Origin of the sequence: Micromonospora purpureochromogenes (genome assembly GCF_900091515.1) — a bacterium.
Lineage (GTDB): Bacteria > Actinomycetota > Actinomycetes > Mycobacteriales > Micromonosporaceae > Micromonospora > Micromonospora purpureochromogenes.
The window spans coordinates 4,010,663-4,066,151 of sequence record NZ_LT607410.1 but is presented as its reverse complement, the minus strand read 5'-3'; the positions used below and the strand labels follow the sequence as shown (position 1 = coordinate 4,066,151).

The following is a 55,489-nucleotide window of genomic DNA, read 5'->3' as shown; positions in this document are numbered from 1 at the left end:
CCCTCACGATGACCGGTGGCGGCGTACCGCCGCATCACCCGCACCGGGTGAAATCTCCGTGTCCTGCGTGAGTGGCCCGTCGATCTCATCCGTTCCGGGTGAGGTCAGGGCACCGCAATCTGAGCGATCCTGAATCCTGGTCGCGATTCTTCTGCCCGGGGGTGGTGGTGCCATGTCGGAGACGACCCGGAGATTCTTCGACGCGCTCGAACGACACGGCCACGAACGCGTGCTGAAGAAGACGAACGGCACCATCCGGTTCGACCTGGAAGACGACCAGGCGGTCGACCACTGGTTCGTGGAGATCCGCGGCGGTGCCGTCCGCGTGTCACAACGGGACGCCGACGCCGACGCCGTCATCCGTGCCGACAGTGCCTTCTTCGACCGCATGGTCCGTGGCGAGGCCAAACCGCTGCCGGCGTGGCTGAGGAACGAGATAACGAGCGAGGGAAAGTTTCGGTTCATCGTCCTGTTGGAGCGGCTCTTCGCACCTCCCCCCGGGGCGCGACATCCGCGGGACGTCGTCCGTGACCGTGGGCGGCGCGGATGAAGACGGACCTGATCAGGATCCTCGACGGCAACATCTTCGTGCTGAGCGACGGCTGTGGCGACCTGGAGGCGAAGCCCACTGCGCCGTCCGGGTTCTACTCGTTCGACACCCGGTTCCTGTCCCTCTGGCGGCTGACCCTCAACGGTGAACGGCTGAGCCCGCTCGCCCGGGACGACCCGTCCTACTTCGAGGTGCGTTTCTTCCTGGTGCCCGGCGCACCCACCCACTACGTCGACGCGAAGGTGTCGGTGATCCGGGAGCGGTCGGTGGCCGGTAGCTTCGAGGAGCAGTTGACGGTGCTCAACCACTCCGGCGAACCGGCCGAGATCACCGTCCACGTGGAGGCGGACTCCGACTTCGTGCCGCTGATCGTGGCGGCCCAGGGGCGTACGCCGAAGGGTCGGCTGTACCGGCGCGTCGAGAACGGCCGGCTGCATCTCGGCTACCAGCGCGACGCGTTCCGCCGGGAGACGGTCATCTCCTCCACCGAGCCGGCGCAGGTCGACGAACGGGGGCTGACGTACCAGACTCGCATCGAACCGCACGGCCAGTGGAGCACGACGCTGCACGTCCGAGGCCTGGTGCTGCGCCCGGACGGTGAGGACGTCCGGGAGCATGTTTATCCCGGCCGCCGCAGGCGGGACAGGTCCCGGCTCGAGTGGAACCTCCAACAGTGGCTCGGCGCGGCTCCGCAGCTGATCTGCGCCTGGGAGCCACTGGAGCGGACGTACCGGCGGACCATGGTCGATCTCGCCGCGCTGGGGTACTCGCCGCTGACGCTACCGGCCGAGACGCTGCCTGCGGCGGGGCTTCCGTGGAGCGCTACCATCGCCGGCCGGGAAGCCATCTTCACCAGCCTGCAGGCGTTGCCGTTCGCACCGGGCCTCGCCCTTGCCACCCTGCACATGCTCGGCATCGACCAGGGCGCGGTGCTCGACGACTTCCGGGACGAGGAGCCTGGCAAGATCCTGAGGGAGTTCCGCTACGGGGAACTGGTCGCGTTCGAGGAACGCCCGCAGGCCCCCTACTACGGTGCCGCCGATACCACCCCGCTCTACGTGACCCTGCTCGACGAGTACGAGCGGTGGACCGGAGACGCCGATACGGTACGCGAGTTCGAGGACGAGGCGCGGGCGGCCCTGCACTGGATCGACGAGTACGGCGACATCATGGGCGACGGCTACGTCTGGTACCAGCGGCGCAACGAACGAACCGGGCTGGAGAACCAGTGCTGGAAGGAATCCCCCAACGCGATCTCGTTCCGTGACGGGAGGCTGGCCGGTCTGCCCCGCGCTACCTGTGAGCTGCAGGGCTACGCCTACGACGCCAAGATCCGCGGCGCCCGGCTGGCCCGACAGTTCTGGAACGACCCCGACTACGCCGACCGGCTCGAACGCGAAGCGGCCGAGCTCAAGCAGCGCTTCAACCGCGACTTCTGGGTCACCGACGGCGAGTACTACGCCCTCGCCCTCGACGGCGACGGCCACCAGGTCGACGCCCTCTCCTCCAACATCGGCCACCTGTTGTGGAGCGGCATCGTCGAGGAGTCCCGGGCGGCCAGGATCGCCGCACACCTGCTCGGCCCCCGCCTCTTCTCCGGCTGGGGAGTACGCACCCTGGCCGAGGGGGAGGGCCGCTACAACCCGCTCGGGTACCACGTCGGCACCGTCTGGCCGTCCGACAACTCCCTGATCGCCTGGGGGCTGCGCCGGTACGGCTTCACCTGCGAGGCGGGCCGCATCGCCGAGGGGATCATCGACGCGTCGCACCACTTCCAGGGCAGGCTGCCGGAGGCCTTCGGCGGCTTCGACCGCGAGTTGACCCGGGGCCCCGTCCCGTACCCGACGGCCAACAGTCCGCAGTCCGAAGCGACCGGAGCACCCCTGCTGCTGGTGCGCACTCTGCTCGGTCTCGAGCCGTGCGGGGATGATCTGGTGGTCGGGCCGGCGTTGCCCGAGCGGTTCGGCCGCATCGAACTGCTCGACATCCCGGGGCGGTGGGGCCGGGTCGACGCCATCGGCAGCGTGGATCGGCGCGGCGAGGAGACGGACCGGCAGACCAGCCTGGCCACGTCGCCGCGCGAAGCCTGACGAGCGATCACCGTCGCGGGCGGACCAGCCCCGTCTCGTACGCCAGCACCACCGCCTGCACCCGGTCGCGCAGCCCCAGCTTGGTCAGCACGTGCCCGACGTGGGTCTTGATGGTGGTCTCGCTGACCGACAGCGCCGCGGCGATCTCGGCGTTGGAAAGCCCGCGGGCCACCTGCACCAGCACCTCCCGCTCCCGTTCGGTGAGCGACTTGAGCGCCTTCGGCGGGGTGGCCGCCGGATCGGGCAGCACGTCGGCGAAGCGGTCCAGCAGCCGCTTGAGAATGCGCGGCGCGACCACCGCCTCCCCGGCGGCGACCGTGCGGATCGCGGTCACCAGCTCCTCCGCCGGTACGTCCTTGGCCAGGAAGCCGCTCGCCCCGGCGCGCAGCGCCCCCACCACGTACTCGTCCAGGTCGAACGTGGTGAGGATGAGCACCCGCACCGGCAGCCGGGCGTCGACGATGGCCCGGGTGGCCGCCACCCCGTCCATCCGGGGCATCCGGATGTCCATCAGCACCACGTCCGGCAGCAGCCGCCGGGACAGCTCCACCGCCTCCTGGCCGTCCCCGGCCTCGGCCACGATGTCCAGATCCTCCTCGGTGCCCAGCACCATCCGGAAGCCGGTACGCAGCAGCGGCTGGTCGTCGGCGAGCAGGATCCGCACCGGCCGTGCCGCCGCCGTACCGTCGCTCATGAGCTCTCCCTGTCCTGCTGTTGGTGCGGTCGGTCGCCCGTGCGGTGGTGGCCCGGCCGCCCGCGTCGGTGCCGGGCCGGCGTGGCCCGGCCGGCGGCGCCCGCCCGGTGCTCCCGGGTCATGCCGCGGCCCCGACCGACTCCACCGGGATCCGCGCCGACACCCGGAAGCCGCCGCCCGGCCGGGGACCGGTCCGCAGGGTCCCACCGTAGAGGCCGACCCGCTCCCGCATGCCGACCAGGCCGTGCCCGATCCGGTCGGGTCCCGGTCCCGGCCCGCGCCCGGTGTCGGTGACCTCCACCGTCAGCCAGCCATCGGCGACGGTGAGCCGCACCTGCGCGGTGGCCTCCCCGGCGTGCTTGAGCGCGTTGGTCAACGCCTCCTGCACGATCCGGTAGACGGTCAGTGACACACCCTCCTCCACCGGCCCGGGCGTGCCCTCGACGTGCAGGGTCACCGGCAGGCCCGCCTCCCGTACCTGCTCGACCAACGCCTCGATCCCCGCCAGGCCGGGCTGTGGGGTCAGGTCCGCCGCCGGCTCCGCGTCCGTGCGCAGCACGTCCAGCAGGCGGCGCATCTCCCGCAAGGTGACCCGGCTGGTGTCCTCGATGGTGGCAATCGCCTCGTCGGCGGCGTCCGGGTCGCGGCGCAGCACCCGACGCGCCCCGGTGGCCAGCACCCCCATCACGCTCACGTGGTGGGCGACCACGTCGTGCAGCTCCCGGGCGATCCGGCGCCGCTCGTCGGCGACCGCCTGCTCGGCCAGGGAACGCTGGTTCTCCTCGGCCACCCGGGCCCGCTCCCGCAGCGCCCGCACCGACGTGCGCCGCGCCTGCACCGCCCGCCCCACCGCGTACGACAACAGGGCGATGAGCAGGTTGTTGAGCAGCAGGTAGCCCGGGCCCACCGCCAGCACCCCTTCCGGCGGGGCGACCAGGTTGGTCACCCCCACCGGCACCCAGAGCAGCACCGCGGCCAGCGCCGCCTGCCGCGCCGGCCGGTGCGCGGCCATCGTGTACGTCAGGACCATGAACGCCAGGCCCTGCGTGCCGGGGGCGAGCTTGAGCAGCACCGGCAGCATCAGGGTGGCCACGGCCAGGCTCACCGCCGTCCACGGGGCGACCCGGCGCAGCGCCACCGGGGCGGCCGCGAGCAGGCTCCACGCCAGCGCGCCCGGCATCCGCCCGGGCCAGAACTCCGGCGGGGTGAGCAGCAGGAAGGCGATCTCCAGCAGCACCAGGGCGGCGGCGAAGAGCGCGTCACCGGCGAGCGGTCGGCGCTGCCACCATCGCGCGGGTCCGTCGGTCATACCGCGACGCTAGTGCGGTGTCCACTAAACGTGTTCACCGGGTTTCCGATGCACCGTTGTGGATCCTCGCCGTTTGGGCGAGCGACTCCCCACCTGGTGGTGAGGCGGGCCTCCGCGGGCCAACTGATCCTCTCGCCGCCTGTGGTGGGCGGCGGGGATCACGCCGGGACTGGCTGGCACCGGGAAGGTGTCGGCCGGCTCGACGGTGCTTGACCACCTCGGGTAGCGCGACGGCTGCTGTGGGGGTGGTGGGTCCGCCGCCCGGGGTGCGGGTGGCGATGATGGCTGCCGCGATCAGGTCGCGGTGCCCGGAGAACTTGCAGTGCGGGCAGGTCAGGGTCCGGCCACGGGGTTTCGGCACCCGCCGCAGACAGGCGGGGCAGGTGGAGGAGGTGCCGCGCTCGTTGACCGTGTCGACGGTGATGCCCGCCTGGACAGCTTTGTCGGTGAGGACCTGCATCAGGCGGCCGATCTGCCACTGCCGCAGCCGCAGGTTGTGCCGCCGCCCCGCGTCGATGTCGAGGACCCCTCGCGGGTCACCCACCCTGAGCACACCGACCCGCTGCTCTACCGCCCACGAGACCACCGTGCGGGCGGCTTCGTGCTGGGCCTGCCGGACCCTGCGCCGATGCCGACCCTCCCCCAACCGCGCCCGCCGCCGGTATTTCCGCCACCGCCGTGACCCTTGCTGGCCCGGCTTCGGTGCCCTGCGGGCCACGGCGCGGCGGCGGGTCTTGGTGTCGGCGAGGTGCATGCGGTGCTCCGCGCGGATCGCCCGCCCCGACACCAACAGCCCCTCACCAGCGGGGCCGGCCACCGCATACGGGTGAATGATCCCCACATCCACCCCCGCCACCCGGTCCGGGTCCGGCCCCTGGCCCGCCGGATAGGTTGCCACCGGAACCTCGGCGGTCACGTCGAGGAACAGCCGGCCGCCCTCGCACAGCAGGGTGACCGAGCGGACCTGCTCGACCGGGTAGGGCACCTCCCGCGCCAGCCTGACCCACAACGGCGACGTGCCCCTGGCCGTGGGGAGGCGGACCCGACGGCCGTCGAGGGTGAACGTGCCGTGATACCAGCGCACCGGCATCAACGCCCGCCGACGACGCGGAAACCGCACCGACAGGTCACCGTCCTGGCGGGCTTTCGCCGCCGCGAACCACGCATCGGAGAACCGCCGCAACACCGACCGGGCACCCGTGCTGTCCAACTCGCCGAACGTGCCCGGCCCCGGCCCGGACAACTCCCGACACAACTGCTGATAACCAGCCAGCGGCGCATCCTGGCGACGGCGTCGCCACGCGTTGACCTCCAGGACACACGCCCACACGTCACCGGCCGAGCGCAGCAATCCGAAACACCGCCGCCGCTGCCCAGCCGTCACCCGCAGAGCTACACGAGCCGTGCGATACACGACCCGAGGCCCGTTGGGATCCCGACGACGAGGCACAACCACACCCAACCCAACGGGTACGACAAATTCCGGCAGCGACCAATCCGACGAACGTAAGTGGACACCGCGATAGCCGCCGCCCGGCGCGCCAGGCCATCGCGGGCGGTGAACCCGGCCTCCTCCTCAGGAGGAGACGACCTCCGCCACTGGGTCGGGCTGGCCGGCGGGGACGGGCGCAGCGAGCGGAGCACCGACGGCCGGGGACCGGCGGGCGGCCCGTCTGCGCCGGAGCGGGCGTCAGGCCGGGGGTCTACGCAGGTGGCGGCTGGGCCGCCCGCGCCCGCGCCGCCGGATCGCTCGGTGGCTCACTCGTCGGCGCCGGGGGCGGCCGGGCCGGAGCGGGCGTCGCGCAGCGGGTCGGCGGCCGCCGACCGGTCCGGGAACGGCGGCGGGGTGCCCCCGAAGGTCGGGCAGTGCGCCTGGTGGCTGCACCAGTCGCAGAGCCGGCTCGGCCGGGGCCGGAAATCCTGGCGCGCGGTGGCCTGCTCGATGGCCTGCCAGAGCGCCACCACCGTGCGCTCGAAGCGCAGCAGCTCCTCGGCGTCCGGTGAGTAGTCGCAGACCTCGGCGTCCTTGAGGTAGAGCAGGCGCAGCACCCGCGGCACCACCCCCCGGGTGCGCCACAGCACCAGCGCGTAGAACTTCAGCTGGAACAGCGCGCGGGCCTCGAACGCCTCCCGGGGCGCGCCGCCGGTCTTGTAGTCGACCACCCGCAGCGCGCCGTCCGGCGCGACGTCGAGGCGGTCGAGGTAGCCCCGGATGAGCAGCTGCTCGTCGACCACCGCCGAGATCAGGCTCTCCCGCTCGGCCGGCTCCAGCCGGCGCGGGTCCTCCACCGCGAAGTAGCCCTCCAGCAGCCCCGCCGCCGAGCGCAGGAACTCGGCGGTGCCCGCCTCGTCGCCCGGGTCGAACAGGCCGGCCAGCTCGGGCTGCTCGGTGACCAGCCGGTCCCACTGCGGGGCCACCAGGCCGCCTGCGGCGTCCGGGGTGCGCCCGCCGGCCGGCAGGTCGAACAGCCGCTCCAGCACCGCGTGCACCAGGGTGCCCCGGGCCTGCTCCACCGTCGGGCGCTCGGGCAGCCGGTCGATGCTGCGGAACCGGTAGAGCAGCGGACAGGTCTTGAAATCCGCCGCCCGCGACGGCGACAACGACGCCCGGATGGTGGCCGGCAGCGCCGCCGCCGGAGTGGCCTGCTCGTCGATCACCGGTTCCGCCGTCATGTCCCGAAGGTTAGGGCACCGGTGTGACAGGGCCGTGATCGGCGCACCGGAGCATGATCGGCACGGCGTAGCATCGGGGCGGTGAACCCCCGCACCCGAGCGCCACGCCGGTCCGGCCGGCGCACCGGCCTGACCGTGGGCCGGGTGTTCGGGGTGCCGCTGCACGTCAACGTGTCGATGCTGCTGCTGACCCTGCTGATCACCGTGACGTACGCCGAGTTCGCCCGCGACCGGCTCGACCTCGGCCCGCTGGGCGGTTACCTGATCGGCCTCGGCTTCGTCGTCTCGCTGCTCGGCTCGGTGCTGCTGCACGAACTCGGCCACGCGCTGACCGCCCGCCGGTACGGCATCGGTGTGCGCGGGATCACCCTGGAACTGCTCGGGGGCTACACCGAGATGGAGTCCGACGCCCCCACCCCCCGGGTCGACCTGCTGGTCTCCCTGGCCGGTCCGGCGGTCTCCGCCGTGCTCGGCGCCACCGCCGTCGGCGTCACCATGGCCCTGCCCCCGCACACCCTGGCCCACCAGCTCGCGCTGCAGGTGGCGCTGAGCAACGTGATCGTCGCGCTGTTCAACATCCTGCCCGGGCTGCCGCTGGACGGCGGCCGGGCGCTGCGCGCCGCCGTCTGGGCGCTCACCCGGGACCGGCACCGGGCCACCGAGATCGCCGGCTGGGTGGGGCGCGCCGTCGCGGTCGGCACGGCGGTGCTGGTCGTGCTGCTGACCGTGCAGCGGCTGCTGGTGCCGCTGGCCCTGCCGCTGATGCTGCTGGTCGCCGTCACCCTCTGGCGCGGCGCCGGCCAGTCGATCCGGTACGCCCGGATCAGCCGCCGGGTCCCGCTGATCGACCTGGCCCGGCTGGCCCGGCCGGTCTTCGGCGTGCCCACCGGCACGCCGCTGGCCGAGGCGCAGCGCCGGCACGCCGCGCAGGCGCCGGCCGGGGCGGCGGTCACCGTGGTCGACGGCGCCGGCCGGCCGGTCGCCCTGGTGGACCCTGCTGCGGCGGACGCCGTACCCCCGGAGCGCCGGCCCTGGGTGGCGGTGGACGCGGTGGCCCGGCCACTGGACCGGCTGCCCGCGCTGCCGGCCGGGGTGGCCGGCGACCGGGTGATGGAGACGGTGCAGCGCCACCCGGCCGCACAGTACGTGGTGACGGCAGGCGAAGATGTGGTCGGCGTTCTGCACATCGGGGATCTCGCCCAGGTCCTCGAACCCACACGGAAGATGAACAGGTGACCGCAGCACATCCCCCCGCCCTCCCGGCCGAGAACGGCACCCCGGCGCCCGTCGCCGTCCCGGACCTGCCCCCGGTGCACCGGGGGCCGTTCCGCCCCGGCGACGGGGTGCAGCTGACCGACCCGAAGGGGCGGATGCACACGGTCGTCCTGGAGCCCGGCAAGGCGTTCCACACCCACCGCGGCATCCTGGAGCACGACGCGCTGATCGGGCAGCCCGACGGCAGCGTGGTGACCACCTCCGGCGGCGGCACCGCGTTCCTCGCGCTGCGCCCGCTGCTGTCGGACTACGTGCTGTCGATGCCGCGTGGCGCGCAGGTGATCTACCCGAAGGACTCGGCGCAGATCGTCGCGATGGGCGACATCTTCCCCGGCGCGAAGGTGCTGGAGGCGGGCGCGGGCTCCGGGGCGCTCAGCTGCTCGCTGCTGCGCGCCGTCGGCACCGGCGGCGAGCTGCACTCGTACGAGATGCGCGACGACTTCGCCCAGATCGCCCGGCGCAACGTCGAGTCCTTCTTCGGCGCCCCGCACCCGGCGTGGCGGCTGCACGTCGGCGACGTCGCCGACTGCCCGGAGACCGGTTTCGACCGGATCATCCTGGACATGCTCACCCCGTGGGAGACCCTCGACATGGTCGAGCGGGCGCTGCTGCCCGGCGGGGTGTTCATCGGCTACGTCGCCACCACCCCGCAGCTGTCCGAGCTGGTGGAGGCGCTGCGCGAGCGCGGCGGCTGGACCGAGCCGCGGGCCTGGGAGTCGCTGGTACGCGACTGGCACGCCGAGGGGCTGGCGGTCCGCCCGGACCACCGGATGATCGCGCACACCGCGTTCCTGGTCTCCGCGCGTAAGCTCGCCCCGGGCGTCACCGCCCCGCCGCGGCGTCGCAAGCCCAGCAAGGGCGCCGAGGCGTACGCCGAGCGCAAGCAGGCGCTGCGCGAGGCGGCGGCGGCCCGGCAGGCGGCGGCCGCCCAGGCCGCCGGGGTGGAAGCCGCCGCGACGGGCGAGGCGGACGCGTCGTGACGGCGGGGCGGGGCGGCTGGGAGTGAGCGGGCGGATTCCGCCGGCCGGTGCGGGTCGGCGGCGCGACCTGGGGGAGAGGGCATGAGTCGGCCGGGCTTCGGCGGTGGTGGGGATCTGCCGGCGGTGTTCCCGGACTGGTCGCCCTACCAGGACCTCGAATCGGCGGCGCGGGCCTACCTTCGGGACCCGGACATCGCCCTGGAGGCGCTCGGTGGGGTGCTGCGCGGCGCGTCCGTGCTCGGCTTCACCCTGGAACGCTTCGTCAACGAGGTCAACGGGGTGTGGCAGGAGGTCGTCGTCTGCGACGGCAGCCGCCTGGTGCTCTGGCACGGCGAGGACGTGCCGCCGGGGGAGGGGCCGCCCGGGTCGATGACCTCGTCGCTGCGGGTGGTGCCGGTCTCCACCGTCACCGAGGTCGGCTGCCGGCGGCGGCTGACCCGCGCCGACAGCGGCGAGGTCCGGGTCGACAGCATCGACGTCTACCTGCTGCTGACCTCGCTGGACGAGGCGCCGCCCGGCGACGAGATGGTGGGGGCGCCCCGGCACGACGCGCTGCGCTTCGGCAAGACGCTCGACGACGGCGGCGCCGGCCAGATCGCCCGGCTGGAGGAGTTCGCCCGGCTGGTCGCCTCCGTGGTGGGCCGCCCGGTGCTCTGAGGGCCCGACCGACGCACGCGGGGCCGCGGACGACATCGTCGTCCGCGGCCCCGCGACGTCTGTGCCCGCTCGGGCGGGTCAGTCCTCCTCGGCCTCCGGGCCGGCCACCTCGACGCCGTCGCTGCCGCGCACGACGTGGATGCACTCGCCCGGGCACTCCTTCGCCGAGTCGATCACCTCCAGGCGCAGGTGCTCCGGCACGTCCACCCGGCTGCCCGCGGCCAGCCGCAGCTCACCGTCGGGGCCCTTGACGTACGCCAGGCCGTCGACGTCGAACTCGAAGACCTCCGGCGCGTACTGCACGCAGAGCCCGTCGCCCGTGCAGAGATCCTGGTCCACCCAGACCTGAAGCTGGTCCGTCACGACCTCCGCCACGATGCACCCCCCATGTTCTCCCGTCCCACGCCCCGACGGTACCCGAACGCCCGTACCCGACCCGGAGGCGACCCTTGGCGATCAAGGTTCGGTGACGAGGGTGTTGCGTAGGACCGAATCGCGCTCATAGCGGCTAGTGTTAGGGCAGAACGTTCAAGCCCCCCGGGGAGGTGGGACGTGGCACGCAGCGACGACGCGGACTCGCGCGCCGCACGGTGGGAAAAGGAAGCCCACGATCTCTCCACGCAGGTCGCGTTCCTGCAAGAGGAACTCGCTCTGGTGCGGCGCAAGTTGACCGAAAGCCCCCGACACGTCCGGCAGCTCGAAGAGCGGCTGGCGGCCACCCAGGCACAGTTGGCGCGGCTGACCGAGAACAACGACCGGCTCGTGAGCACCCTCAAGGAGGCTCGCGCGCAGATCGTGACGCTCAAGGAGGAGATCGACCGGCTGGCGCAGCCACCGAGTGGCTACGGCGTCTTCCTCGCGCGGCACGACGACGGCACGGTGGACATCTTCACCGGCGGACGCAAGCTCCGGGTCGCCGTCTCGCCCTCGCTGGACGCCGCCGAGCTGCGGCGTGGCCAGGAGGTGCTGCTCAACGACGCGCTCAACATCGTCGACGCCTTCGGCTACGAGCGGGTCGGCGAGGTGGTGATGCTCAAGGAGATCCTCGCGGGTCCGGACGGCAGCACCGGCGACCGCGCGCTGGTGGTCTCGCACTCCGACGAGGAGCGCATCGTGCACCTCGCGGAGACCCTGATCGGCTCGCCGATCCGGGCCGGCGACTCGCTCATGATCGAACCCCGCTCGGCGTACGCGTACGAGCGGATCCCGAAGAGCGAGGTCGAGGAGCTCGTCCTGGAGGAGGTGCCCGACGTCGACTACGGCGACATCGGTGGCCTCCAGTCGCAGATCGAGCAGATCCGCGACGCGGTGGAGCTGCCCTTCCTGCACGCCGAGCTGTTCCGCGAGCACCAGCTCCGGCCGCCGAAGGGCATCCTGCTCTACGGGCCGCCCGGCTGCGGCAAGACGCTGATCGCCAAGGCGGTGGCCAACTCGCTGGCCAAGAAGATCGCCGAGCGCCGGGGTGAGGAGAAGCACACCAGCTTCTTCCTCAACATCAAGGGCCCCGAGCTGCTCAACAAGTACGTCGGCGAGACCGAGCGGCACATCCGGCTGATCTTCCAGCGGGCCCGGGAGAAGGCCGGCGAGGGCACCCCCGTCATCGTCTTCTTCGACGAGATGGACTCCGTCTTCCGCACCCGCGGCTCCGGCGTCTCCTCCGACGTCGAGAACACGATCGTCCCGCAGCTGCTCAGCGAGATCGACGGTGTGGAGGGGCTGGAGAACGTCATCGTGATCGGCGCCTCCAACCGGGAGGACATGATCGACCCGGCCATCCTGCGCCCCGGCCGGCTCGACGTGAAGATCAAGATTGAGCGTCCGGACGCCGAGGCGGCCAAGGACATCTTCTCCAAGTACATCCTCTCCGGGCTGCCCCTGCACCCGGACGACCTCGCCGAGCACGGCGGTGACCCGCAGGCCACCGTGGCGGCGATGATCGACGCGGTCGTGCTCCGGATGTACTCCGAGACCGAGGAGAACCGCTTCCTCGAGGTGACCTACGCCAACGGCGACAAGGAAGTCCTCTACTTCAAGGACTTCAACTCCGGCGCCATGATCCAGAACATCGTCGACCGCGGCAAGAAGATGGCGATCAAGGAGTTCCTCACCTCCGGGCGCAAGGGTCTGCGCCTGCAGCACCTGCTCGACGCCTGCGTCGACGAGTTCCGCGAGAACGAGGACCTGCCCAACACCACCAACCCGGACGACTGGGCCCGGATCTCCGGCAAGAAGGGCGAGCGGATCGTCTACATCCGCACGCTCGTCTCCGGCGGCAAGGGCGCCGAGGCCGGCCGGTCCATCGAGACCGCCAGCAACACCGGCCAGTACCTCTGACCGGACGACGACGAAGCCCCGCGGCGCCCGCGCCGCGGGGCTTCCTCGCATGTCACGACACGTTCACCTGGGCGCTGCGTCCCCAGGGGGTCAAATGCCGGACTCGTCGGTAGACTTCGCACACCGCCGTCGACCGTCCGAGGAGCTTCGTGTCGTCCGAGCTCACCGTCCTCGAGCCGCCCACCACGGCGGTCGAGGACGCGCACCCGCCCGCCCCGACCCGGCGCCCCTGGCGACGGGGTCCGGTCGTGCTCGCGGCGCTCATGGCGGCCTGGGGCGTACCCGCCGCCACGCACGCCCTGCACGGCGGCTGGCTGCTGCCGCCGCTCGTGCTGCTCGCCACCGCCAGCGTGCTGCGCGGCGGCCGTACCCTGCTCGACCGGCTGGTGCTCGCGCTCGCCCTGCTGCTCGGCGCGGCCACCGCCGGCGGACTGCTCTTCGCCGTCTGGCCCTGGGGCATGCGGCCCGTGCCGCTGACCGGCGTCGCCCTCACCGTGGTCGTCCTCGCCGCCGCCGCGCTGCGCCGACGCCCCCGCCTGCCGCGCCCCGGCCGGGTCGACCTGTTCCCCGTCGCCGGCACCGCCGCGATGCTCACGTACCTCTCCGCGCCCTGGCAGCGCGCCACCGACCTCGCCGACCAGCTGAGCATCCTCGCCCGCGGCGAGGACAACTGGCGACACCTGGCCCTCTTCGACGTCGTCGGCCGCCTCGGCGGCTACGCCTTCGTCGACCCCGCCGCCGCCAAGGACCAGATCCTCTCCCAACTGCTCTACTACCCGCAGGGCTGGCACCTGGTCACCGCCATGCTCGACGGCTTCCTCACCCCCGTCGGCGCCGCGCCCCGCGGCGCGGCCGCCGTCGACCACTACGCCGGCTGGCTCATGGCCAGCTTCGGACTCCTCGTGCTGGTGCTGCTCTGGGCCGCGCACCGCATCGCCGGACCCGTCCACCCGCTGCACCGCATCGTGCTCACCGTCGTCGTCGGCGCCCTGATCCTCGGCACCCAACTGCCCCGCCTGCTCGTCTCCGGCTACCCGACCGAGATCCTCGGGCTGGCCCTCACCGTGCTGCTCGCCGCGCTGGTCGGCCGGCCGCTCGCCAACACCCGCGAACAGGTCGTCCTGCTCGCCGCGCTGCTCGTCGCCATCGGCTTCACCTACTACCTGTTCCTCCCGCCCGCCGCCGCGCTGGTGCTCTGCTGGGTGCTCGGCCACCGGCGGGAGGCGCTGCGCCGCTGGCCCACCGTGCTCGCCGTCGGCCTCCTCACCGCCCCCCTCGCCCTGGTCGCCCCGCTGCTCGGCGTGCTGCGCGCCAAGCAGACCGAGGCGCTGGCCGTCAACGGCGGCATCGAGGCCCGCACCGAAGCCTGGCGCGCACTCATCTGGCTCGGCGGCATCATCGGGGTGGCCCTGCTCGTCCAGGTCCGCCGCGCCGACCCCACCTGGCGGCGCTGGCTGCTCGTCGCCGCCATCGGCGTCGCCCTGCCGCTGGGCATCGCGCAGTACAACACCACCTCCGGCGTCGAGCCCGGCTACTACTTCATCAAGTCCACCCACCTGGCCACGGCGCTGCTCGTCGTCGGCGCCGCCGCCGTGATCCGGCTGCTGCCCGTACCCCGGCCCGGCCGGTCGCCGCGCGGCATCGCGACCACCGTCGCCGGCGTCCTCACCGGAGTCGTCGTCATGGCCGTCGCCGTGACGCTCTGCGGCGTCACCGGATGGCACCCGAGCCTGCTCATCGCCAACGAGCGGACCTGGACGCAGCGGTGGGTGCACCAGGACCTGCACCTGCCGTCCAAAGAGGCGTGGGTCTGCGCCGCCGCCGCGCAGCGGTACCCCGACCTGCCCGACACCACCACCATCGTCCTCGACCGCGGCCCCTACCGGGGCTACGTCGAGACCCTCTGCGTCGACGCGCTGCACGGCACCACCGCGCGCACCGAACCCGGCGTATACAACCTGGACTTCCTCGAACCCGAACGCACCGACCAGATCGTCCGGCGGGTCTCCGGGCCGATCCGCTTCATCACCGCCGACCCCCGCGCCGAACGCCGGGTCCAGCGGCTGATCAGGAAGGACCCGTCGCTGCGCCACCGGATCAGCTTCGTGCCCCTCACTGTTCCCGAGTGCGACGTGCTCCCCTCCGAGCCGCCCCCCGTGCCCGGCGCCCCGCCCGCGACACCCGAGCCGCCTGTGCCGGCGTGCCCCCCTACGCCCTGAGGCGGACTACGCTCGACGTGACGGGGGACCGGGTCGGGCGAGCGAAGCGGGTAGGTCGATGAGCGTTAGACGGATCATGGGCACCGAGGTCGAGTACGGAATCTCCGTGCCCGGCCAGGCCGGAGCCAACCCGATGGTCACCTCCTCCCAGGTGGTCAACGCCTACGGAGCGCGCCCCGAGCTCAACCGCGGCGGCCGGGCCCGGTGGGACTACGAGGAGGAGTCGCCACTGCGCGACGCCCGCGGCTTCACCTACTCCGGAGCCGCGTACGACCCCGCCGAGGCGCTCGCCGACGAGGACCTCGGCCTGGCCAACGTGATACTCACCAACGGCGCGCGGCTCTACGTCGACCACGCCCACCCCGAGTACTCCACCCCAGAGGTGACCAACCCGCTGGACCTGGTGCGCTGGGACAAGGCGGGGGAGCGGGTGATGGCCGAGGCCGCCCGCCGCGCCGCCACCATCCCCGGCACCCACCCGATCCACCTCTACAAGAACAACACCGACAACAAGGGCGCCAGCTACGGCGCGCACGAGAACTACCTCATGCGCCGGCAGACCCCGTTCGCCGACATCGTGGCGTACCTGACGCCGTTCTTCGTCACCCGGCAGATCGTCTGCGGCGCCGGCCGGGTCGGCATCGGCCAGGACGGCGGCCAGAGCGGTTTCCAGATCTCCCAGCGGGCCGACTTCTTCGAGGTCGAGGTCGGCCTGGAGACCACCCTCAAGCGGCCCATCATCAACACCCGGGACGAGCCGCACGCCGACGCCGACAAGTACCGGCGGCTGCACGTCATCATCGGCGACGCCAACCTCTCGGAGATCTCCACCTACCTCAAGCTCGGCACCACCGCGCTGATCCTCACCATGATCGAGGAGAAGGCGCTCGGCGCCGACCTGGGCATCGCCGACCCGGTCAGCGAACTGCGCGCGGTCAGTCACGACCCGTCGCTGAAGCACCTGATGCGGATGCGCGACGGCCGCCGGCTGACCGCCCTCGACGTCCAGTGGGCCTACCTGGAGCGGGTCCGGTCCTTTGTCGACGACCGGTACGGCGACGACGTCGACGAGCAGACCACGGACGTGCTGGACCGGTGGGAGAGCGTGCTGGACCGGCTCGGCCGCGACGCGTTCCTCTGCGCCGACGAGCTGGACTGGGTGGCCAAGCTGCGGCTGCTGGAGGGCTACCGGGAGCGGGAGAAGCTCGGCTGGGGCTCGCACAAGCTCCAGCTGGTCGACCTGCAGTACTCCGACGTGCGCCCGGAGAAGGGCCTCTACCACCGGCTGGTGTCCCGCGGGTCGATGAAGACGCTGCTCGACGACGAGCAGACCCGCACCGCCATGGTCCAGCCGCCGGAGGACACCCGCGCCTACTTCCGGGGCCGCTGCCTGGCCCAGTACGCCTCCGAGGTGGTCGCCGCCAGCTGGGACTCGGTGATCTTCGACGTCGGCCGGGAGTCGCTGGTCCGGGTGCCGATGATGGAGCCGGAACGGGGCACCCGCGCGCACGTCGGCGCGCTCTTCGACCGGTGCGCGAGCGCCAAGGACCTGCTGGAGACGCTCACCGGCGGCTGACCGGCCGCCGACGTACGCCCGTCGGGTGCCGCGAGCCGGCGCGCGGCGGGCTTTTCGTCGCTCAGGCGAGGTAAGTTCATCGCAGACGATCGTGGAGGAGGCAGCCATGGCCACTCGTGACAGCGGCGGGCAGTCGCAGTCGGGCAAGGCCCGTCAGGGCGAGGAGATCGAGGACGTCACCACCGAGGCGAACCCGGAGGTCGCCGAGCGGCACGCCGAGATCACCGAGGACGTCGACGACCTGCTCGACGAGATCGACTCCGTCCTGGAGGAGAACGCAGAAGAGTTCGTTAGGGGTTATGTGCAGAAAGGGGGTCAGTGAGGCATATGTTCGATTTGCGCTCGGGCAAGGTGCGCCCGCAGTGCAAGCCGGCACTTCCCCTCACTGAGTTCCACCGCGACCGCCGACGGGTGGACGCGCTGGCCTTCTACTGCAAGGCCTGCGCGACCGCCCGGTCGGAGGAGAGCCGCCGTAGGCGCGGCATCGCCCCGCAGAAGAGGTCTCCGGTGCCGGTCGCCGAGGGTCTCAAGGAGACCCGGCAACGGCTCCACGGCGGTAGTCGCGAGTACCACCTGCGCCGCCGCTACGGCGTGGGGCAGAAGGAGTTCGACGAGCTCCTGGCCGAACAGGGCGGTGTCTGCGCGATCTGTGGCGGCGCCGACCCGCAACACCTGGACCACGATCATCGCACCGGATGGGTGCGCGGGATACTCTGCTTCAACTGCAACGGTGGTCTTGGCCAGTTCCGTGACAGTCCCACGAGGCTGGCCAGGGCGATCACGTACCTGAGAGGAACCACGTGGCAGCGGGCTTTGATCCATCCGGGCGTCTACCAGATGTGTTCACCAACGCGGGGACGTCCTCCTTCACCTCGTTCCTGAGCAGGGTGGCCCCCGAGATGCTGCCCGGCCGACGGCCGCTGCCGCCGGGCATGGCCGCCGACCTGGCGCCGCACGCGACGACCATCGTGGCCATCTCGGCCGCCGGTGGCGTGGTGATGGCCGGCGACCGGCGGGCCACCATGGGCAACCTGATCGCCCAGCGCGACATCGAAAAGGTGCACCCGGCCGACGCGTACTCGCTGGTGGGCATCGCGGGCACGGCCGGCATCGGCATCGAGCTGATGCGACTGTTCCAGGTGGAGCTGGAGCACTACGAGAAGATCGAGGGCGCGATGCTCTCGCTCGACGGCAAGGCCAACCGGCTCGCCTCGATGATCCGCGGCAACCTCGGCGCGGCCATGCAGGGGCTCGCGGTCGTGCCGCTCTTCGCCGGCTTCGACCTGGCCGCGAAGGACCCGGCGACGGCCGGGCGGATCTTCAGCTTCGACGTCACCGGCGGTCCCTACGGGGAGACCGGCTACGACGCGATCGGCTCGGGCTCGCTCTTCGCCAAGTCCGCCCTGAAGAAGCGCTTCCGCGCCGGGATCTCCGTGAACGACGCGGTCCGGCTGGCCGTCGAGGCGCTCTACGACGCCGCGGACGACGACACCGCCACCGGCGGCCCGGACCTGACCCGGCGGATCTACCCGGTGGTGATGACGGCGACGGCCGATGGCACCCACCGGCTCACCGACGCCGAGACGGCGGCGATCGCCGAGGCGGTCGTGGCCGCGCGGATGGAGAACCCGGGCGGCTGAGGCCCGCTTCCCACCTCACAGTCAGCAGTCGTCAGCACAGCGCCCGAAGGAGAACCGCCGCCGTGGCCATGCAGTTCTACGCCTCGCCCGAGCAGATCATGCGCGACCGCTCCGAGCTGGCCCGTAAGGGCGTCGCCCGGGGTCGCAGCGCGGTGGTCCTGAGCTATGAGGGCGGGGTGCTCTTCGTCGCGGAGAACCTCTCCAGCGCCCTGCACAAGGTCAGCGAGATCTACGACCGGATCGGCTTCGCCGCGGTCGGCCGTTACAACGAGTTCGAGAACCTGCGCCGGGCCGGCGTGCGGATGGCCGACCTGAACGGCCTGAGCTACGACCGGCGCGACGTCACCGGCCGGGCGCTGGCGAACGCGTTCGCGCAGACGCTGGGCTCGATCTTCACCGAGCAGTCCAAGCCGTTCGAGGTGGAGATCTGCGTGGCGCAGGTGGGTGCCACCGCCGAGGACGACGAGCTGTACCGGATCACCTACGACGGTTCGGTCAACGATGAGCCGGGCCGGATGGCCATGGGCGGTCAGGCCGAGGCGATCACCGGGGTGTTGAAGGCGCAGCACCGGCCGGAGATGTCGTTGAGCGAGGCGGTGCGGGTGGCCGTGCAGGCGCTGAGCAGCGTCGGCGGTGAGGGTGGGGCCGCCCGGACGATCGCCGCCAACCAGCTGGAGGTGGCGGTCCTGGACCGGCGCCGGGTGGGGCGTACCTTCCGGCGGGTCACCGGGGCGGCGTTGACCGCGCTGCTCGACGGGGACGCGGCGGGTGACGCCGCGCCGGCCGGCGGCCGGGCGAAGACGCCGACCGTGCCGACGGAGGAGGCGCACAAGCCGAGCACGTCGGCCGCCTCGGCGGACCTGGAGGGTCAGCCGGAGCAGACGCCGGAGGCGTAGCGGTACCTGGTTCGCGGGGGTCGGGGCTTTCCCCGGCCCCCGCGGCCTGTCCGGGTCCGCGCGAGCCCCCGGGCCGCTCCCACGCCCGGCCCAGGATCCAGGCGCTTTCCCGAAAAGAGTGGCTATTCCACGCGGAATAGCCACTCTTTCCGTGAAAGTGCAGCGCCACGAGACGCCCGAGGTGGCCGTGGAGGCCGGTGTCGGCCGACGGCGGCGGGACGCGCCTCCAGGCGTCTCCGGAGGTGTCCGAGGAACGGATGCGGCGACGGCCGGCCGGCTGCCGGACGGCCGTGCACCTTCGAAACGGTCAGCGCTTGCGCAGCAGCGGCTTGGCCAGGGCCCAGTAGCCGGCGGCGATGGCGTTGAAGACGCCCATGCCGGGGGGCGAGTCGACGTTCGACGGGGCGACCCGGGCGGTCATCAGCTCGGCGATGACCCCGTCGGGCACGATCCGCTCGTTCTGGAGCTGCCGGCGGCGCGACTTCAGCCAGGCCCGGTTGGTCCAGAGCCAGCCCCAGCCGCGGAACTTCTGGTTGACCCAGCCGCCGGCGAGCGCGGCGGCCAGCATGGCCGCCTCGGTGAGCAGCAGGACCGGGGCGAGCACCACCAGCGTCCGGGTCTCGTACGCGGTGAGCAGCGTGACCAGCCGGTTGCGCTCGACCAGGTAGAGCTTGAGGGCGTTGCGGGAGAACTCGTAGTGGTGCCGCACGACGGCGTCCGGGACGTACTCCAGCCGGAGCCCGCGCTGCCAGAGGCGCAGGCTGAGCTCGGTGTCCTCGTGGTAGGCGAAGTACTCGGCGGCGAAGCCGTCCAGCTCCCGCCACAGCTCCCGGTTGATGACGAAGCAGCAGCCGCTGAGCGACGGCACGGTGGTGCGGACGGCGTGCGCGCTGGCCGGCTCGCCGTTGCCGCCGGCCCAGGACAGCCCGGTGAAGTGCAGCGGGTTGCCGGAGGTGTTGATCAGCTCAGGGTTGTCGGCGAGGCGGATGGAGGCCATGGCGGCGCCCACGCCCGGCTCGCCGGCCACGGCGACGACCTTGGCCAGGGCGTCGGGGGCGACGACGGCGTCGCTGTTGACGAAGGCCAGCCACTCGCCGGTGGCCTCGGCGGCGCCGACCCGGCAGCCGCCGGAGTAGCCGGTGTTCTCCTCGGGGCGGATCACCCGGACGCCGGGGAAGCCCTTGACGACGTCGATGCCGTCGCCGGTGCAGCCGTTGTCGACCACGATCAGGTCGATGTCGACGTCGGTGCTGTCCAGCACGGCCCGGGCGGCGTCGACCAGGTACGGCTCGGCGCCGTAGGCCAGCATCACCGCGGTCACCTGCGGGCGGGTCATCGGATGCCTCCGGATACTCCGGTCGCCACGGCGTCGTCGAGGGACCGGGTCGGGGTGGGGGTGGGGCGGGACTGGCGGCGCAGCAGCAGCGCCATGGCGGCGGCCACCACGACGGAGCCGACGGTGTAGGCCAGCTCGACGCGGAGCGCCACCGACGCCGGGGTGAGGGTCACGGCGACCAGGGCGGCCACGCCGACGGTCCAGGCGAGGGCCTGGGCGCGGTGCCGGTCGAGGGCGAGCAGCGCCTGGCCGAGGACCATCGCCCACAGGTAGGCCAGGGTGGCCACGGCCAGCCAGGCGAAGTCCCCGTGGCCGAGCACGTCGGCGGCGTCGAACAGGGTGCCCACCAGCCAGGGGCCGAGGGCGATCGCGCCGAGCGCGCCGAGGACGCCGAGCGCGGTGACGATGCCGAGCGCCCGGCGCAGCAGGCTGTGGAAGCCGCGCAGGTCGCCGGTGGTGGCGGAGGTGGCCAGGCCGGGCAGCAGCGACGCCTGCAGGGAGGCGAAGACGAACAGTGGGATGCGTACCAGCACCAGCGCGGAGAGCAGCGCTCCGGCGGTGGCGACGTCCGACGGGTCGAGCAGCCGTACGTTGATCACGCCGATGTTCACCACGACCTGGGAGAGCAGGCTGGAGACGGTGAGCAGGCCGAGGCCGCGCAGCAGCGCGCCCCAGGCGACCGGTACGCCGCCGCCGGCGGCACGCAGCACCGGCGGCAGGGTGAGCAGTACGCCGGCCAGCGGGGCGATCACCAGCACCAGCCCGTACCACAGGGGTGAGGTGACGCCGGTGAGCCCGAGCACGGCGACCATGGCGATCCGCAGTCCGCCGTCGACGCCGAGCTGGGTGCCGTACCAGGGGAAGAGTTGCAGGCCGGAGAGGACGCCGCGGGTGGTGTAGGCGACGGCCATGGCGACGAGCGCGCCGATCAGCACGGTGACCATGGCGGCGTCGCCGGCGAAGAGCCGGTCGGTGAGCGGCCCGTGCGCGGCGAGGATCACCACGATCATCGCGGCGAGCACCCCGGCGGCGAGGACGGCGCCCCGGGCCAGTACGGGACCGGGCGGCAGTCCCTGGCTGCGGCGGGCGGCGACGACCCGGGCGACCTCCTGCTCGACGGGCATGAACACGCCGATGCCGAGGGTGAAGACGATCGACCAGAGCACCGACAGGGAGGAGTAGTCGGCCTCGGTGAGGCTGTGCCCGGCCACCGCGAGGTGGACGTAGGAGGCCAGCCCGAGCAGGGCCAGCCCGGCACCCACGGCGAGGGTGCCGGGCGGGACGAGGTGGAGCAGCCGCCGGATCACCGGCGGATGAGCGCCAGCGTGAGTACCGCGAACGCGCGACCGAGGTAGATCATCGCCTTGGCGGGGGAGTGGCTGGGCGTGCCCGCCATCCGCTTGCGCATGGCGACCGGCACCTGCCGGATCTTGTAGCCGCGACGGGCGGTGTGCACCAGCGTCTCGACGGTGTCGCCGAGGTACTCGGCCGGGTACCAGCCGGCGAACATCTCGATGACCCGCCGGTTGGCGGCGCGGAAGCCGGAGGTGGTGTCGGTGAGCTTGGTCTTGGCGACCTTGGAGAGCACGGCGGAGAGCATGACCATGGCCCAGCGGCGGGGGCCGCGGACGGTGTAGTCGCCCTCGCCGGCGAACCGGGCGCCGATCACCAGGTCGGTGTCGTCGAGCAGGTCGACGAGCTTAGGCACGTAGCGCGGGTCGTGCTGGCCGTCGGCGTCGATCTGGATGGCGACGTCGTAGTCGTTGTCTCGGGCGTACCGGTAGCCGAGCCGCATGGCCCCGCCGACGCCGAGGTTGTACGGCAGCTTGGCGACCCGCGCGCCGGCGGCGGCGGCCACCGCGGCGGTGCGGTCGGTGGAGCCGTCGTCGACCACCAGCACGTCGACGCCGGGCAGCTCGCCGCGGACCTCGCCGACGACGTCGGCGATCGAGCCGGACTCGTTGAGCGCGGGGATGATGATCAGAACGCGCTTGCCGTTAACCATCGTGGGACACCAGTTCGTCTCGGGCTGATTCGGTGCGGGCCGCGCGGTCGGCGTCGACCTCGGCGCGGAGCAGGGCGAAGTCTTCGGCCAGGGTGCGGGTCTCCTCCTCCAGGGCGCTGACCTCCCAGCTGAGGTGCACGCACACCAGCAGCAGGAAGACGATGCCGAGGAAGAGCACGAGGCTGACGCCGGAGACCACCCCGAAGAAGCCGGCCACGTTGTCGAGCAGGCGGGGGAACAGCGACAGCGGAATGATGATCAGAAGTACGGCCAGCCAGAGCATGCCGTACTTCTCGCGGAGCTGCCGACGGCGCAGCAGCTCGACGATGGTGACCAGCAGGAGCAGGCCGGTCAGACCGGTGACCAGGGTGAGCTTCATGCGACCTTCCACGGGGCGGGTGGAGTGGGGGAGTCGAAGGCGTCGGACAGCGTGTCACGCCAGTCCGGCAGCGGCGGAAGACCTGCGGCCGCCCAGCGGTCGTGCCCTAGCACACTGTACGCCGGTCGGGCGGCCGGACGCGGAAACCGGTCGCTGGTGGTGGGTCTGACCCGCTCCGGGTCGAGCCCGGCGAGGGTGAAGGTGGCGCGGGCCAGGCCGCACCAGGTGGTCCGGCCGGAGCAGGTGCCGTGGTAGATCCCGGCCGGAGCGCGGCCGGCCAGCGCCGCGTCGGCCAGCGCCACCAACTGGGTGGCCAGCGCGTACGACCAGGTGGGCTGGCCCTGCTGGTCGTCGACCACGTCGAGCTGCTCGCGCTGCTCGGCGAGGCGGAGCATGGTGGCCACGAAGTTCGGCCCGTGCGCCCCGTAGAGCCACGCGGTACGCACGACGTAGCCGGTTTCCGGGAGGAATCGGGCAACGGCCCGCTCCCCGGCCAGCTTGCTGCGGCCGTACGCGTTGACCGGGTCGGTGGGCGCGTCCTCGGCGTACGGCTGGGTGGCGTCGCCGGGGAAGACGTAGTCGGTGGAGACGTGCAGCAGCCGCGCGCCGGTGGCGGCGCAGGCCCGCGCGAGGTGCGCGACCGCGTCGCCGTTGACGGCGGTGGCGGCCGCCTCGTTCTGCTCCGCGCCGTCGACGTCGGTCCACGCGGCGGTGTTGAACACCACGTCGTGGCCGGCGACGGCGGCGTGGACGGCCTCGGCGTCGGTGATGTCCAGCTCGGCGCGGGTGGCGGCGGTCACCTTCAGGTCCGGCCGGGTCGACAGCACGGCCAGCAGGTCCCGGCCGAGCATCCCGCCCGCGCCGGTGACGAGCACCCGGCTCATGCGCTCTTGGCCGCCTTCAGCGGCTCCCACCAGGCGCGGTTGTCCCGGTACCACTGCACCGTCTCGGCCAGGCCGCGGTCCAGGTCGATGCTCGGGGCGTACCCCAGCTCGGCGCTGATCTTGCTGATGTCCAGCGAGTAGCGGCGGTCGTGGCCCTTGCGGTCGGCGACCGGGACCACCCGGTCCCAGTCGGCGCCGCACGCCTCGAGCAGCCGGCCGGTGAGCTCCTTGTTGCTCAGCTCGGTGCCGCCGCCGATGTTGTAGACCTCGCCGGCGCGGCCCTTCTGCTGCACCAGGGCGATGCCCCGGCAGTGGTCGTGCACGTGCAGCCAGTCGCGGACGTTGCCGCCGTCGCCGTAGAGCGGGACGGTGCCGCCGTCGAGCAGGTTGGTCACGAACAGCGGGATGACCTTCTCCGGGAACTGGTACGGCCCGTAGTTGTTGGAGCAGCGGGTGACCACCACGTCCATGCCGTGGGTGCGGTGGTAGGCCAGCGCGAGCAGGTCCGAGCCGGCCTTGGAGGCCGAGTACGGGGAGTTCGGGGCCAGCGGCCAGGTCTCCGTCCAGGAGCCCTCGTCGATGGAGCCGTAAACCTCGTCCGTGGAGACGTGCACGAAGCGGCCGGTGCCGTGCCGCAGCGCGGCGTCCAGCAGCGTCTGGGTGCCCAGCATGTTGGTGGTGACGAACGGCGCGGCGCCGGCGATCGAGCGGTCGACGTGCGATTCGGCGGCGAAGTGCACGATCACGTCGTGATCGGCGACGACCTGGTCGACCAGGGCCGGGTCGCAGATGTCGCCCTGCACGAAGCGCAGCCGGGCGTTCTCGCGCACCGGCGCGAGGTTGTTCAGGTTGCCGGAGTAGGTCAACTTGTCCAGCACCGTCACCGCGGTGGGCTCCACGGCGGGCACCCCGGCAGCGTCGCCGCCGGGCACGCCCAGCAGCATCCGTACGTACTCCGACCCGATGAATCCGGCTCCGCCGGTGACGAGAATCCTCACGGGTCCGGAAGTGTACGCGAATCCTCGCGGACCCCGGGGGACGGCGACCCCGCTGTCCGGTTCGCGCCGGTGCAGGTAGTCTCCCCGGGTGCGTGGAATCCTTCTCGCTGGTGGCACCGGGTCCCGGCTCTGGCCGATCACCCGGGCGGTCTCCAAGCAGCTGATGCCGATCTTCGACAAGCCGATGGTGTACTACCCGCTGTCGACCCTGGTGATGTCCGGGGTGCGGGAGATCCTGGTGATCACGACGCCGGAGGACCAGTCCCAGTTCGAGCGGCTGCTCGGTGACGGCAGCCAGTGGGGCCTGCGGCTGGAGTACGTCACCCAGGCCCGCCCGGAGGGTATCGCGCAAGCGTTCGTGCTCGGCGCGGACTTCATCGGCGACGAGTCGGTGGCGCTGATCCTGGGCGACAACATCTTCCACGGCGCGGGCCTGGGCCGGCAGCTCGCCGCGCACGGCGACCCGGTCGGCGGGCGGGTGTTCGCGTACCCGGTGGCCAACCCGGAGGCGTACGGCGTGGTCGACTTCGACGACGAGGGCAAGGTGCTGTCGATCGAGGAGAAGCCGGAGAAGCCGAAGTCCCGGTACGCGGTGCCGGGCCTGTACTTCTACGACAACCGGGTGGTGGGCATCGCCCGCGACCTCAAGCCCAGCGCCCGGGGCGAGCTGGAGATCACCGCGGTCAACGAGGCGTACCGGGAGGCCGGGGAGCTGTCGGTGACCGTGCTGGACCGGGGCACCGCCTGGCTGGACACCGGCACCTTCGCCTCGATGATGCAGGCCGGCGAGTTCGTCCGGGTGATCGAGGAGCGCCAGGGCATGAAGATCGGCTGCGTCGAGGAGGTGGCCTGGCGGGCCGGCCTGATCGACGACGACCAACTGCGCGCGCTGGCCGAGCCGCTGACCAAGAGCGGTTACGGCGACTACCTGCTCGGCCTGCTGGCCGAGAAGCACGGAGAGGCGGTTCCCCGGTGAGCGCGAGGAGTGAGCCGGTTCTGCGAGCCCCGCAGTCGCGAACGAAGGTGGCCCGGTGAGCGCGAGGAGTGAGCCGGTTCTGCGAGCCCCGCAGTCGCGAACGAAGGTGGCACAGTCGTGAAGATCCGGCAGCTGGGCATCGAGGGGGCCTGGGAGATCAGCCCGCAGCAGCACGGCGACCCGCGCGGGCTGTTCATGGAGTGGTACCGCTTCGACCGTCTCGCCGAGGCGGTCGGGCATCCGCTGCGACTGGCCCAGGCCAACCTGTCGGTCTCCGCGCGCGGCGTGGTGCGCGGCATCCACTTCGCCGACGTGCCGCCGGGCCAGGCCAAATACGTCACCTGCGTGCGCGGCGCGGTGCTGGACGTGATCGTGGACCTGCGGGTCGGCTCGCCGACGTTCGGCCGGTGGGAGGGCGTCCGGCTCGACGACGTCGACCGGCGCGCGGTCTACCTCAGCGAGGGGCTGGGGCACGGCTTCTGCGCGCTGACCGACGATGCGACGCTGAGCTACCTCTGCTCGACCACCTACAACCCGACCGGCGAGCACGCCGTGCACCCGCTCGACGCCGACCTGGCCATCGAGTGGCCGGCCGAGGCCCCGCAGCTCTCCGCCCGGGACGCCGCCGCGCCGACGCTGGCGCAGGCCCGCGAGTCCGGCCTGCTGCCGGAGTACGAGGCCTGCCGGGCCTTCACGGCGAGCCTGCGGCCGGACGGAATGTCGTACTCGGACGGTATGTGATCGACCGGAGAGCACGACCTGTGCGGTGACAGTGACGAACGGGGCCTCCGGGCGGCTAATGTCACAGCATGGAGCGGCGAATCTTCGGCCTTGAGACCGAGTACGGCGTCACCTGTACCTACCGCGGGCAGCGTCGGCTGTCCCCTGACGAGGTCGCCCGGTACCTCTTCCGCCGCGTCGTGTCGTGGGGCCGGTCCAGCAACGTGTTCCTGCGCAACGGTGCCCGGCTCTACCTGGACGTCGGCTCACACCCGGAGTACGCCACCCCGGAGTGCGACTCGGTGGTGGACCTGGTGGCCCACGACCGGGCCGGCGAGCGGATCCTGGAGGGGCTGCTCGTCGACGCCGAGAAGCGGCTGCACGACGAGGGCATCGCCGGTGAGATCTACCTGTTCAAGAACAACACCGACTCGGCCGGCAACTCGTACGGCTGCCACGAGAACTACCTGGTCTCCCGGCACGGGGAGTTCGGCCGGCTGGCCGACGTGCTCATCCCGTTCCTGGTCACCCGCCAGCTGATCTGCGGCGCCGGCAAGGTGCTGCAGACCCCGCGTGGGGCGGTGTACTGCCTGTCGCAGCGGGCGGAGCACATCTGGGAGGGCGTCTCCTCGGCGACCACCCGCAGCCGTCCGATCATCAACACCCGCGACGAGCCGCACGCGGACGCTGAGCGGTACCGCCGGCTGCACGTGATCGTCGGTGACTCGAACATGAACGAGGTCACCACGCTGCTCAAGGTCGGCAGCGCCGACATCGTGCTGCGGATGATCGAGGCCGGGGTGGTGATGCGCGACCTGACGTTGGAGAACCCGATCCGCGCGATCCGGGAGGTGTCGCACGACATCACCGGCCGGCGCAAGGTGCGGCTGGCCTCCGGCAAGGAGGTCAGCGCGCTGGAGATCCAGCATGAGTACCTGGCCAAGGCGACCGAGTTCGTCGAGCGCCGGGGCGGCGACCAGACCGCCAAGCGGGTGGTCGAGCTGTGGGGCCGGGTGCTCGGCGCGGTGGAGAGCGGCGACCTCGACCCGGTGGCCCGCGAGATCGACTGGGTGACCAAGCTGCGGCTGATCGAGCGTTACCAGCGCAAGCACGATCTGCCGCTGTCGCACCCCCGGGTGGCCCAGATGGACCTGGCCTACCACGACCTGCGTCGTGGCCGGGGCCTCTACGGGCTGCTGGAGCGGCGCGGGCAGGTCGACCGGGTGGCCACCGACCCGGAGATCTTCGAGGCGAAGGAGACCCCGCCGCAGACCACCCGGGCCCGGCTGCGCGGCGAGTTCATCCGGCACGCCCAGGAGAAGCGGCGCGACTTCACCGTCGACTGGGTGCACCTGAAGCTCAACGACCAGGCGCAGCGCACCGTGCTCTGCAAGGACCCGTTCCGGGCGTACGACGAGCGGGTGGAACGCCTGATCGCCAGCATGTGAGGACGTCGGCGGCCGGTGCCCGGCACCGGCCGCCGACGCACCGGTACGCTGGCGTCGCGATGAACACTTCCTCACCCTCCGACCGCGATCGCGGCACCGAGAAGCTGAACTGGGTCGAACGGCGCCGGGAGAAGATCCGCGCCGAGATCGAGCGCAACCGCCGCGGCGAGTACACCGTGCCGACCTGGGTGCTCGCGGTCGCGCTGGTCGCCATCGTCGGTGGCTGGCTGGCACTGATCTTCCTCGTCGGCTGATCCCGCGCGCCGCGGTTTGGCGGCGAGTCGGGGTGACCGCCGGCCAGGACACCGCGACCCACCGTAAACGGTGGAACGGGCCGCCGCGCTGAGCCGGGGCGGTCAGGCCGCCAGGCGGGCCGCGTGCCGGCCGGCGGCGGCCGCCGCCAGGAAGTAGGCGTGGTCGGCGTCCAGGCCCCGGCCCATGGTGGACAGCGTGACCGGCAGGGCGCGCAGCGCCGCGTCCAGGCCGGCGGTGGGCACCCGGACCAGGGTGTGCCGCCCCGCGAGGGGGGCCAGCGCCGCGTCCACCTCCGCGGCCAGCGCCGGGTCCAGGCCGTCGGGCACGACGAGGTCCGCCGGGGCCAGGGCGACCCGGCCGTACGCGGTGAGGCTGTGGTGGGAGACGCCGCGGTGCCGGGGGCGCGGGTCGGCGTCGGAGATCCGCAGTGAACCGACCGGCCGACCGCCGAGGGTGGCGACGGCGTTGACCGCCTCGCCGACGGCGACCCCGGAGAAGCCCCAGGTGGTCCCGGTGCCCAGGTTGCCCGGGCCCTGGGCGACGATCGCCACGTCGGCGCGGAGCACGTGCCGGGCGGCCAGCAGGCCGCTGTGCAGGGTGGTCGCCTCCAGGTCGCCGCCGAACGCCTGCCCGACGCTGACCGTGCCCACCAACTCGCCGCGCAGCCCGTCCAAGGTGCGGGAGAACCAGGCCGGCAGGGCGCCGCCGTCGGTGAGCAGGTACGCCACCCGGGCGTCGGGGGCCTCGGCGCGTACGCCGGCCAGGATCGCCGGCAGCGCCGAGTGCAGGTCGGCGGCGACCACGGGCAGCCCGTCGAGGCTCTCCGCCCGGGCCAGCAGCTCGTGGTGCTCCGACGCCTCCTCGTCCACCCCGAGCATGATCGCCTGCAACGGGGTGTAGCGGGCCTTGACCAGGTGGCCGGCGTCGCGGGTGTCGCCGGCCTGCGCCGGGTCCGGCGGGAGCCGGTCGGGCAGCGCCACGACCAGGGCGTAGCCGCCGGTGCCCAGCCCCATCAGCAGGGCGCCGGCGTTGAGCAGCACCCGGTCGCCGGGCGCCGGGTCGCCGACCAGGGCGGGGTACGCCAGGGCGCGCAGGCCGCCGCCGTCGGGCAGGTCGACGTCGAGTTCCACCGCGCCGGCCCACCGCCGTCGTACCGCCGCCACCGTTCCCGACCGCCATCGCACCATGCCCGGCACGCTATCCGCGCCGCGCGGCTCGGCCGCGCCCGGGTCAGGGCGTGCCGGGCTCGACGGGCCGCTGGTCGGCCGGGTCCTGGGTACGCCGGGCGAGTCGCCCGTCGGCGCCGGGCATCGACCGGGTCGGGTCGAGGAAGACGTAGCCGATCTCCGGGTAGCGGGCGGTGAGCCGGCGCTCGGCTTCGTCGGCGGCGGCCTCGATGTCGGCGCCGGTGGCCTGATCGTGGAAGTCGACCTTGGCGGCCACCAGGATGTCCTCCGGGCCGAGCTGCATGGTCATCAGGGTGTCGACCCGGTCCACGGTCGGCAGACCGGCGATTTCCTGCTCTATCTCGCGGTGCAGGCGCTCCGGCACCGCGCGCCCGACCAGCAGCGACAGGTTGCTCCTGGCGAGGATGACGGCGACCACCAGCAGCAGCAGGCCGATGGCGATCGAGGCGAGGCCGTCCCACAGTTCGTCGCCGGTGAGGTGGGACAGGCCCAGCCCGACCGCGGCGAGGAGCAGGCCGACGAGGGCGGCGCTGTCCTCCAGGAACACCGCCTTGACGGTGGTGTCGGCGGTCAGCCGCAGGAACCGGCGCGGGGAGGTCCGCCAGCGGCGCGACTCCTTGCGCACCTGGCGCACCGCCCGGGCCAGCGAGATCGACTCGATGGCGAAGGAGACCGCCAGCACGACGTAGGAGACGAGGTAGTCGCCGCTGTGCCGGTGCACCAGGATGGTGGTCACGCCGTGGGTGATGGCGAAGCCCGCCCCGGCGACGAAGGTGAACAGCGCGGCGAGGAACGCCCAGACGTAGCTCTCCTTGCCGTACCCGAAGGGGTGCCGGGTGTCGGCGGGCCGGGCGCCCCGGCGCAGCGCCAGGTAGAGCAGCACCTCGGTGGTGGTGTCGGCGACCGAGTGGGCGGCCTCGGAGAGCATCGCGGCGGAGCCGGAGATCAGCCCGGCGACCAGCTTGGCCACCGCGATGGCGAGGTTCGCCGCGCCCGCCACCACGACGGTGCCGACGCTCTCGTTCTTGGCTTCGCCTTCCGACATGCGCCTCACCCTAAGACCGCCGGGCCGCCACCGCCGGGCGACGGCGGCAGGTGTGCCGCGCGCCGCGCCCGCGTGGGTGCACGGGTGCGGCCTGCGGGCTGCTAGCGTTCACACGTGTCGCGGAGCCGTACCGAACGCCTGGTCAACCTGGTGATCTGTCTCCTCTCCACGCGACGGTTCCTGACCGCCGCGCAGATCGCCGCGACCGTGCCCGGTTACGAGCATGATCCGGACGACGCCAAGGAGCACGAGGCGTTCCAGCGCAAGTTCGAGCGGGACAAGGCCGAGCTGCGTGAGCTGGGGGTGCCGCTGGAGACCGGCACGGCCAGCGTCTTCGACGCCGAGCCCGGCTACCGGATCGCCCACCGGGAGTACGCGCTGCCGGAGATCCCCCTGGAACCGGACGAGGCCGCCGCGGTGGGCATCGCCGCGCGGCTCTGGCAGCACGCGGGCCTGGCCGCCGCCGCCTCCTCCGGGCTGGCGAAGCTGCGCGCCGCCGGTGTCGACGTGGACCCGCAGGCCACCCTGGGCCTGGAGCCGATGGTCACGGTCGACCCGGCGTTCGCGCCGCTGACCGCCGCCGCGCGGGACCGGCGCGAGGTCGGCTTCGACTACCGGGTGCCCGACCGGGACGCGCCGACCCGCCGCCGGTTGCAGCCGTGGGGCGTGGTCTGCTGGCGCGGCCGCTGGTACGTGGTCGGCCACGACCTGGACCGGGACGCCACCCGCTGCTTCCGGCTCTCCCGGGTGGTGGGCGCGGTCCGGGTGACCGGCGAGCCGGGCGGGTACGAACCGCCCGCCGGGGTCGACCTGATCAGCCACGTGGCCCGCTGGTCCGGGCCGGTCGAGCGCACCGGCCGGGCCACCGTGCTGGCCGCCCCGGGCCGCGCCGCCGGCCTGCGCCGCTGGGCCGTGCAGACCCTGCCGGGTCCCGACGGCGACCGGCTGGTCCTGCCGTACGCCGACCCCGAGTCCCTCGCCGGCCACCTCGTCGGGTACGGCCCGGACGTGCGGGTGCTGGAACCGCCGGAGGTGCGCGACGCGGTGATCCAACGGCTCAAGGAGATCGCCGTCCGGCAGGACGACCTGGCCGTGGCCGGAGGCCCCCGGTGACCCGGCCGGCCGCCCGGGGCGGCTCCCGCACCTCCGCCGACCGGCTGGCCAGGCTGCTCAACCTGGTGCCCTACCTGCTCGCCCGCCCCGGCATCGAGATCGCCGAGGCGGCCGGCGACCTGGGCGTCACCGAGCGGCAGCTGCGCGAGGACCTGGAGCTGCTCTGGGTCTGCGGACTGCCGGGCTACGGCCCGGGTGACCTGATCGACATGGCCTTCGACGGCGACCGGGTCACCATCACCTATGACGCCGGCATCGACCGGCCGCTGCGATTGACCCCGGACGAGGCGCTGGCTCTGGTGGTGGCGCTGCGGATGCTCGCGGAGACGCCCGGGGTGGCCAACCGGGAGGCCGTGGAGCGGGCCCTGGCGAAGATCGAGAACGCGGCCGGCGACCTGGTCGGCGCCCCGGTGGCGGTACGGCTGCCCGGGGACACCCGGCAGGTCGAGGCGCTGCGGTCGGCGGTCGAGGGCGGCCGGGCGCTGCGGATCACCTACTACACGGCGGCGCGGGACGAGACCAGCGAGCGCACCATCGACCCGCTGCGGATGCTGATGGTCGGCGGCCGGGCGTACGTGGAGGCGTGGTGCCGCCGGGCCGAGGCGGTCCGGCTCTTCCGGGCCGACCGGATCGACGCCGTCGCCGAGCTGGACGAGCCGGCGGTGGTGCCGCCGCAGGCGCGTCCGCACGACCTCACCGACGGGGTGTTCCGCCCCTCGCCGGACCTGCCGCTGATCACCCTGCGGATCGGTCGGGGCGAGCGGTGGATCACCGAGTACTACCCCTGCGAGCGGGTGGAGGCCGGCGACGGCGACCAGTGGCTGGTCTCGCTGCGGGTGACCGACCTGGGCTGGGCCCGCCGGTTCGTGCTCGGGCTGGGGCCGGACGTCACCGTGGTCGCCCCGGCCGAGCTCGCCGATCAGGTACGGGCGCAGGCGCTCGCCGCGCTGGAGGCGTACGGGACGCTGGTGGGCGACGGCGCACCGTCGGCCGACCCGGCGGTGGGGGCCGTCACCCAGTAGGCTGACCGCCGTGGTGAAGTGGATCGTTCTCGCGGTGGTGCTGTTCGCGCTCGTCGTGCTGGCCCTGGCGGTCCGGCCGGTGCTGGCGCGGCTGCCCCGGCTGCGTCGGGCGGCGGTGGCGCTGCAGCGCCGCCAGGCCGACGCGGACGTGCTGCGCGAGGCCGCCGAGGCGCTCTCCGAGCGGGCCGAGACGCTCCAGCGGCAGGTCGAGACGACCCAGCAGCGGGTGGAGCTGATCAAGGCCAAGCGGGGGAAGTGATCGACCCCGGTCGGTGAACTGCGCGTCGGCTGCGCGATCCGGCTTCCTTTTGCGCACGGATGGACGTCGTCAGGTGGTTGACGGGACACGCGAGGGTGGTCAAGACTTCACCGGCCGGACGCGTCACCAGCGGCCCGGCGGGTGGCAACGGCTCTCGACGCACGTACGATGGGCTGCGACACACCCTTCGACACAGAGCGACTGGAGCTTCCCATGGGTGCCCTCAAGCCGTGGCACATCGCCGTACTCGTGGTCGTGCTGATCCTGCTCTTCGGCGCGAAGCGGCTCCCCGACGCGGCCCGCTCGCTGGGCCGCTCGCTGCGGATCATCAAGGCGGAGACCAAGAGCCTGCAGGACGACGACCGCGACCTGGCCGAGAAGGCCGACGCGCAGGCCGGCTACCAGCCGCTGCCGCCGCACGCGGGTCAGCAGCCGTACGCGCAGCAGCAGTACGCCCCGCAGCAGGCCCCGCAGCAGCCGGTCGCCCCGCCGGTCGACCCGGTGCAGCGCGTCCGCGACAACTGACCGAAGGGCCCGAGCACCGTGGCCTTCGCGCTCCGCAAGCGCGGCCCGAACGAGTTCCAACGGGCCGCCGACGGCTCCATGACGCTCATGGAGCACATCCGTGAGTTACGCAACCGTCTCTTCCGCGCCTCACTGGCGATCATGGTCGGCTTCGGCTTCGGCATCTGGCTCTCCGGTCCGGTGCTGCACCTGTTGCAGCAGCCGTACTGCGACCTGCCGAAGGCGCGCCTGGTCAACGGGTCGTGCAACTTTGTCCAGCTCGGTCCGGCCGACCTGTTCCTGCTCCAGCTGAAGGTCGGCCTCTGGGTGGGTCTGATCATCGCCGCACCGGTCTGGCTCTACCAGCTCTGGGCGTTCATCGCGCCGGGCCTGCACCGGCACGAACGGCGGTACGCGTACTTCTTCACCGCCCTGGCGGCGCCGCTGTTCGCCGCCGGCGCCGTGCTGGCGTTCTTCGTTACCGCCAAGGGGTTGGAGTTCCTGCTCAACGTCTCCGGCGGCGGCGACATCACCACCACGCTCGACATCACCCGGTACATCTCGTTCGTCACCAACCTGATCCTGCTGTTCGGGGTGGCGTTCGAGTTCCCGTTGATCGTGCTGATGCTCAACTTCGTCGGCCTGGCCAGCGCGCGGAAGCTGCTGAGCTGGTGGCGGGTGGCGGTCTTCGTGTTCTTCGCCTTCTCGGCGGTGGTCACGCCGACCCCCGACCCGTTCGGCATGACCGCACTGGCGATCTGCCTCTGCGCGCTCTACTTCGCCGCGGTCGGGGTGGCCTTCATCAACGACAAGCGGCGGGGCCGGGGCAAGGAGATCTACTCCGACCTCAGCGACGACGAGGTGTCGCCGCTGGAGCTGGACACCGAGCCGGTCGAGGCGTCGGCGCGGGTCGACTTCTCCGGGCCGGTCGACGCGCCGGCGCCGGTCGCGGCGCCCGCCCCGATCGACCGCCGCTTCGACGACATGACCTGACGGCGTCCGCGCCCCGGGTTGTCCACGACGCCGCCTCCGCCTGACGGGGGCGGCGCCGCCGTTTCCTCCCGCTGAACGGCGAGAGGCGGCGGGATGTCCGGGAGCGGTGCCGGGCCGACCCAAGCGTGGGCCGGGTCCCGTGGGGGACCCGGCCGGCGGGAACGTCCTGGTCGGGGCTAGCTCGAGTAGCCGCGTGCGGCGATCCAGTCGGCGAGCTTGTCGTCGGTCATCCAGTAGCTCTTCGTCGGGTCGTACGGGTCGGCGATCTTCATGGTTTCACCGCCGTCGCGGTAACCGACGACGCTCAGATAATGCCCACCCTCGTACGAGTACCGGTGGCCCTCGGTGTCGACGGCGGTGCCCATGATGTTGGCTACCACGCCACGGTTGGCGTCGACCGCCTCCACCACGTTGTTGCGCAGCTCAGCTTCCTGCTGCGGGTCGGCCTCGGCGCCCTGGATCTCGGTCGTCTCGTAGCCGCCGGCGGTCATGTCGTTGAGCACGCGAGTGGTGGCGTCCACCGAGTCGGTGCCGTCCGCCGTGGTGCCCAGCTTGTCGGCGACCTCGCGTTGGCTCACGACCTTGCCCTGGGTGGACAGGGCGATCCGGGTTGCGGCGGGCGCGCAGTAGTAGGAGTTCGGCTGGCGCTGATAGTCGTAGTGGAGCACCCGCTGCCCGTCCTCCGGCGGAGGCGCCGGCGGGGGCGCGGGCGGCGGCGGAGGCTGGTCGGCGGAGGCCGGCACGCTCTGCACCTGTGTCGGTTGCGACGGTGTCATCGGATCGGCGGACGCCTGGGCGGCGATCGCCGAACCAGTGAAGGCGCCGCTGGCCAGCACGGCAACGGACAGCACGCTCTTACGGAACACCGAATTCATCGTGATACTCCCCTCGACTGGTCTTACCGGCCGTCGCCCGCCGCTTACCCGGGCCCGGTTCACGGAAACGCGCGAGACTACCCGAGTAGCGGGGGTTCCGGTCGGCTTTGCGCAATCACGCGCGGAAATCCCGCAGGAGGAGTAGAAGGGCCCCGGGGCGCGCGAAGGCTGGTGCGGAAGGTGGCGCTGGGACCGGGTGCGACGGGAGGGATCTCGGAGCCGGTCACCCGACGCGGGGCCGGCGCCCATGCTCAGGATTCCTGGGCCGCATATGCCACGCCGCGTGGATTGCCGTCCGAGGCCCAATTGGCGGCATGCGGTTGCCGGTGGGAGGCGTCATCGAGGGGGCGTCGCACTGATGCCCGGTGGCGGGGGACAGGGCCTTCCGGCCGCCCACCGCCTCGTGGTGGCTCCCGCACGGCCTGCCGGCGCAGTCAGGTCGGGTGCGTGAGCCACGGTGCCGCAGGGCGTGTCTGGCCCCGACCGCGCCGGGGTTGAGGATCGCGGCGTCTGACCGACGGTGCAGCCGTCAGTTCACGCTGAGCTTCAGCGCCGGCCGGGCGGTGAGCGAGTGGCCCTCCAGGAAGGCCAGGTCGACAGCCACGCCAGTGAACGTCACCGGGACCGGCGAGGTGGTGGCGATCCCCGGGGGGAGCGGCAGCTCCGGGCTCAGCGTGATCGTTACGCCGGGGAGACGTCCGACGAATCGGGTGGCGTAGACGGCGACCTCGCCGCTGAGCGTCAGCTGATCGGTGGCGACCCGCACGGTGCGGCCGGCCGAGCCGGGTGCGCGGAGTCGGGCGTCGTCGGTCGTCACCCGATCCATGCTGAACTTCAAGGCCCGCAGGGTGCCGCCGGCGGTGGGCAGCTCGACGATTCCCTCGATCCGCAACCCCGTCATGGTCATGGCGGAGCCGGTCAGCTGGACCGGGCTCTTCGCCACCAGCGGCTGGCCGGGCTCGGCGGGGATCCTCGGCAAGGTCTTCCCGGCCCCTGGGGCGGCCGGGGTCGGCTCGGGGCGGGCGCAGTCGAGAGCCAGGACGATCGGCCCGGAGCCGGCGGCCAGCAGGGTCGTGAGCGGTGGCGGGCCGGATGCGGCCGCGCGCTCCGGCTGCCGCCTGGCACCCTCCGCGTCGTCCTGGCCCCGGTAGAACGGGCCGAGGCCGCTGAGGGCGAGGACGTTCGCCTTCGCGTACCCGCTCGGGCTGATCGCGGACGAACCGGCCAGCCCGTCCGGCGCCGGTTCGGTCGGGCAGGTGGGCCCGTCCCGGGCCGGGACGGGTACGGTCGACGCCCGCGCCAGGCCGGGCGCGGCGAGCGTCACGGTGGCGGAGATCCCGAGCAGCCCCAGCAGCGCCGCGAAGAACCGTAGGCTGCGCTGTGGGGGCACCGGCTGCTCGGGCTTCGTCCGCTCGGCCGGCCAGAGCCTCGGGGCCGCAGCGGACTCCTGGTACGCGCCGGGCGACGGCCGGGTGAGGTGCAGCCCCAGGCTGTCCCGGCCGGACATCAGTTCGTCGACGAGGGCCGGCTGCCCGTGCTGGGGGCAGCGTCGGGGGCCGTCCGGTCAGCTCCCGTACCGGCCGTGGGCTGGTCCGGCCCCGGCCCGTTCTCCGGCGTCCCGGGTCGTGCCGTCCGGTCGCCCGTGGTCTCGTCGGGCCCGCTCGCGTCGTCGGCTGTCTCGTCCCGTACCCCTGGCTCGCCGGCCGGCTCGCTGGCCGCCGCGGCGCTCGGCGGGGTGTTCGGCGTCCAGGCGAAACCGAGGGCGCTGCCGACCAGGCCGAGCAGCAGGCCGACGAAGAAGCCGCCGAGGTTCACTCCGATCAGCGAGAAGAGCGCGGTCACGGCGGCGACCACGGCGTAGAGGACCCGGTGCGGGGGCTTGAACCACATCAGCAGCCCACAGGTCACCAGGATGGTGGGGATCAGCCAGGACAGGAAGCCGGTCGTCCCCGTCTGGAGAGTGAGGCCGGCGAGCGACATCTGGGTGGTGCCGAAGATCTGCAGACCTGCCAGGGCGGTGAACAGGCCGCCCCAGAACGGTCGGGTCCGTCGCCAGCGGCGGAAGCCGCGCCGGTCGCGGAGCCGCTCCGGCCGGGCGTTCCGCGGTTCGCCGTTGTCCACCCATGCCTCCTGCCGAGTGAGGGGTCGAGCACAGCCTCCGCCACACGGACAGCGGGGCGGAGGTCAGCTCAGAAGCACTCCTTGGCGGCCGCGCCCGTTTTGACCTTCAGCTTCAATCCGGTGAGGTTGAACGTCCGGGCCTCGGTGGAGCGGGCCACCTGGCGGAGGTTCGTGATCGTGACGGTGTCGGCCTGCTGGCCGAACGTCCCCCGGGGACCCTTCGCGTTGGGGGGGCCGCCCTCGAGGGTCGACGCGTCCCGGTTGATCTGGATGTTCGTGAACCGGGCGTCACCCTCGAGCTCTTCGGCGTCGATCAGCAGGTCGCTGGCGGTGGCGGGCCGGCCACCGCCCCCGGCGTTGAGGGTGATCACGGCGGGCACGCCGGGCGCCTTCACCGACTGGCAGAGGTCGAAGAGCTGCGCCCTGCGGATACCGGTGGTCGCCACCGGGTGCCTCGTCCCGTCGACCTCCTGGGCGACGCCGCCGTACTGGACGAAGCCCTCACCGCGCAGCTCCGAGGCGGAGACCTTGAACGTCTGCCCGGAGACGGCGAACGAGGCGGCCATGGCGCCGTTGGCCATGCCGAACACGATCACGCCGGCGACCGCGGTCGCCGGGATCGCCAGGGCGGCGAAGCGCCGCCAACGGGTACGTCCCGGGATGTCGGACCTCTCCTGCACGGTTCCTCCTCAGGGTGGATGTCGTGCCGGTGGTCGGACGAGCGCCAACGAGGGCTCGTGGCCAGCTGGGCGATGACGGCGGCCAAGATGGGCCATTCCCTGCGCGTACGCCAGCAGGCACCGCCACCCCGACGCTAACACGCTGTAGACAGCCGGGTGCGGATTCGTCACCTAGCGTCAGGCGCTCTGGGTGGGCTCGGCGTAGCCGCGTTCGTTCGCCGCACTGCCGGTTACCACCTTCGACACCCTCGTCCCAGCGGCCACGACTTCTCGCGATGCCCTGCGGGGTCACCCGAACGAGAACCATGATGCCGGTGTCGGCTGCCTTTCCACGTCGGCGCGTCGACGACTGTGCCCGCGTGTGCAACCGAATGTGCCAGCCCAACGGCGGGAGCCGTCCCTTCGGAACGGACAGCAGGGCGAAGGCCTCACGCGATCCGAGCAGATTCCTGGTCCGAGGCCGCGGCATCAATCCCGGGAGGTTGTTGTATGTACGCACGGAAGCGGCGCTCCTACCTGTCCGCGCTGGTGCTGACGCTCGTTTTTCCGGCTCTGTCGTCAGCGGTCACCGGAGCGAACACGGCTGCGGCGCGTGCCGACTCGTGCGCGAATCCCACCACCGGCCGGGAAGCCGACGCCGTGGGTCGGAAGTTCATGGTGGCGGCGGCCAATCCCTTCGCGGTCCAGGCCGGTTGCAAAATCATCGCCAAGGGCGGTTCGGCCGCGGATGCGGCCGTGGCCGTGCAGGCGGTCCTGGCCGTCGTGGAGCCACACGCCTCCGGGCTGACCGGCGGCACGCTGATCAACTACTGGGATCCCGACAAACACACGGTGCGGTATTTCGACGGCATGTCCCGAGCGCCGAAGAACGTGCCGCAGAACCTGATGACTCCCACCGACCAGGAGCGTAAGGCGCTCGGTGTCGACCGGTTCCCGTACGCGGCGTCGGCGACGGCCCGGGCGTTCGCTGTCCCGGGCACGCTGCGGGTGCTCTCGGACGTCCACGACGTGTACGGGGACCTCCCCTGGGACGAGCTCTTCGACGACGCCATCAACCTGGCCGCGAACGGCTTCCCCATGCCGGAAGCCCTGAGCAGTGGGCTCGACGAGCGCAATAACGGGCGCAAGCGCTGCAACTACCCCGACCTGCGCCCCCGTTACTGCAACGGCGACAAGGCCAAGAAGCCGGGTACGACGATTCGCAACCCGGAGATCGCGCAGGTGTTGCGGGAGGTTCGGGACGGCGGGGCGGACGCCTTCTACGACCCGAAGGGGAAGATCGCCCCGGCGATCGTGCAGCACGCGGCGAAGGGGCCGTTCAAGTTGAAGGGAAACACCGCCGGACCGGTCGTGATCCCCAGTCTCATGACCGCCGAGGACTTCGCCGAATACGCGCCCATCGAACGCAAACCGATGTGCCGGAAGGTGTTGGGCGTGCTGGTGTGCACCTCGGCGCCGCCCGCGTTCGGGGGAGTGTCCGTACTGGAGATGCTGGGCCTGCTCGACCGCGGCCAGGTGGGCAGGAGCGAGCCGGACTCGGCCGATCGGATGCACCTCTTCGTCGAGGCCAGCCGGCTGGCGAACTTCGATCGCCGGGCGTACATCGGGGACCCGGCCTACCACAAGGTGCCGGCGGCCGGTCTGCTGGACAACAAGTATCTCGACCAGCGCTTCTCCCTCTATTCTTCGGACCGCGCGATCGACCCGGTCAAACCGGGAGAGCCGCCGGAGCGGATCCCTCCGGGGCCGACCGGGGACGTCCCGAGCACCATCGACGTCGGCGACCCGACCAGCAACGTGAGCATCGTGGACAGCGACGGCGACGCCGTGTCCATGACGACCACCATCAACACGCACTTCGGGGCGCACCTCGAGGCGCGGGGGATGATCCTCAACAACGCGATGAACAACTTCACCGACACGTCGTCGGTCTCACCCGGCAAGCCGGTGAACGTCATGGAGTCGAAGAAGCGTCCCACGGCGTCGATGTCGCCGACCATCGTCCTGGATGAACAGGGACGGAAGCTGAAGCTGGTGGTGGGCGCCGCCGGCGGCTCGCACATCCCGGACTACGTGACCCAGGCGCTGGTGGGTGTGATCGTCGACGGCATGGGGCCGGCCGAGGCCATCGACCAGGGGCATTTCAGCGGGCAGGACATCACGCGAAAGTGCGGAAAGTCGGTCGGGGCGCCTTCCGAGCTCGAAGCGGGCCGGCGAGTCAGCGCGATCATGGCCGAACTCGTGGTCCGCGAGCACCCGTGTCCCCGGCTCATCGCACTGGACAGCGGTCTCACCGCGATCGAGGTACGCGGCGACGAGCTGCTCGGGGCGGCGGACAAGCGCCGCGACGGCAGCGCGATCGGGCGCTGACGTACCAGTTCACCTCCGCGGTGTGAGGCGGCCTCACCCCGTCGGCCGCCACGTGGTGCCACCGCTCGACGCGGCCGCGACGCGGACTCGACGCCCGCCGAGTTCATCCCGGTCGGGTGAAGTCTCCTCACCCTGCCGAGTTCGATGATCGACATGACGCGCACGTTCCGATGTCGCCGAGAGCGAAGGGTCGCCATGAAGAGCAGGAACGGAGGCGAACAGCCCGCCCCCGACCGGGGCCGCGATCAGCAGCCCTTCCGCGGGCGCGCGTCCGTGCCGTCGGTGCCCTCCGACCCGCCCCAGGAGCAGGCGGTCCCGTGGCGGCGACGGGCGCTGGACCAGCAGCTCCCGACTGCCGGCTTTCCCGCCGGTTCCGGCAAGCCGTCGATGCTGTACCTCTGGGCGATCATGTGTTTGGCGGCCGCCATCGTGCTCGGGTTCGCCATCAACAACCAACGGGGCGTCCCCCCGGCCGTGGTCGACTCGCAGCGGGACAACGTGTCGAAGGTCGCCTCCAGCATGCGGCTGACCATCAACCACTACGTGGAGGACCTCGACCAGCGCATCGCGGCTCGGCCACCGACGACGCCCGACCCGGAGTTCGTCAAGCAGGTGGTGGGCAACGGCACGGAGTGGACCGGGGCCGCGATCGTGGAGACCGCGTCGCGGCGCCCGTTGGCCACCGCCGGCAGCGGCGTACCGATGGAGCTGCTGCCACCGGCGCTGCCCGCCAAGGACACGTTCCCGATCACCACTCCGGACGGGCCGGCGCTGGTCCGCAGCGTCGCGCTGGACGGCACCCGGACCCTGCTGGCGACCCAACCGCTCGACGTGGACGAACTCCGCCTCAACCCCAACGCCCGGCAGGGCATCTTCGTCATCACACCGGACGGCAAGAGCACCCTGATGCAGGGGGTCAGTGCCGTACCCGACGTCCACCTGCCGGTGGTCTTCCAGGGGCTGGCGCAGTCCCGATCCACCGAGGGCCACCCGATCCGGGTGACGGAGTGGCTGAACAAGCAACTGGTCGTCTCCTCCGCTCCGGTGGGGGAGACCGGGGCGACGGTGGCGACCCTCATCGTCGCCGAGGAAACGGGCGGCACCTCCACCGTGCACGGCTTCCTGCTCGGCCTGACCCTGCTGGCGATGGCGGTGCCCAGCTTCCTGCTGATGCGGCTGGCGCTGGTCAGGCCCGTCCGGTCGCTGCTGGAGCGGGCCAAGGCGGACGCCTGTGGTGAGGTCCCCAGCAAGCGGCACCCGTTGCGCGTCGCGGAGGCCCACCGCATCGCCCGGGCGCTGTCGCTCACGTCCGACGATCCATCGTCCGGTACCGCCGGCCGGAAGCGCTGGCGGTGGCGGTGGCGACCGACCGTGAACCAGGGCATGGCCCTGGCCACCGTCGTGGCGCTGCTCTGGCCGGCGGCGGCGGCGGCCTACACGTTGAGCTCACCTGAGCCGCCGATCCCCGGCCAACTCGTCCGGGACGAGGAGAGCAGGGCCGAGGCGGCGAGCAACGTGATGGGCAAGGCGCTGAACAACGGCCTGCAGACGGTGACCCGCATCTCCCAGGCGTCGGAGGCGACGCCCGACCCGGCTCAACTGGCCCCGCAGCTGAAGCAGGAACTGGCCGACAAACACCGCTTCCGCAGCCTCTACCTGATGGACCCGAACGGATCGGTCGTCAGTGCCGCGGGACGGGAGCCGCTTCGCAAGGAGCCGCTGCGCGGTGAGACCGGCATCGAACTGGACGGCGAAACCGCACGCGTGCCGCTGGTGTACGCCTTCCGGGTCGCTCCCAACGGCGTCGCGACCGTCGGCGAGTTCGACATCGACTACCTGCTGGAGATGATCCGGGCGGTGGACGGGCAGGTACGGGTCGTCGACGAGGACCTGCGCACCGTCTTCGACTCCAACGGCTTCCGCGCCTTCCAGCAGTTGGAGGGCACCGCCCGGGTTGCCGCCTCCGAGGCGCTGAAGGGCGGCACTGTGGGTATGGCGAAGACGCCGGACGGCAGGCCGGCGCTGATCGCCGCCGCCGGCCTGAACAAGCCGAACACCGTGGCTCCGCTGAAGTGGTCGCTGGTGGTGGAGCAGGACCTGGCCGGGCTGCGGCTGCCGCAGAGCGACGGACGGCGGTGGACGCTGCTCGTGGCCGGTGCCACGACGGGCGTGGTGCTGCTGAGCCAGACGTGGCAGTACTTCGTCTTCGCGCGGCCGCTGCGCCGCCTCGCCGTGCAGGCCGACCGGATCAGCGAGGGGGACGTGGAGGAGCCGATCTCGCCGCAACGCCACGACGACATCGGGGCGCTGGCGATGTGCCTGGAGGTCTGCCGCCAGGTCCGGCACACCGGCTCCAGCCGGCTGGGCGGTGCGAGCCGGCTGCGCGGCACCGAGGAGGACCGCACCGTCGTGCTGCCCGAGGTCCCGCCGCAACCCGAAGCCGGTCGGGCCACTGTCTGGCTGAGCGAGAGTGCCGACACCCGCGCCGACGACCGAGACGAAAGGAGTTGACGTGGTATACCTCTACGTCGTTTTCGTCCTCTGCTGTGTGGCGCTGTTCGGCGCGGGGATGGTCGAGCAGCGTAACCACTACCGGAACCTGAACATGATTCCGGACCGGGTGCTGGTCAACGGCATCCGGGGCAAGAGCTCGATCACCCGGCTCTGTGCCGGCGGGTTGCGCGGCGGTGGGCAGGTGGTGGTGGCCAAGACCACCGGCACGGCGGCCCGGTTCATCTTCCCGGACGCCAGCGAGGAGCCGGTGCACCGCAAGTTCGGCATCGCCAACGTGGTCGAGCAGATCGGCATCGTGCGGCGGGCCGCCGTCTACCATCCGGACGCTCTGGTCATGGAGTGCATGGCGGTGATGCCGGCGCTGCAGGAGGTCAACCAGAGCAAGCTGATCCGGTCGAACATCGGGGTGCTGTGCAACGTCCGCGAGGACCACCTCGCCGAGATGGGGCCCACCCTGGACGATGTCGCCCGGTCGCTGAGCCGGTCGATGCCGGTGGGCGGCACCTGCATCACCGCCGAGCGGGAACGGCTCGCGATCCTGCAGGAGGAGGCCGACCGGCGGGACTGCCGCCTGATCGCGGTCGACCCGGAATCGGTCAGCGACCACGAGATGAACGGCTTCGGCTGGATCACCTTCAAGGAGAACGTCGCGATCGCGCTGGCCGTCGCCGGGGAACTGGGCGTCGACCGGCAGAGCGCGCTGCGGGGCATGTGGGAGGCGCCGCCCGACCCGGGTGTGCTCTCCGTGGCCCGGGTGATGCACGGCGACAAGCGGTTCCGGTTCGCGAACATCTTCGCCGCCAACGACCCCGAGTCGACCTTCATGAACATCCAGCAACTGGAGGACCAGCAGCTCATCACCCGCCCGCTGACGATGGTGATCAATTGCCGGCCGGACCGGATCGAGCGCAACGGGCAGATGGGCGAGCTGAGCGGCCGGGTGAGACCGGAGACCATCGTCCTGATCGGAGAGGTCACCAAGAGCGCCCGGACCACCGTGCCCGCGGACCTTCAGGACCGGGTGATCGACCTCGGCGGCAAACCGGATCCGGACAGCCTGCTGCAGGGCGTGACCGCAGCGACCCCGGACGACTCCTCGATCGTCGCCGTCGGGAACATCCATGGGCAGGGTGAGGTGCTGGTCCACCAGCTGGCGACACTGCCGGGCTGGACCTGCGAGGACGGCTCTCCCTCCGCCTCCACCCTTCGTACCTCGACCGGAGAAGGGAGCCACTGATGACGTTCGGCGGAGAACTCAGCGCCCAGCTGGCCACGGCGAGCCTCGGCATCGGGCTGGTGTTCGCCCTGCTGTGTTACCTGACCACCAACCTCTCGCCCGGCGGCATGATCACCCCGGGCTGGATCGCGTTGACCCTCATCGAGGACCAGCTCCAGGCGGTGATCGTGGTCGGGGTCACCATCGTCACCTACCTCATCGCCCGGCTGATGCACCGGGTGATCATCCTGTACGGGAAGCGGCTGTTCGCCGCGATCGTGCTGGTCAGCGTGCTGTTGCAGCTGTCCATGTTCCTGCTCGTCCAGCGCGACCTGCCACTGCTGTTCGCCCACCAGACGCTGGGCTTCGTGATTCCCGGGCTGATCGCCTACCAGCTCGTGCGCCAGCCGCCGAGGGCGACGATCCTGGCGACCCTCATCGTGACGGCGATCACGTTCGGCATCACGTACAGCGGCGTCGTCGCGGGTTTCGTGCCGGTGACCTGACCCTTCCGTCCGACTCGCACCCGTCATCGAAAGGAGAAGCAGGAATGAGCTATCGCAGGTATCTCCGCAGGCCGGCCGTGTCGAGCATCCTCGGGCTCGTCCTGCTGATCACCGCGAGCATGCTCACCTACCTGGTGGCCCGGCCGTCGGCTGGGGACGAACCCGAGCTGACCCTGGGCCTGGCGAAGGCGACCGAGGGCCAGGCGGCCGGCGCGTCGGGTTACCACTACCAGCGGTCGTCCGAACCGGATCGTACGGAGATCATCGACTCGTCGGGGGAGCCGGTCGCGATCATGACCGACGGCGCGCGGACCGCACACATCTACGGTCCGTCCCGGACGTTCGAGGAGCCGCGCTTCACGGACGCGAAGATCGAGACCGACATGTGGGTCCGGCTCGCGCCGCAGCCGTGGCGGGCCGGCGCCGAACAGGAGCAGTGGTTCGTCGACTGGTTCGCCGCCGCCCGCCGGGACCGCTCGCCGGACGTGCTGTCGATCGCCTTCGAGTACGTCGACGGGGCACCGGTGAAGCGGGACAACCAGGGGCAGCAGTATTCCGGCGACGCCTCGTTCGGACCGCCGGACCCGGCGGATCCCGACGGCCGTCAGGAGCGCTCCGACTTCTACGACTACCTGGGTCTGCCCTGGTCGTTCCTGGACGGCAAGGCGGCAATCCCCGAGCCGCAGCGCAAGCTGGCCCTGGACTGCTCCGGCTACCTGCGAATGGTCTACGGTCACCGGCTCGGCTATCCGCTGCGCGGTACCAACACCCCGGGCGAGGGCCTGCCGCGCCGGGCGTACGCCATGGCGGAGGTGGGCCCGGGTGTCCAGCTGATGCCCAATTCGGGCCAGCGGGCCCGCGGGATCGACAAGTTGCTCCCCGGTGACCTGGTCTTCTTCAACGCCCAGCCGGTGCCAAGCCGGCAGATCGACCACTCCGGCATCTACCTCGGCATCGACGACGGCGGGCACCACCGGTTCATCTCCAGCCGGTCCCAGACCGACGGTCCCACCATGGGTGACCTCTCCGGCGCGCCCCTGCTGGACGGGGTCGGCTACTGGCCGGACCGGTGGCTGACCGCCCGCCGGCTCTGATCGACCCCGCCGGGAGCCGCCGCCGGCCAGGGGCTCAGAGCACCTGGGACAGGAAGCGGCGCAGCCGGGGGTGCTCCGGCGCCTCGAAGATCGCGGCCGGCTCGCCGGCCTCCAGCACCACCCCGTGGTCCATGAAGGCGACGGTGTCGGCGACCTCGCGGGCGAAGCCCATCTCGTGGGTGACCACCACCATGGTCATGCCGTCGGCGGAAAGATCGGCCATCACGGCGAGGACGCCCTTGACCAGCTCCGGGTCGAGCGCCGAGGTGGCCTCGTCGAAGAGCATCACCTGCGGTTGCAGCGCCAGCGCCCGGGCGATGGCCACCCGCTGCTGCTGCCCGCCGGACAGGTGCGCCGGGCGGGAGTCCGCCTTGCCGCCCAGCCCGACCAGCTCCAGCTGGGCGCGGGCGACCGCGGTGGCCTCGTCCTCGGAGAGCTTCCTGATCCGGCGCAGCGCCAGGGTGATGTTGCGCAGCACGCTCATGTGCGGGAAGAGGTTGAACTGCTGGAAGACCATGCCGACCCGCTGGCGCAGCGCGTCCGGGTCGTCGCGCAGCACGCTGCGCCCGTCGAGCAGCACGTCGCCCCGGTCCGGTTCGATCAGCCGGTTGATGGTGCGCAGCAGGGTGGACTTGCCCGAGCCGGAGGGGCCGATCACGCAGGCGGTGCCGCCGCGCCCGACGTGCAGGCCGGCGCCGCGCAGCACCCGGTTGGCGCCGAAGGCGAGGTGGACGTCCCGGACGGCGAGGCTGACCGAGGTGGTGGTGGTGGCGGTCATCGGTGGTCCTTCCCGGTCGGGGTCTGCGGGGGCAGGGCGGTCTCGCCGGCCAGGGCCAGCCCGCCGTCGTCGTCGGGGTCGACGGTCACCGACCGTCCCTGGCGCAGCCGCCGGTCGATCCAGTTGACCGCGTGGGTCAGCGGCACGGTCAACGCCAGGTAGAACAGGCCGGCCAGCAGTAGCGCCGACTCGTTGCCGGTGGTGGCGGCGTAGTCCTGGCCGATCCGGAACAGTTCCCGCTGGCTGGCCACCAGCCCGAGGAAGTAGACCAGGCTGGAGTCCTTGATCAGCGCGATCAGCTGGTTGACCCAGGCCGGCAGGACCCGGCGTACCCCCTGCGGGATGATCACCAGCCGCATCGCCTCGCCCCAGGAGAAGCCGAGCGCCCGCGCCCCCTCCAGCTGGGCGGCCTCGACGCTCTGGATGCCGGAGCGAAAGATCTCGCCGATGTACGCGCCGGCGATCAGCGACAGCGCCAGGATGCCCAACGGGTACGGGTTGGGCCCCCAGACCTCCATGCCGAGCGGCGCCAGGCCGACACCGATGAGCAGGATGGTCGCCGCGGCCGGCAGGCCGCGGAAGACGTCCGTGTAGACCCGCGCCGGCCACCGCAACCATCGGGTACGCGAGATGCCCGCGATCGCCAGCAGCATGCCGAGGATCGAGCCGAGCAGGGCGGCGGAGATCGCCAGGATCAGCGTGTTGGGCAGCCCGACCGTGAGCATCTCGGGCAGCGCCTCGCGCATCGAGTCCCGGTCGAAGAAGGTCTCCCAGAGGGTGCTCAAGGTGTCCATCGGTCTCGTCCCCGTCCGCCCCGCTCGCTCGTCATCCGTACCGTCAGGAGGTGGTCGACGCCGACGCCGCCGGCACCGCGACGGCCCCGCTGCCGGGCTTGAAGTCGGCCGGGATCGGCCGGCCCGGGTAGTACTGCGCCTGGAGCCGGGTCCAGGTGCCGTCGGCGATGACCTCGTCGAGTCCCTTGTTCAGCGCCTCGCGCAGCTTGTCGTTGCCCTTGGCGAACGCGTACGCGGTGGGGGCGGGGCTGAGCTGCTTGGCCGCCACGGTGATCTTGCCGCTGCTGTCCGCCGCCGACTTCTCGCCGATCTCGGCGGGGGCGATCCAGGCGTCGGCGGTGCCGGCCTTGAGCTGGTTGATCGCGCCGTTGTAGTCGGGCACCCGGACCGGGTCGAGGTTCCGGCCGGTGGCGTAGTCGTCCTGCACCGTGCCCTGCACGACGACGACCCGCTTGCCGGCGAGCTGGTCGAAGCTGGTGATCGGGGAACCGGCGGGCACGTCGAGGCCGAAGTAGCCGAAGTCGTAGCCGTTGCCGAAGTCGACGGTCTTCTTGCGCGCCTCGGTGATGGTGATCGAGGAGCTGCCGATGTCGAACTTGCGGTTGTTGACCTGGGACAGCAGCGCGGAGAAGTCGGTCCCGACGAACTCCACCTTCAGGCCGACCTTCGCCGCGGCCGCGGTGAGCAGGTCGTTGTCGAAGCCGGTGAACGTGCCGTCCTTCAGGTACACGTTCGGCGGCGCGTCGGTCAGCGTGCCGGCGCGCAGCACGCCCGGCTGGAGCAGGCCGTACGGGTTGTCGGCGGCCTCGGACGAGTCGTCGCCGCAGGCGGTCAGCGCGGTGGCGGCGAGGACGGCGGCGGCGCCGAGCGCGGCCACCTTGGACAGAGCGGGAAGAAATCGCACAGGTGTCTCCGGGTTGATCGGTCGGCGGGCACACGGGCGCGCCGGGAGACGGCGTGCCGGACGGGCAAACCGCTGGAGGTGGTACGAGGAAAGGGGGTCGTCGACTACGCGGTCGGGCGGCGACAGCCGTCGCTGCAGACCCGCATCAGGTCGACGTGTCGCCGCTTGACCAGCAGCAGGCGGGCAGCCGGCGCGTCGGACGGGGCCGCGGGCACGGCACCGCCGACGGGCGGGGCGAAAAGTTGAGCAGACATGGTTCTCCTGGTCGGTGCTGACCTGGCAACCAGGCCACGCTTGCACCGGTGCCACACCGGTGCCTGGTCTTCACCCGGAGCACCCCACCGTGGAGGAGGGTTGCCGGCCAGCGAGCCGGGGCTTGACGCTGGCGCTCATGACCTGCGAGAAGGCTAGCAGCAGGGCCCGGCCGACCGTCCAGCCGTTATGACGGCCCTCACGTCCGCCCCTTACCGCCGGCCGCCTCACCAGGCACCGGGTCGTCGGCAGGGCGGTGCGCCATTGTCGACGACGCCGCGGGCCACCGCGGCGGAATTGGCCGGCGCGGACCCCGCCGACCGGTGCCAGGGTGGGGGAGCCCGACCGCCACCGGCCCCCGAGGAGGCGCTGCGATGACCGATCCGCTGCGGGACGCCGACGGGAACGAGGCGCTGCGCCGGGTGTACGAGGCGGCCGGGCCGTACCTGTCGTCGTTGGCGGACCGGCCGGTGCACGACCCGGACAGCCAGGCGCTGCTCGGCCAGCTCTGGCACCCGGCCGACGGCGGCGCGTTGCCCGAGCGGGGCGAGGGCGCGGCCGCCGCGCTGGACCGGTTGCTGCGGGTCGGGACGGCCGCGGCCACCCACTCGGCGGGCCCCCGCTTCTTCCACTTCATCATCGGCGGGACGACCCCGGCCGCCCTCGCCGCCGACTGGACCGCGGCCCTGCTCGACCAGAACGCCGCCTTCCGCGCCTCCTCGCGGCTCGCCAGCGAGGTCGAGACGATCGCGCTGACCTGGCTGCGGGAGCTGTTCGGGCTGCCCGCCACGCACGGCGGTGCGCTGGTCACCAGCGCCACCTTCGCCAACGTCACCGGGCTCGCCGCCGCCACCCACTGGTGGGGCGAGCGGCACGGCGTCGACGTCGCCGCGGACGGGCTGGCCGGGCTGCCCCGGATGCCGGTGCTCTCCGGCGGCTACCTGCACCCCAGCGACCGCAAGGCGCTGCAACTGCTCGGGCACGGCCGCAACACCGTCGAGATCCACGCCCGTGACGGCGCCGGCCGGGTCGACCTCGTCGCGCTCGACCGGCGGCTCGCCGAGCTGGCCGCCCCGGCGGTGGTGATCGCCAGCGCCGGGGAGGTGGACACGGGTGACTTCGACCCGCTGGCCGACCTCGCTGACCTCGCCGAACGGCACGGCGCCTGGCTGCACGTCGACGGCGCGTTCGGGATCTTCGCCGCGCTCTCCCCGCGCACCGCCGGGCTGGTCGCCGGCATGGAACGGGCCGACTCGATCGCCGGCGACGGGCACAAGTGGCTCAACGTGCCGTACGAGAGGCTTCGCCTTCCTCAAGGACCCGTCCCGGCTGCCGGTCGCGTTCGGCATGCCCGGCGCGGCGTACCTGCCGGGGGAGGGCAGCGCCCTGCCGACACCGGGCGAGGGCGCGGACTACGCCCTGCTCGGCCCGGACTCCTCCCGCCGGGCCCGGTCCCTGCCGATCTGGGCGACCCTCGCCGCGTACGGGCGGGAGGGCCACCGGTCCATGGTGGAACGGCACCTCGACCTGGCCCAGCGCCTGGCGCGCCGGGTCGACGAGACACCCGAGCTGGAACGCCTCGCCGAGGTGCCGCTCTGCATCGTCTGCTTCCGGGCCCGCCCGGCGGGCGTAGGTGAAACGGCGCTCGACGAGGTGAACCGGCGGCTCGGCGCGGCCCTGCTCGCCGACGGCCGGGTGTACGCCGGCACCACCGTCCACGACGGACGGGTGGCGCTGCGCCCGGCGATCGTCAACTGGCGGACCACCGAGGCCGACATCGACCTGCTGGTCGACGTGGTCCGCGAACTCACCGCGAAGGTGGTCGCCGAACTCGGTTGAGGCGGGGTGCATCCACCGGCCGGAATCGGGGCGAAGCAATGGTCGTGACGACAGTCACGGATCTGGTCGCACCGACGAAGGGTTCGCCGATGAAGATCGCACGACTCGCCGCCCGCGTGGCCGTGGGCACCATGGCCACCGTGCTGGCCACCGCCGCCGTGGCGGTACCCGCCCAGGCCTCCGGCAAGCAGCCCGGCACCCGCAGCCTGGCCGAGGTGTTCACCCGGGACACCGGCGGCTTCGACCGCGACCCCCGGGACTTCGACGTGCTCACCGCGGCGGTGCTGGCCGTCCTCGAGGCCAAGCCGAACTCCCCGGTGAAGGTGCTCGCCGACGGCACCGTCGCGCTGACCGCGTTCGTCCCCACCGACGCCGCGTTCCGGGAGCTCGTCCGGGACCTCACCCACGCCCACCGGCTCCCCAGCGAGCAGGCCGCCTTCACCGCCGTCGCCGGGCTCGGCATCGACACCGTCGAGAACGTGCTGCTCTACCACGTGGTGCCGGGCGCGACCATCGACCGGCGTGCGGCCCTCAAGGCCGACGGCGCGGAGCTGACCACCGCGCTGGGCACCACCGTCGAGGTGGACGTGCTGCGCTGGCGGCACTTCCGCCAGGTGCGCCTGGTCGACGCCGACCCCAGCGACCGCGACGCGCAGGTGGTCGCGTACGACATCAACAGGGGCAACCGGCAGATCGCGCACGCCGTCGACCGGGTGCTGCGCCCGATCGACCTGCACTGACCCGGCAGATCGCGCACGCCGTCGACCGGGTGCTGCGCCCGCTCGACCTGCCCTGACCCCGGCACTGACGCCACGGCGCCCGGCTCCTGCCGGGCGCCGTGGGCGTGCAGGCGCGCCATGCCCGGCCCGCCGGCAGGCCGACACCCACCGCCGCCGGCGGCGACGTGCTCCGGCTCAACCCGGTGCTGCCCGACGGGGACCGACCAGCTCGACTCCGCCCCACTGGGTCGTCCCGATCTTCCAGATGTCAGCGTTTGCCGGCCTGGCGGACCACTCGCTGCGCCAGGTGATCCAGGGCGGCGAACTGCACCTCGGTCAGCGGGTCGGTGTTGTTGCCGCCCGTGCCGTGGGAGACCCCGTAGGGGTTTCCGTCGGCGAACTTCAACGGGTCGGTGTACCCGGGCGGCACGATGATGCCGCCGAAGTGATAAATGCTGTTGTAGAGAGCCAGCAACGTCGCCTCCTGGCCGCCGTGGGGCGTCTGCGCGGCTGTGAAGCCCGCGTACACCTTGTCGGCCAGCAGGCCCTGCACCCACTGTGGACCAAGGGTGTCCAGGAACTGTTTGAGTTGGCTGGAGACGTTGCCGTAGCGGACCGGGGTGCCCAACAGAACGGCATCAGCCCAGACGACGTCATCCGCGGTGGCCTTCGGCTCGTCCTTGGTCCGGTCGAAGTGTTGGCTCCATGCCGCGTTGGAGGCGATGGCCTCGGCGGGGGCGAGCTCGGGACACTGCCGAAGGCGGACTTCAGCCCCGGCCTTCTGCCCGGCCTCGGCCAGGCGCTCGGCCATCGCATGGACGGTACCGGTAGCCGAGTAGTAGATGACGGACAGCTTGACGCTGGTCATGGCAGCTTCTCCTGGCTGGTGTGGCTGCCCCGGGGGCAACTGGTTCGATCCGCAGCGAGCCCCAGCTTATGCGTATTTCACGGCATTTAGCGCCTGTTTTCACCGCATCGGCCGTGAGTGGGCCGATGGTGGTGAACCGGATCTGCTGGTCCACGAGGCGAGGCGTGATGGTGACCGGATGCTTCCCGCCAGCGGCCAGCGGGTGGGGCAAAACCCGCCGGGTGATGTGGAAGAAACCGGCGAGGTTGATCCCGGTGACCCGTACCCCGGCCTGCGGTACCCGATTACGAGGTTGGCCCCGATGCCTCGGGACGCACCGGTGATCACAGGACCCGATTCACGAACGACGAAGCGGCCACATCCCCCGCGATGTCCGACATGGTCAAAGCACTCAGTAGCGGCGAGCCGAACGGGCACGATTGACGGATGAAGGCCCGGACCACCCTCGGCCGAGGTCATGCCAGAACGAGGAGCCCCATGACCAGCAATCCGATGGACGAGGTGCTCGGCCGGTGGAAGGCAGCATTTGACGACCATGATGTCGAGGCCATGGCCGACCTGTTCCACCCGGATGCCCTCTTCCTCGGCTTCGGCCCCGAGGTGCTCGTCGGCCGGCAGATGGTACGTGCCTACTACGGCGCCGTACCCGACGATCGCAGCGCGGACGTGACCGTGTTGCACACCTACTCGATCGGCCAGGGGGCGGCTGGTGGTTTCGCCCACGTCGTTTTCCGCGATCCCACAGGCTGGGAAGCCCCGGTGTACCTGTCCCTGGCCCTCGAGCTCAGCGCGGGTTCCTGGCGGATCCGTCAATACCACGTGTGCAGGATCGGCCCACCACGCTGAAAACCGGAGGCGGGGCTGTCTCGCCAACGGTGTTTCCGGCGATCTTGGTTAGTAGGTTCAAGCGGCCGGGAAGCGGTCGCTGACGGTGGTGGCGAAGGCAGCGTAGGACCGGGTCATCGCCAGGAACGAGCCCGGTCACAACGACCCCGAGGAGCGCGCGACAACCGGCGTCACCGCTTAGCGCAGGCCGGGCCGAGGTGGTGCCTCCTCCGGCGAGGTGGGAGGGGGGACCATCGGCACCGGGTCGGTGTCGACCAGAGCCGGGTTGCCAGCGAAGGCGTTCGTGCCCGAGGGAGCGTGCCGCGCCATGCCGAGGCCGCACGATTGTGTCGACACGGCGGGCACGGCGACTTCAATTGCCGGCGGCGTGCGTTCAGGAAACCGCCTCGATGATGCGCAGGTCGCGTTCGGCTCCGTCGTCGAGCACCCGGAGCGCCTGCTGGTAGGCGGGGCTGTTGTAGGCCGCGACCGCGGCGTCGACACTGTCGAACTCGATCAGCGTGGTGCGCTCCATGATTCCGGACTCGAACGCTCGAGCCGGAAGTCCGCGCGCCAGGAACCTGCCACCCGCGGCGCGCATGGCCGGCCCGGCCAGCTCAACGTAGGCGACTAGCTTCTTCTCGTCTTTGATCGACCGAAAGGTGTTGATCCAGTATGCCTTCGCCATCTTCTCTGTCTCCTGCTCGAGTACGGGGCAAGTAGAATCTCGGCCTTACCTGGCATGTAACACCGGGTGGGATCTGCTGCCTTCCCGGTTGCAGGTGACCGAACCGTAGGTTCGGTTGTGGGACGGAGGCGGTGGTGGTGATACAGGATTTCGTCGAGCAGCTACCGCCCGGGTTCACCGACACCTTTCAAAGCCGCTTCGTCGAGGTCAACGACATCGCCCTGCATGCCGTCATCGGCGGGAGCGGTCCGGTCCTGCTGCTTCTGCCCGGCACCGTTCGTCCTACAGTCCCCATAACCGCCGTCGGGTACCGGTGGTCGTCGTCCTTCTCTTCTTCGTCCTTCTTGTCACCCCGGTTGGGTAGCACCAGGGTGGCCGGGTGGAGGCCGGCGAGAGTGGCCAGCGCCGGCACAGCTGGGTTACCTCGGGCAATCAATCCACGCGGGTTGAGTGGCACCTGGGCCGATCGGGCGGGCCGGAGACGATCCTGCCCCGCCCTGCCGACAGCCTGCGCGAGGTCTTGCGGCAACGCGGCCAGGTCGCCACAGAGGTCGAGAGGATGCTTGATGCGCACCCTCTGCCCCGGTCCTGACCTCGATGCCCGGCATCGGCGTCAGGACCGCCGCCAGGATCCTGCTCGAAGTCGGCGACGGCACCGCCTTCCCGACGCCGGGCCACCTGGCCGCCTACGCCGGACTCGCCCCGTCGCCCGACGATCCGGCAGCAGCATCCGCGGTGAACACCCACCTCGAGGCGGCAACAAGAACCTCAAACGGGCGCTCCTCCTCGCCGCGTTCGCCGTCCTCGCCGATCCCACCGGCAGGGCCTACTACGACCGAAAAAGAGCCGAAGGCAACCGCCACAACGCCGCCCTCATCTGCCTCGCCCGCCGCCGCTGCGACGTCCTCTACGCCATGCTCCGCGACAAGATCCCCTACCAGCCTCCCCCAGCGGCGCCGATTGCCGCTTGACGAACCCCATAGGGACCCCCCCCGCGCTACGAACCCGCCCGTGAGTCGGGCGGCTGCGCGGCATCCCGGCATCGAGGCGAGGCCATGGGCAGTACCGACGCCGAGCACCGAGATGCCCGTCCGGTGCAGGAGGACAAGCCGTAGCACGCCACGGTGGCCGCGGATGAGGCCTCAGTGCGCCGGCGCCGGATCGGTCGAGCGGGCCGGCGGGCCGAACAGCGGCAGCAGCCGGTCCGCGTCGAGGTAGGTGGTGATGCCCCGCACCCGGTCCCCGGCCAGATCCAGGATGACCAGCCCGAAGGGCCGGTGGACGCCGTCGGGCGCCGGCCGGGTCTGCCAGTACGCCGGCGCGCCGTTCGCCGCGGTGGGCACCAGCCGCGCGCCCGCGCACGAGGCCGCCGGATCGGACAGCGCCTGCGCAATGCTGTCCCGGCCGTGCAGCCACCAGCGAAACGGCGGCATCGACATGGTGGCGTCGGCGTGCAGCAGCGCCACCAGGGCCGGTACGTCGTGGCGTTCGAACGCGGTGCAGTACCGGGTCAGCAGCTCGCGTTGCGCCGCGTCGACGGGCCGGACCGGCTCCCCGGGGCCGGGGGCGACGGTGCGCAGGGTGGACCGGGCCCGCTGGAGGGCGCTGTTCACCGACGCGACGCTGGCCTCCAGCAGGTGCGCCACCTCGTCGGCCCGCCAGCAGAGCACGTCGCGCAGAATCAGCACGGCCCGCTGTCGGGGCGGCAGGTGTTGCAGGGCGGCCACGAACGCCAGCCGGATGCTCTCCCGCCGCAGCGCCTGCTCCGCCGGGTCGCCGTATCCGGGTAGCACCCGGTCGTCCGGGACCGGCTGGACCCACACGTGCTCCGGCGCGGGTGCCCCGAGGGCCGCACCGGCCTCGGCGGCCGGGCCGAGGTCCATCGCCCGGGCCCGCCGTTGCGCGCCGCGCAGCATGTCCAGGCAGACGTTCGTCGCGATCCGGTAGGCCCAGGTCCGCAGCGACCCGCGGGCCGGGTCGTAGCGGTCGGCGGCCCGCCAGACCCGGGTCAACGTCTCCTGCACCGCGTCCTCGGCCTCGAAACCGGAGCCGAGCATCCGGTAGCAGAAGCCGGTCAGCTCGGTGCGCAGCAGCTCGACCGGGACGTCCTCGGCGACCGCTTCCTCCCGCACCCGGCGACCATACGCCCACCGACCGATGAGTTTCGCGGGTCCGGCCCGTATCAGGTGCGAGGGCCCCGGCGAAGGGGTCCCGCACTGGACGGGAGGAATCCGGATGACCGACGACGAACTCCGCGCCGCGGTGGTGGCGGAACGGGCGGAACTGGTCGACCTGCTGGCGGCGCTGCCCGCCGACCGGTGGGACGCGCCGACGCTGTGCGACGGGTGGCGGGTGCGGGAGGTCGTCGCGCACACCACGATGCCGTTCCGGACCTCGCTCGGGCGGACCCTGGTGGAGCTGGTCAGGGC

Annotated in this window: 54 protein-coding genes, 3 pseudogenes and 1 riboswitch (1 of these 58 only partly in view); of the genes and pseudogenes, 33 read left to right on the top strand and 24 right to left on the bottom strand. The window is 72.0% G+C overall.

The genetic code is table 11. The features are described from left to right. Positions 1-172 precede the first annotated feature (172 nt). Positions 173-550: an SCP2 sterol-binding domain-containing protein gene (locus GA0074696_RS18830; protein WP_088962309.1), complete on the top strand. Its 378-nt coding sequence runs from the start codon at positions 173-175 to the stop codon at positions 548-550. Beyond that, a complete protein-coding gene (locus GA0074696_RS18825) occupies positions 547-2,640 on the top strand; it encodes an amylo-alpha-1,6-glucosidase (RefSeq protein ID WP_088962308.1) in 2,094 nt (697 codons plus the stop codon). Before GA0074696_RS18830 ends, GA0074696_RS18825 begins: the two co-directional genes overlap by 4 nt. 7 nt (positions 2,641-2,647) lie before the next feature. Here GA0074696_RS18825 and GA0074696_RS18820 read toward each other — a convergent pair whose 3' ends face one another. From GA0074696_RS18820 to GA0074696_RS18805, 4 genes are all read right to left on the bottom strand, one after another. Then, the gene (locus GA0074696_RS18820) at positions 2,648-3,334 is read right to left on the bottom strand and encodes a response regulator (RefSeq protein WP_088962307.1); all 687 of its coding nucleotides are present in this window, start codon (positions 3,332-3,334) and stop codon (positions 2,648-2,650) included. Positions 3,335-3,452: 118 nt separating this feature from the next. Further along, the gene (locus GA0074696_RS18815; RefSeq protein WP_088962306.1) at positions 3,453-4,643 is read right to left on the bottom strand and encodes a sensor histidine kinase; all 1,191 of its coding nucleotides are present in this window, start codon (positions 4,641-4,643) and stop codon (positions 3,453-3,455) included. Between the two features lie 34 nt (positions 4,644-4,677). Then, complete coding sequence (locus GA0074696_RS18810) at positions 4,678-6,027, bottom strand: RNA-guided endonuclease InsQ/TnpB family protein (RefSeq protein ID WP_269458681.1); 1,350 nt, start codon at positions 6,025-6,027, stop codon at positions 4,678-4,680. Between the two features lie 374 nt (positions 6,028-6,401). Beyond that, on the bottom strand, positions 6,402-7,316 hold the full coding sequence (locus GA0074696_RS18805; RefSeq protein WP_088962304.1) for a RecB family exonuclease: 915 nt from the start codon (positions 7,314-7,316) through the stop codon (positions 6,402-6,404). An 81-nt stretch (positions 7,317-7,397) separates the two neighbouring features. On the opposite strand from GA0074696_RS18805, the gene GA0074696_RS18800 reads away from it, so the two are divergent. From GA0074696_RS18800 to GA0074696_RS18790, 3 genes are all read left to right on the top strand, one after another. Then, positions 7,398-8,552: a site-2 protease family protein gene (locus GA0074696_RS18800; RefSeq protein WP_172894333.1), complete on the top strand. Its 1,155-nt coding sequence runs from the start codon at positions 7,398-7,400 to the stop codon at positions 8,550-8,552. A gap of 65 nt (positions 8,553-8,617) precedes the next feature. After that, positions 8,618-9,571, top strand: coding sequence for a tRNA (adenine-N1)-methyltransferase (locus tag GA0074696_RS18795; protein WP_088964672.1), 954 nt, complete (start codon positions 8,618-8,620; stop codon positions 9,569-9,571). An 81-nt stretch (positions 9,572-9,652) separates the two neighbouring features. Then, a complete protein-coding gene (locus GA0074696_RS18790) occupies positions 9,653-10,228 on the top strand; it encodes a hypothetical protein (RefSeq protein WP_088962303.1) in 576 nt (191 codons plus the stop codon). A gap of 78 nt (positions 10,229-10,306) precedes the next feature. On the opposite strand, the gene GA0074696_RS18785 is transcribed toward GA0074696_RS18790, so the two are convergent. Next, complete coding sequence (locus tag GA0074696_RS18785; protein ID WP_088962302.1) at positions 10,307-10,603, bottom strand: ferredoxin; 297 nt, start codon at positions 10,601-10,603, stop codon at positions 10,307-10,309. A 177-nt stretch (positions 10,604-10,780) separates the two neighbouring features. On the opposite strand from GA0074696_RS18785, the gene arc reads away from it, so the two are divergent. The 7 genes from arc (at position 10,781) to prcA (ending at position 18,893) form a co-directional block, all read left to right on the top strand. Beyond that, the gene (gene arc / locus GA0074696_RS18780; RefSeq protein WP_088962301.1) at positions 10,781-12,562 is read left to right on the top strand and encodes a proteasome ATPase; all 1,782 of its coding nucleotides are present in this window, start codon (positions 10,781-10,783) and stop codon (positions 12,560-12,562) included. Between the two features lie 149 nt (positions 12,563-12,711). Then, on the top strand, positions 12,712-14,781 hold the full coding sequence (locus GA0074696_RS18775; RefSeq protein WP_197700751.1) for a hypothetical protein: 2,070 nt from the start codon (positions 12,712-12,714) through the stop codon (positions 14,779-14,781). Positions 14,782-14,839: 58 nt separating this feature from the next. Next, positions 14,840-16,357 (top strand): depupylase/deamidase Dop, encoded by a 1,518-nt coding sequence (dop, locus tag GA0074696_RS18770; protein WP_088962300.1) that lies wholly within the window; start codon positions 14,840-14,842, stop codon positions 16,355-16,357. Between the two features lie 106 nt (positions 16,358-16,463). Beyond that, positions 16,464-16,679, top strand: a complete 216-nt coding sequence (locus GA0074696_RS18765; RefSeq protein ID WP_074477166.1) for a ubiquitin-like protein Pup — start codon at positions 16,464-16,466, stop codon at positions 16,677-16,679. 5 nt (positions 16,680-16,684) lie between these two features. Continuing rightward, positions 16,685-17,239, top strand: coding sequence for an endonuclease VII domain-containing protein (locus tag GA0074696_RS18760; RefSeq protein ID WP_088962299.1), 555 nt, complete (start codon positions 16,685-16,687; stop codon positions 17,237-17,239). Further along, positions 17,158-17,997 (top strand): proteasome subunit beta, encoded by an 840-nt coding sequence (gene prcB / locus GA0074696_RS18755; protein WP_172894331.1) that lies wholly within the window; start codon positions 17,158-17,160, stop codon positions 17,995-17,997. The genes GA0074696_RS18760 and prcB overlap by 82 nt, the downstream gene beginning before the upstream one ends. A gap of 62 nt (positions 17,998-18,059) precedes the next feature. Then, complete coding sequence (prcA, locus tag GA0074696_RS18750; protein WP_088962297.1) at positions 18,060-18,893, top strand: proteasome subunit alpha; 834 nt, start codon at positions 18,060-18,062, stop codon at positions 18,891-18,893. A gap of 307 nt (positions 18,894-19,200) precedes the next feature. On the opposite strand, the gene GA0074696_RS18745 is transcribed toward prcA, so the two are convergent. Genes GA0074696_RS18745 through rfbB form a run of 6 tightly spaced genes read right to left on the bottom strand, consistent with a single transcriptional unit; the run spans position 19,201 to position 24,495 of the window. Next, the gene (locus tag GA0074696_RS18745; protein WP_088962296.1) at positions 19,201-20,229 is read right to left on the bottom strand and encodes a glycosyltransferase family 2 protein; all 1,029 of its coding nucleotides are present in this window, start codon (positions 20,227-20,229) and stop codon (positions 19,201-19,203) included. Then, entirely contained in the window at positions 20,226-21,536 is a 1,311-nt protein-coding gene (locus GA0074696_RS18740; RefSeq protein ID WP_231925071.1) for a polysaccharide biosynthesis protein, read from the bottom strand. Before GA0074696_RS18740 ends, GA0074696_RS18745 begins: the two co-directional genes overlap by 4 nt. Then, positions 21,533-22,234 carry a glycosyltransferase family 2 protein gene (locus GA0074696_RS18735; RefSeq protein WP_088962295.1) on the bottom strand — a complete coding sequence of 234 codons (702 nt, stop codon included), beginning with the start codon at positions 22,232-22,234 and terminating at the stop codon, positions 21,533-21,535. Before GA0074696_RS18735 ends, GA0074696_RS18740 begins: the two co-directional genes overlap by 4 nt. After that, complete coding sequence (locus GA0074696_RS18730; protein WP_088962294.1) at positions 22,227-22,613, bottom strand: DUF2304 domain-containing protein; 387 nt, start codon at positions 22,611-22,613, stop codon at positions 22,227-22,229. Before GA0074696_RS18730 ends, GA0074696_RS18735 begins: the two co-directional genes overlap by 8 nt. Continuing rightward, positions 22,610-23,497: a dTDP-4-dehydrorhamnose reductase gene (gene rfbD / locus GA0074696_RS18725; RefSeq protein WP_088962293.1), complete on the bottom strand. Its 888-nt coding sequence runs from the start codon at positions 23,495-23,497 to the stop codon at positions 22,610-22,612. The genes GA0074696_RS18730 and rfbD overlap by 4 nt, the downstream gene beginning before the upstream one ends. Next, positions 23,494-24,495, bottom strand: coding sequence for a dTDP-glucose 4,6-dehydratase (gene rfbB / locus GA0074696_RS18720; RefSeq protein WP_088962292.1), 1,002 nt, complete (start codon positions 24,493-24,495; stop codon positions 23,494-23,496). The genes rfbD and rfbB overlap by 4 nt, the downstream gene beginning before the upstream one ends. A gap of 88 nt (positions 24,496-24,583) precedes the next feature. Here rfbB and rfbA point away from each other — a divergent pair, with 88 nt between their 5' ends. The 4 genes from rfbA (at position 24,584) to GA0074696_RS18700 (ending at position 27,893) form a co-directional block, all read left to right on the top strand. Continuing rightward, complete coding sequence (gene rfbA, locus GA0074696_RS18715; protein ID WP_088962291.1) at positions 24,584-25,471, top strand: glucose-1-phosphate thymidylyltransferase RfbA; 888 nt, start codon at positions 24,584-24,586, stop codon at positions 25,469-25,471. A gap of 117 nt (positions 25,472-25,588) precedes the next feature. Further along, a complete protein-coding gene (locus tag GA0074696_RS18710) occupies positions 25,589-26,212 on the top strand; it encodes a dTDP-4-dehydrorhamnose 3,5-epimerase family protein (RefSeq protein WP_088962290.1) in 624 nt (207 codons plus the stop codon). Between the two features lie 68 nt (positions 26,213-26,280). After that, positions 26,281-27,639 carry a Pup--protein ligase gene (pafA, locus tag GA0074696_RS18705; protein ID WP_088962289.1) on the top strand — a complete coding sequence of 453 codons (1,359 nt, stop codon included), beginning with the start codon at positions 26,281-26,283 and terminating at the stop codon, positions 27,637-27,639. 59 nt (positions 27,640-27,698) lie between these two features. Further along, a complete protein-coding gene (locus tag GA0074696_RS18700; RefSeq protein WP_088964671.1) occupies positions 27,699-27,893 on the top strand; it encodes a hypothetical protein in 195 nt (64 codons plus the stop codon). A gap of 102 nt (positions 27,894-27,995) precedes the next feature. Here GA0074696_RS18700 and GA0074696_RS18695 read toward each other — a convergent pair whose 3' ends face one another. Then, the gene (locus GA0074696_RS18695; protein ID WP_088962288.1) at positions 27,996-29,081 is read right to left on the bottom strand and encodes a DUF3866 family protein; all 1,086 of its coding nucleotides are present in this window, start codon (positions 29,079-29,081) and stop codon (positions 27,996-27,998) included. A 43-nt stretch (positions 29,082-29,124) separates the two neighbouring features. Next, positions 29,125-30,126 (bottom strand): cation diffusion facilitator family transporter, encoded by a 1,002-nt coding sequence (locus GA0074696_RS18690; RefSeq protein ID WP_088962287.1) that lies wholly within the window; start codon positions 30,124-30,126, stop codon positions 29,125-29,127. A 114-nt stretch (positions 30,127-30,240) separates the two neighbouring features. Between GA0074696_RS18690 and GA0074696_RS18685 the strand changes: the two genes are divergently transcribed. The 5 genes from GA0074696_RS18685 (at position 30,241) to tatC (ending at position 34,017) form a co-directional block, all read left to right on the top strand. After that, the gene (locus GA0074696_RS18685) at positions 30,241-31,239 is read left to right on the top strand and encodes a helix-turn-helix transcriptional regulator (protein WP_088962286.1); all 999 of its coding nucleotides are present in this window, start codon (positions 30,241-30,243) and stop codon (positions 31,237-31,239) included. Next, on the top strand, positions 31,236-32,261 hold the full coding sequence (locus tag GA0074696_RS18680; RefSeq protein WP_088962285.1) for a helix-turn-helix transcriptional regulator: 1,026 nt from the start codon (positions 31,236-31,238) through the stop codon (positions 32,259-32,261). The genes GA0074696_RS18685 and GA0074696_RS18680 overlap by 4 nt, the downstream gene beginning before the upstream one ends. Before the next feature lie 10 nt (positions 32,262-32,271). Next, positions 32,272-32,520 carry a hypothetical protein gene (locus GA0074696_RS18675; RefSeq protein WP_088962284.1) on the top strand — a complete coding sequence of 83 codons (249 nt, stop codon included), beginning with the start codon at positions 32,272-32,274 and terminating at the stop codon, positions 32,518-32,520. A 213-nt stretch (positions 32,521-32,733) separates the two neighbouring features. After that, on the top strand, positions 32,734-33,045 hold the full coding sequence (gene tatA / locus GA0074696_RS18670; protein WP_088962283.1) for a Sec-independent protein translocase subunit TatA: 312 nt from the start codon (positions 32,734-32,736) through the stop codon (positions 33,043-33,045). Between the two features lie 18 nt (positions 33,046-33,063). After that, complete coding sequence (tatC, locus tag GA0074696_RS18665; protein ID WP_088962282.1) at positions 33,064-34,017, top strand: twin-arginine translocase subunit TatC; 954 nt, start codon at positions 33,064-33,066, stop codon at positions 34,015-34,017. Positions 34,018-34,193: 176 nt separating this feature from the next. Here the strand turns inward: tatC and GA0074696_RS18660 are convergent, their stop codons facing one another. The 4 genes from GA0074696_RS18660 to GA0074696_RS18645 form a co-directional block, all read right to left on the bottom strand. Further along, entirely contained in the window at positions 34,194-34,892 is a 699-nt protein-coding gene (locus tag GA0074696_RS18660) for a C39 family peptidase (protein WP_088962281.1), read from the bottom strand. A gap of 529 nt (positions 34,893-35,421) precedes the next feature. Then, positions 35,422-36,399: a hypothetical protein gene (locus tag GA0074696_RS18655; RefSeq protein WP_088962280.1), complete on the bottom strand. Its 978-nt coding sequence runs from the start codon at positions 36,397-36,399 to the stop codon at positions 35,422-35,424. Then, complete coding sequence (locus GA0074696_RS31440) at positions 36,399-37,013, bottom strand: DUF6114 domain-containing protein (protein ID WP_197700750.1); 615 nt, start codon at positions 37,011-37,013, stop codon at positions 36,399-36,401. Before GA0074696_RS31440 ends, GA0074696_RS18655 begins: the two co-directional genes overlap by 1 nt. 68 nt (positions 37,014-37,081) lie before the next feature. Then, entirely contained in the window at positions 37,082-37,693 is a 612-nt protein-coding gene (locus GA0074696_RS18645) for a DUF6230 family protein (RefSeq protein ID WP_088962279.1), read from the bottom strand. Positions 37,694-38,044: 351 nt separating this feature from the next. On the opposite strand from GA0074696_RS18645, the gene GA0074696_RS18640 reads away from it, so the two are divergent. The 5 genes from GA0074696_RS18640 (at position 38,045) to GA0074696_RS18620 (ending at position 45,393) form a co-directional block, all read left to right on the top strand. Then, complete coding sequence (locus GA0074696_RS18640; protein ID WP_157746011.1) at positions 38,045-40,063, top strand: gamma-glutamyltransferase family protein; 2,019 nt, start codon at positions 38,045-38,047, stop codon at positions 40,061-40,063. Positions 40,064-40,258: 195 nt separating this feature from the next. Next, positions 40,259-42,574 (top strand): HAMP domain-containing protein, encoded by a 2,316-nt coding sequence (locus GA0074696_RS18635; RefSeq protein WP_157746009.1) that lies wholly within the window; start codon positions 40,259-40,261, stop codon positions 42,572-42,574. A gap of 1 nt (position 42,575) precedes the next feature. Further along, positions 42,576-43,814, top strand: coding sequence for a poly-gamma-glutamate synthase PgsB (gene pgsB, locus GA0074696_RS18630; protein WP_088962277.1), 1,239 nt, complete (start codon positions 42,576-42,578; stop codon positions 43,812-43,814). Beyond that, positions 43,814-44,299, top strand: a complete 486-nt coding sequence (locus GA0074696_RS18625; RefSeq protein ID WP_088962276.1) for a poly-gamma-glutamate biosynthesis protein PgsC/CapC — start codon at positions 43,814-43,816, stop codon at positions 44,297-44,299. The genes pgsB and GA0074696_RS18625 overlap by 1 nt, the downstream gene beginning before the upstream one ends. A gap of 44 nt (positions 44,300-44,343) precedes the next feature. Further along, positions 44,344-45,393 carry an NlpC/P60 family protein gene (locus tag GA0074696_RS18620; protein WP_088962275.1) on the top strand — a complete coding sequence of 350 codons (1,050 nt, stop codon included), beginning with the start codon at positions 44,344-44,346 and terminating at the stop codon, positions 45,391-45,393. 34 nt (positions 45,394-45,427) lie between these two features. On the opposite strand, the gene GA0074696_RS18615 is transcribed toward GA0074696_RS18620, so the two are convergent. The 4 genes from GA0074696_RS18615 to GA0074696_RS30855 all read right to left on the bottom strand — a co-directional run bounded on the left by GA0074696_RS18615 (position 45,428) and on the right by GA0074696_RS30855 (position 48,123). Next, complete coding sequence (locus tag GA0074696_RS18615) at positions 45,428-46,171, bottom strand: amino acid ABC transporter ATP-binding protein (protein ID WP_088962274.1); 744 nt, start codon at positions 46,169-46,171, stop codon at positions 45,428-45,430. Further along, positions 46,168-46,965, bottom strand: a complete 798-nt coding sequence (locus GA0074696_RS18610) for an amino acid ABC transporter permease (RefSeq protein ID WP_088962273.1) — start codon at positions 46,963-46,965, stop codon at positions 46,168-46,170. The genes GA0074696_RS18615 and GA0074696_RS18610 overlap by 4 nt, the downstream gene beginning before the upstream one ends. A gap of 43 nt (positions 46,966-47,008) precedes the next feature. Then, the gene (locus GA0074696_RS18605) at positions 47,009-47,869 is read right to left on the bottom strand and encodes an ABC transporter substrate-binding protein (protein WP_088962272.1); all 861 of its coding nucleotides are present in this window, start codon (positions 47,867-47,869) and stop codon (positions 47,009-47,011) included. Between the two features lie 104 nt (positions 47,870-47,973). Beyond that, on the bottom strand, positions 47,974-48,123 hold the full coding sequence (locus tag GA0074696_RS30855; RefSeq protein WP_157746007.1) for a hypothetical protein: 150 nt from the start codon (positions 48,121-48,123) through the stop codon (positions 47,974-47,976). A 31-nt stretch (positions 48,124-48,154) separates the two neighbouring features. Then, a riboswitch (SAM riboswitch) is annotated at positions 48,155-48,266 on the bottom strand. 229 nt (positions 48,267-48,495) lie between these two features. Here GA0074696_RS30855 and GA0074696_RS18600 point away from each other — a divergent pair. The 4 genes and pseudogenes from GA0074696_RS18600 to GA0074696_RS18595 all read left to right on the top strand — a co-directional run. Continuing rightward, a pseudogene (locus tag GA0074696_RS18600) lies at positions 48,496-49,401 on the top strand (pyridoxal phosphate-dependent decarboxylase family protein); the annotation flags it as partial. A gap of 67 nt (positions 49,402-49,468) precedes the next feature. Continuing rightward, positions 49,469-49,678 (top strand): annotated as a pseudogene (locus GA0074696_RS32625) (aspartate aminotransferase family protein); the annotation flags it as partial. Positions 49,679-49,774: 96 nt separating this feature from the next. After that, positions 49,775-49,960, top strand: coding sequence for a hypothetical protein (locus GA0074696_RS31435; RefSeq protein WP_197700915.1), 186 nt, complete (start codon positions 49,775-49,777; stop codon positions 49,958-49,960). Between the two features lie 89 nt (positions 49,961-50,049). Beyond that, positions 50,050-50,700 (top strand): fasciclin domain-containing protein, encoded by a 651-nt coding sequence (locus GA0074696_RS18595; protein ID WP_231925070.1) that lies wholly within the window; start codon positions 50,050-50,052, stop codon positions 50,698-50,700. 247 nt (positions 50,701-50,947) lie between these two features. Here the strand turns inward: GA0074696_RS18595 and wrbA are convergent, their stop codons facing one another. Continuing rightward, the gene (wrbA, locus tag GA0074696_RS18590; RefSeq protein WP_088962270.1) at positions 50,948-51,547 is read right to left on the bottom strand and encodes an NAD(P)H:quinone oxidoreductase type IV; all 600 of its coding nucleotides are present in this window, start codon (positions 51,545-51,547) and stop codon (positions 50,948-50,950) included. Positions 51,548-52,024: 477 nt separating this feature from the next. Here wrbA and GA0074696_RS18585 point away from each other — a divergent pair, with 477 nt between their 5' ends. Next, the gene (locus GA0074696_RS18585) at positions 52,025-52,393 is read left to right on the top strand and encodes an SgcJ/EcaC family oxidoreductase (protein WP_197700748.1); all 369 of its coding nucleotides are present in this window, start codon (positions 52,025-52,027) and stop codon (positions 52,391-52,393) included. 373 nt (positions 52,394-52,766) lie between these two features. On the opposite strand, the gene GA0074696_RS18580 is transcribed toward GA0074696_RS18585, so the two are convergent. Beyond that, positions 52,767-53,060, bottom strand: a complete 294-nt coding sequence (locus tag GA0074696_RS18580; RefSeq protein ID WP_088962268.1) for a DUF1330 domain-containing protein — start codon at positions 53,058-53,060, stop codon at positions 52,767-52,769. Positions 53,061-53,657: 597 nt separating this feature from the next. Here GA0074696_RS18580 and GA0074696_RS18575 point away from each other — a divergent pair. Further along, positions 53,658-54,031, top strand: a pseudogene (locus GA0074696_RS18575) (transposase). A gap of 171 nt (positions 54,032-54,202) precedes the next feature. On the opposite strand, the gene GA0074696_RS18570 reads toward GA0074696_RS18575, so the two are convergent. Then, positions 54,203-55,192 carry a sigma-70 family RNA polymerase sigma factor gene (locus tag GA0074696_RS18570; protein WP_088962267.1) on the bottom strand — a complete coding sequence of 330 codons (990 nt, stop codon included), beginning with the start codon at positions 55,190-55,192 and terminating at the stop codon, positions 54,203-54,205. Between the two features lie 103 nt (positions 55,193-55,295). Between GA0074696_RS18570 and GA0074696_RS18565 the strand changes: the two genes are divergently transcribed. Next, on the top strand, positions 55,296-55,489 hold the beginning of the coding sequence (locus tag GA0074696_RS18565; RefSeq protein WP_088962266.1) for a maleylpyruvate isomerase family mycothiol-dependent enzyme. The gene runs 439 nt beyond the window's last position; the window shows 194 of its 633 coding nt (coding positions 1-194); it begins with the start codon at positions 55,296-55,298; its stop codon lies off the right edge, out of view.

What these genes read in the sequence shown, in the direction of transcription:
- GA0074696_RS18745 (WP_088962296.1), bottom strand. Translation starts at nt 20,229, where the DNA reads ATGACCCGCCCGCAGGTGACCGCGGTGATGCTGGCCTACGGCGCCGAG.
- GA0074696_RS18690 (WP_088962287.1), bottom strand. Translation starts at nt 30,126, where the DNA reads ATGTCGGAAGGCGAAGCCAAGAACGAGAGCGTCGGCACCGTCGTGGTG.
- GA0074696_RS18820 (WP_088962307.1), bottom strand. Translation starts at nt 3,334, where the DNA reads ATGAGCGACGGTACGGCGGCGGCACGGCCGGTGCGGATCCTGCTCGCC.
- GA0074696_RS18585 (WP_197700748.1), top strand. Translation starts at nt 52,025, where the DNA reads ATGACCAGCAATCCGATGGACGAGGTGCTCGGCCGGTGGAAGGCAGCA.
- GA0074696_RS18635 (WP_157746009.1), top strand. Translation starts at nt 40,259, where the DNA reads ATGAAGAGCAGGAACGGAGGCGAACAGCCCGCCCCCGACCGGGGCCGC.
- GA0074696_RS18735 (WP_088962295.1), bottom strand. Translation starts at nt 22,234, where the DNA reads ATGGTTAACGGCAAGCGCGTTCTGATCATCATCCCCGCGCTCAACGAG.
- tatA (WP_088962283.1), top strand. Translation starts at nt 32,734, where the DNA reads ATGGGTGCCCTCAAGCCGTGGCACATCGCCGTACTCGTGGTCGTGCTG.
- GA0074696_RS18615 (WP_088962274.1), bottom strand. Translation starts at nt 46,171, where the DNA reads ATGACCGCCACCACCACCACCTCGGTCAGCCTCGCCGTCCGGGACGTC.
- rfbD (WP_088962293.1), bottom strand. Translation starts at nt 23,497, where the DNA reads ATGAGCCGGGTGCTCGTCACCGGCGCGGGCGGGATGCTCGGCCGGGAC.
- GA0074696_RS18595 (WP_231925070.1), top strand. Translation starts at nt 50,050, where the DNA reads ATGAAGATCGCACGACTCGCCGCCCGCGTGGCCGTGGGCACCATGGCC.
- GA0074696_RS18660 (WP_088962281.1), bottom strand. Translation starts at nt 34,892, where the DNA reads ATGAATTCGGTGTTCCGTAAGAGCGTGCTGTCCGTTGCCGTGCTGGCC.
- GA0074696_RS18765 (WP_074477166.1), top strand. Translation starts at nt 16,464, where the DNA reads ATGGCCACTCGTGACAGCGGCGGGCAGTCGCAGTCGGGCAAGGCCCGT.
- wrbA (WP_088962270.1), bottom strand. Translation starts at nt 51,547, where the DNA reads ATGACCAGCGTCAAGCTGTCCGTCATCTACTACTCGGCTACCGGTACC.
- GA0074696_RS18695 (WP_088962288.1), bottom strand. Translation starts at nt 29,081, where the DNA reads ATGGTGCGATGGCGGTCGGGAACGGTGGCGGCGGTACGACGGCGGTGG.
- GA0074696_RS18760 (WP_088962299.1), top strand. Translation starts at nt 16,685, where the DNA reads ATGTTCGATTTGCGCTCGGGCAAGGTGCGCCCGCAGTGCAAGCCGGCA.
- GA0074696_RS18620 (WP_088962275.1), top strand. Translation starts at nt 44,344, where the DNA reads ATGAGCTATCGCAGGTATCTCCGCAGGCCGGCCGTGTCGAGCATCCTC.
- GA0074696_RS18625 (WP_088962276.1), top strand. Translation starts at nt 43,814, where the DNA reads ATGACGTTCGGCGGAGAACTCAGCGCCCAGCTGGCCACGGCGAGCCTC.
- GA0074696_RS18790 (WP_088962303.1), top strand. Translation starts at nt 9,653, where the DNA reads ATGAGTCGGCCGGGCTTCGGCGGTGGTGGGGATCTGCCGGCGGTGTTC.
- GA0074696_RS18610 (WP_088962273.1), bottom strand. Translation starts at nt 46,965, where the DNA reads ATGGACACCTTGAGCACCCTCTGGGAGACCTTCTTCGACCGGGACTCG.
- GA0074696_RS18700 (WP_088964671.1), top strand. Translation starts at nt 27,699, where the DNA reads ATGAACACTTCCTCACCCTCCGACCGCGATCGCGGCACCGAGAAGCTG.
- GA0074696_RS18730 (WP_088962294.1), bottom strand. Translation starts at nt 22,613, where the DNA reads ATGAAGCTCACCCTGGTCACCGGTCTGACCGGCCTGCTCCTGCTGGTC.
- GA0074696_RS18830 (WP_088962309.1), top strand. Translation starts at nt 173, where the DNA reads ATGTCGGAGACGACCCGGAGATTCTTCGACGCGCTCGAACGACACGGC.
- GA0074696_RS30855 (WP_157746007.1), bottom strand. Translation starts at nt 48,123, where the DNA reads ATGTCTGCTCAACTTTTCGCCCCGCCCGTCGGCGGTGCCGTGCCCGCG.
- GA0074696_RS18805 (WP_088962304.1), bottom strand. Translation starts at nt 7,316, where the DNA reads ATGACGGCGGAACCGGTGATCGACGAGCAGGCCACTCCGGCGGCGGCG.
- GA0074696_RS18815 (WP_088962306.1), bottom strand. Translation starts at nt 4,643, where the DNA reads ATGACCGACGGACCCGCGCGATGGTGGCAGCGCCGACCGCTCGCCGGT.
- pafA (WP_088962289.1), top strand. Translation starts at nt 26,281, where the DNA reads ATGGAGCGGCGAATCTTCGGCCTTGAGACCGAGTACGGCGTCACCTGT.
- GA0074696_RS18825 (WP_088962308.1), top strand. Translation starts at nt 547, where the DNA reads ATGAAGACGGACCTGATCAGGATCCTCGACGGCAACATCTTCGTGCTG.
- GA0074696_RS18655 (WP_088962280.1), bottom strand. Translation starts at nt 36,399, where the DNA reads ATGTCCGGCCGGGACAGCCTGGGGCTGCACCTCACCCGGCCGTCGCCC.
- dop (WP_088962300.1), top strand. Translation starts at nt 14,840, where the DNA reads ATGAGCGTTAGACGGATCATGGGCACCGAGGTCGAGTACGGAATCTCC.
- GA0074696_RS18580 (WP_088962268.1), bottom strand. Translation starts at nt 53,060, where the DNA reads ATGGCGAAGGCATACTGGATCAACACCTTTCGGTCGATCAAAGACGAG.